40 protein-coding genes (1 of these 40 running past the window's edge) are annotated in these 57671 nt (G+C 39.4%); 17 read left to right on the top strand and 23 right to left on the bottom strand.

The features are described from left to right. The 3 genes in view from FCR2A7T_RS08250 to FCR2A7T_RS08240 are tightly spaced (at most 34 nt apart) and all read right to left on the bottom strand, a layout consistent with a single transcriptional unit that may run on beyond the window. Positions 1-552, bottom strand: partial view of a hypothetical protein gene (locus FCR2A7T_RS08250; RefSeq protein WP_023570821.1) — the 5' portion only. It extends 291 nt beyond the left edge of the window; 552 of the gene's 843 nt are visible here — the first part of the coding sequence; it begins with the start codon at positions 550-552; its stop codon lies off the left edge, out of view. Positions 553-586: 34 nt separating this feature from the next. Further along, positions 587-2125 (bottom strand): SusD/RagB family nutrient-binding outer membrane lipoprotein, encoded by a 1539-nt coding sequence (locus tag FCR2A7T_RS08245; RefSeq protein WP_081709377.1) that lies wholly within the window; start codon positions 2123-2125, stop codon positions 587-589. Between the two features lie 10 nt (positions 2126-2135). Further along, positions 2136-5210, bottom strand: coding sequence for a SusC/RagA family TonB-linked outer membrane protein (locus FCR2A7T_RS08240; RefSeq protein WP_023570819.1), 3075 nt, complete (start codon positions 5208-5210; stop codon positions 2136-2138). Positions 5211-5409: 199 nt separating this feature from the next. Between FCR2A7T_RS08240 and FCR2A7T_RS08235 the strand changes: the two genes are divergently transcribed. Further along, positions 5410-6009: a ribonuclease HII gene (locus tag FCR2A7T_RS08235; RefSeq protein ID WP_023570818.1), complete on the top strand. Its 600-nt coding sequence runs from the start codon at positions 5410-5412 to the stop codon at positions 6007-6009. Between the two features lie 34 nt (positions 6010-6043). On the opposite strand, the gene lipB is transcribed toward FCR2A7T_RS08235, so the two are convergent. Next, the gene (lipB, locus tag FCR2A7T_RS08230) at positions 6044-6736 is read right to left on the bottom strand and encodes a lipoyl(octanoyl) transferase LipB (RefSeq protein WP_023570817.1); all 693 of its coding nucleotides are present in this window, start codon (positions 6734-6736) and stop codon (positions 6044-6046) included. Between the two features lie 291 nt (positions 6737-7027). Between lipB and lysS the strand changes: the two genes are divergently transcribed. The 3 genes from lysS to FCR2A7T_RS08215 all read left to right on the top strand — a co-directional run bounded on the left by lysS (position 7028) and on the right by FCR2A7T_RS08215 (position 9728). Beyond that, a complete protein-coding gene (gene lysS / locus FCR2A7T_RS08225; RefSeq protein ID WP_023570816.1) occupies positions 7028-8731 on the top strand; it encodes a lysine--tRNA ligase in 1704 nt (567 codons plus the stop codon). A 129-nt stretch (positions 8732-8860) separates the two neighbouring features. Then, positions 8861-9286: a hypothetical protein gene (locus FCR2A7T_RS08220; protein ID WP_023570815.1), complete on the top strand. Its 426-nt coding sequence runs from the start codon at positions 8861-8863 to the stop codon at positions 9284-9286. A gap of 85 nt (positions 9287-9371) precedes the next feature. Next, on the top strand, positions 9372-9728 hold the full coding sequence (locus tag FCR2A7T_RS08215; RefSeq protein WP_023570814.1) for a hypothetical protein: 357 nt from the start codon (positions 9372-9374) through the stop codon (positions 9726-9728). A gap of 46 nt (positions 9729-9774) precedes the next feature. On the opposite strand, the gene hemL is transcribed toward FCR2A7T_RS08215, so the two are convergent. The 4 genes from hemL to FCR2A7T_RS08195 all read right to left on the bottom strand — a co-directional run bounded on the left by hemL (position 9775) and on the right by FCR2A7T_RS08195 (position 14711). Further along, complete coding sequence (hemL, locus tag FCR2A7T_RS08210; RefSeq protein WP_035117927.1) at positions 9775-11061, bottom strand: glutamate-1-semialdehyde 2,1-aminomutase; 1287 nt, start codon at positions 11059-11061, stop codon at positions 9775-9777. After that, a complete protein-coding gene (locus FCR2A7T_RS08205; RefSeq protein WP_316928586.1) occupies positions 11061-11912 on the bottom strand; it encodes a glucosaminidase domain-containing protein in 852 nt (283 codons plus the stop codon). Before FCR2A7T_RS08205 ends, hemL begins: the two co-directional genes overlap by 1 nt. After that, positions 11909-12811, bottom strand: a complete 903-nt coding sequence (locus tag FCR2A7T_RS08200; protein WP_023570811.1) for a 1-aminocyclopropane-1-carboxylate deaminase/D-cysteine desulfhydrase — start codon at positions 12809-12811, stop codon at positions 11909-11911. Before FCR2A7T_RS08200 ends, FCR2A7T_RS08205 begins: the two co-directional genes overlap by 4 nt. Before the next feature lie 76 nt (positions 12812-12887). Beyond that, positions 12888-14711, bottom strand: a complete 1824-nt coding sequence (locus FCR2A7T_RS08195; RefSeq protein WP_023570810.1) for a T9SS sorting signal type C domain-containing protein — start codon at positions 14709-14711, stop codon at positions 12888-12890. A gap of 555 nt (positions 14712-15266) precedes the next feature. Here FCR2A7T_RS08195 and FCR2A7T_RS14775 point away from each other — a divergent pair. The 13 genes from FCR2A7T_RS14775 (at position 15267) to FCR2A7T_RS08125 (ending at position 40052) form a co-directional block, all read left to right on the top strand. Further along, positions 15267-20516, top strand: coding sequence for a GEVED domain-containing protein (locus FCR2A7T_RS14775; RefSeq protein WP_023570809.1), 5250 nt, complete (start codon positions 15267-15269; stop codon positions 20514-20516). A 299-nt stretch (positions 20517-20815) separates the two neighbouring features. After that, positions 20816-27010 carry a GEVED domain-containing protein gene (locus tag FCR2A7T_RS08185; protein WP_023570808.1) on the top strand — a complete coding sequence of 2065 codons (6195 nt, stop codon included), beginning with the start codon at positions 20816-20818 and terminating at the stop codon, positions 27008-27010. A 161-nt stretch (positions 27011-27171) separates the two neighbouring features. After that, positions 27172-29142 (top strand): hypothetical protein, encoded by a 1971-nt coding sequence (locus FCR2A7T_RS08180; RefSeq protein WP_131473108.1) that lies wholly within the window; start codon positions 27172-27174, stop codon positions 29140-29142. 202 nt (positions 29143-29344) lie between these two features. Continuing rightward, entirely contained in the window at positions 29345-30667 is a 1323-nt protein-coding gene (locus FCR2A7T_RS08175; RefSeq protein ID WP_023570805.1) for a tail fiber domain-containing protein, read from the top strand. A 179-nt stretch (positions 30668-30846) separates the two neighbouring features. Continuing rightward, the gene (locus FCR2A7T_RS08170; RefSeq protein ID WP_131473107.1) at positions 30847-32130 is read left to right on the top strand and encodes a hypothetical protein; all 1284 of its coding nucleotides are present in this window, start codon (positions 30847-30849) and stop codon (positions 32128-32130) included. Positions 32131-32485: 355 nt separating this feature from the next. After that, positions 32486-32665: a DUF5522 domain-containing protein gene (locus FCR2A7T_RS08160; RefSeq protein ID WP_035117919.1), complete on the top strand. Its 180-nt coding sequence runs from the start codon at positions 32486-32488 to the stop codon at positions 32663-32665. 327 nt (positions 32666-32992) lie between these two features. Continuing rightward, positions 32993-34969: a urocanate hydratase gene (locus FCR2A7T_RS08155; RefSeq protein ID WP_023570801.1), complete on the top strand. Its 1977-nt coding sequence runs from the start codon at positions 32993-32995 to the stop codon at positions 34967-34969. 74 nt (positions 34970-35043) lie between these two features. Further along, on the top strand, positions 35044-35580 hold the full coding sequence (locus FCR2A7T_RS08150) for a DUF4136 domain-containing protein (protein ID WP_023570800.1): 537 nt from the start codon (positions 35044-35046) through the stop codon (positions 35578-35580). Between the two features lie 106 nt (positions 35581-35686). Continuing rightward, positions 35687-36073: a group III truncated hemoglobin gene (locus FCR2A7T_RS08145; RefSeq protein WP_023570799.1), complete on the top strand. Its 387-nt coding sequence runs from the start codon at positions 35687-35689 to the stop codon at positions 36071-36073. A gap of 71 nt (positions 36074-36144) precedes the next feature. Beyond that, positions 36145-37194 (top strand): DUF6340 family protein, encoded by a 1050-nt coding sequence (locus tag FCR2A7T_RS08140; RefSeq protein WP_023570798.1) that lies wholly within the window; start codon positions 36145-36147, stop codon positions 37192-37194. A gap of 110 nt (positions 37195-37304) precedes the next feature. Then, positions 37305-39062 (top strand): aromatic amino acid hydroxylase, encoded by a 1758-nt coding sequence (locus FCR2A7T_RS08135; protein WP_023570797.1) that lies wholly within the window; start codon positions 37305-37307, stop codon positions 39060-39062. A gap of 61 nt (positions 39063-39123) precedes the next feature. Beyond that, entirely contained in the window at positions 39124-39432 is a 309-nt protein-coding gene (locus FCR2A7T_RS08130) for a rhodanese-like domain-containing protein (protein ID WP_023570796.1), read from the top strand. Then, positions 39432-40052, top strand: a complete 621-nt coding sequence (locus FCR2A7T_RS08125) for a class I SAM-dependent methyltransferase (RefSeq protein WP_035117917.1) — start codon at positions 39432-39434, stop codon at positions 40050-40052. Before FCR2A7T_RS08130 ends, FCR2A7T_RS08125 begins: the two co-directional genes overlap by 1 nt. Positions 40053-40105: 53 nt before the next feature. Here FCR2A7T_RS08125 and FCR2A7T_RS08120 read toward each other — a convergent pair whose 3' ends face one another. The 15 genes from FCR2A7T_RS08120 to FCR2A7T_RS08050 all read right to left on the bottom strand — a co-directional run bounded on the left by FCR2A7T_RS08120 (position 40106) and on the right by FCR2A7T_RS08050 (position 57428). Then, on the bottom strand, positions 40106-40906 hold the full coding sequence (locus tag FCR2A7T_RS08120; protein ID WP_023570794.1) for a hypothetical protein: 801 nt from the start codon (positions 40904-40906) through the stop codon (positions 40106-40108). Positions 40907-40909: 3 nt separating this feature from the next. Next, the gene (locus tag FCR2A7T_RS08115) at positions 40910-42247 is read right to left on the bottom strand and encodes a hypothetical protein (RefSeq protein ID WP_023570793.1); all 1338 of its coding nucleotides are present in this window, start codon (positions 42245-42247) and stop codon (positions 40910-40912) included. Then, complete coding sequence (locus FCR2A7T_RS08110; protein ID WP_035117911.1) at positions 42247-43551, bottom strand: RHS repeat protein; 1305 nt, start codon at positions 43549-43551, stop codon at positions 42247-42249. The genes FCR2A7T_RS08115 and FCR2A7T_RS08110 overlap by 1 nt, the downstream gene beginning before the upstream one ends. A 2-nt stretch (positions 43552-43553) precedes the next feature. Further along, positions 43554-44912, bottom strand: coding sequence for a hypothetical protein (locus tag FCR2A7T_RS08105; protein ID WP_023570792.1), 1359 nt, complete (start codon positions 44910-44912; stop codon positions 43554-43556). A gap of 4 nt (positions 44913-44916) precedes the next feature. Further along, positions 44917-46215 carry a hypothetical protein gene (locus FCR2A7T_RS08100; RefSeq protein WP_023570791.1) on the bottom strand — a complete coding sequence of 433 codons (1299 nt, stop codon included), beginning with the start codon at positions 46213-46215 and terminating at the stop codon, positions 44917-44919. A gap of 16 nt (positions 46216-46231) precedes the next feature. Then, positions 46232-46951, bottom strand: a complete 720-nt coding sequence (locus tag FCR2A7T_RS08095; RefSeq protein ID WP_023570790.1) for a hypothetical protein — start codon at positions 46949-46951, stop codon at positions 46232-46234. 85 nt (positions 46952-47036) lie between these two features. Continuing rightward, entirely contained in the window at positions 47037-47684 is a 648-nt protein-coding gene (locus FCR2A7T_RS08090; RefSeq protein WP_023570789.1) for a response regulator transcription factor, read from the bottom strand. Then, a complete protein-coding gene (locus tag FCR2A7T_RS08085; protein ID WP_023570788.1) occupies positions 47685-49616 on the bottom strand; it encodes a tetratricopeptide repeat protein in 1932 nt (643 codons plus the stop codon). A 26-nt stretch (positions 49617-49642) separates the two neighbouring features. Next, a complete protein-coding gene (locus FCR2A7T_RS08080) occupies positions 49643-49849 on the bottom strand; it encodes a hypothetical protein (RefSeq protein ID WP_131473106.1) in 207 nt (68 codons plus the stop codon). A 145-nt stretch (positions 49850-49994) separates the two neighbouring features. Next, the gene (locus tag FCR2A7T_RS08075; RefSeq protein ID WP_051369542.1) at positions 49995-50642 is read right to left on the bottom strand and encodes a DUF4230 domain-containing protein; all 648 of its coding nucleotides are present in this window, start codon (positions 50640-50642) and stop codon (positions 49995-49997) included. Between the two features lie 124 nt (positions 50643-50766). Continuing rightward, a complete protein-coding gene (locus FCR2A7T_RS08070) occupies positions 50767-52845 on the bottom strand; it encodes an OmpA family protein (RefSeq protein WP_158634613.1) in 2079 nt (692 codons plus the stop codon). 110 nt (positions 52846-52955) lie between these two features. Next, positions 52956-53612, bottom strand: coding sequence for a response regulator transcription factor (locus tag FCR2A7T_RS08065; RefSeq protein ID WP_023570784.1), 657 nt, complete (start codon positions 53610-53612; stop codon positions 52956-52958). Positions 53613-53618: 6 nt separating this feature from the next. After that, a complete protein-coding gene (locus FCR2A7T_RS08060; protein ID WP_023570783.1) occupies positions 53619-55391 on the bottom strand; it encodes a tetratricopeptide repeat-containing sensor histidine kinase in 1773 nt (590 codons plus the stop codon). A 271-nt stretch (positions 55392-55662) separates the two neighbouring features. Next, a complete protein-coding gene (locus FCR2A7T_RS08055; RefSeq protein WP_023570781.1) occupies positions 55663-56607 on the bottom strand; it encodes a GSCFA domain-containing protein in 945 nt (314 codons plus the stop codon). 32 nt (positions 56608-56639) lie between these two features. Next, positions 56640-57428 (bottom strand): hypothetical protein, encoded by a 789-nt coding sequence (locus FCR2A7T_RS08050; RefSeq protein ID WP_023570780.1) that lies wholly within the window; start codon positions 57426-57428, stop codon positions 56640-56642. Positions 57429-57671 lie beyond the last annotated feature (243 nt).

Below are 57671 nucleotides of genomic sequence, written 5' to 3'. Positions count from 1 at the left end.
ATCCTCATCTGTCCAAGTTACTACAGCAGGAGAATCAGATCTAGTGATTACAACTGTGTAAGAACCTGCAAGTTGAGATTGACAACCTACGAAAATTACTTTGAACGTTTTGTATTGTTCTCCAACAACAGTGTTATTAGTAGCAGAAGTTAATTTAACTACTAATTCCGTTTTTTGTGTTGGATTTAAACTTCCAGTGTGAACTACAATTGGTAAAGTAGCGAAGTTACCTCCAGCAGGAATAGTTACTTTTCCAGTTGTGTCTACGAAATCATATTCTGTTCCTTCAACTGCAGTAGTATTAGCAACATCAATTTCATAGTTCACATCGATAGCAGAAGACAACGTTTCACCTGTACCTAAACCGATTAAATCAATCGGAAAATCCAAAGTAACATCACCTTCATCGGTAAAATAAGAAACAGTTTCAAATGATTTAGAGAAACCTACAATTTTAGGTCCATTATCAAGAACGTGTTCCGATCTGATATCATCATCGGTACATGCAAAAGCAACACCTGCGATGATAAATAAAGACATTAATTTTTTCATAATTCTATTTTTTAAGTTTGTAACAAATCAATTATTATTCAAACCAGAATGGAGCCGTGTTGTATGCATCTGAAATAGTTTGAACAGGAACGTTAGCACTGTTACTTGCATATTCAGAAATTGGATACATTAAACGACGTGGTTTGTTACCTGTTGGTGTAACAGAGTTTAATGGCATTGGGATGTTTTCATCAATTAAAGGGTTACCGTTTTTACGAGCTCTAGTGTACTCGATAAAAATTTCAGCACCATTAATACCATTCAAAGCAATACTTTTTTGGTAGAAAATAGCCTCTAACTGTTGATCAGGAGTAGCACCTGCAGCGCCATATCCTTTTCCAATTGCACCATTGATACTAGTGATGTAAGCAGCAGCTCCAGTTGCTCCTAATTGTGTGAAAGATGCATTAATTGCCTCATCAAACAAAGCTTGAGCATCTCCAGCTAAATATCCTTTGTGTACCGCTTCAGCTTGAAGTAATAAACTTTCAGCTTTTAACATCATATAACCATCTTGAGCGTTATCAATCACTAAACCTGGGCCTAATGAAGAAATTGCAGCCGGTGCAGTTCCACCACCATTCAATGCAGACTGGTCTCCTTGGATAACACCTGTAATATTACTTCCTGAAACCGGTTTAAACAATCTAGTTCTTCTTCCGTCAGAAGTTGAGTTCAATTGTCCAGCGATGTAAGCAGAAGCTCTTCTGAAACGGAAAGCGTTTCTTTCAACGAAGTTACCGTTTGAATCTTTTTTCAATTCAACCATTAAGTTCATCCATGGGTTTTGTCTTGAATCACTACCACTTGAATAACCAGGGTTGATTGTTACATCCTGATCCACAAAACTAGCAGAAGATAATTCAGCGAATTCACCTGCTAAGTAAGTTGTAGTTTCAGTATCTGTTAATTCAGATTGTCTTAATAAGATTCTTAATTTTAACGTGTTGGCAAATTTTACCCATCCGTTCATATCACCTCCTAAAATAACATCTTCAGCACCAACAGTTTTAGCAGTAGCAGGAGCATTTTCAATCATAGAAATCGCATCCTCTAATTGTACTACTAAATCTCTGTAAATAGCTTTGTCGTCATCGTAAGCAGGAGTAACAGAGTTAACACCTTGATGAGCTTCTGAATAAGGAACATCTCCATAAAGATCCACTAAATACTGAAAGTAAAACGCTTTACAGATTTTAGCAATCGCTTTGTGGTTATCATACCCTGAAGATGGGTGGTTAATAATTCTGGAATATAACCCAGTACTTCTGTAAACACCATCCCAGATATCATCATAAAAGTTATTACTCAATGTGATACCGAATTCTTCAGCATACCCTCCAGTAAAAGAGTTTACATTAGCTCCCCAGTTGTTCATAAATACGTTACCATATTCATTCATACGTCTGGTTAAGTTTCTGTAGGAATCAGATTGTGCAGCAGCTAACGACAAGTCTGGCGTTACTGAAGCCGAAGTAGGATCATCAGGTGATTGATTCACATCTAAGTAATCACTACATGAAAATAGCATAAATCCAGCTATTAACGGTAATATAAATTTAATTCTTTTCATTTTTCTCTAATTAAAAAGTTAGATTAACATTGAATCCGAAAGTTCTTGTTGCAGGATATTGACCTGTAACAGCTAAACCTTGGTCATTTCCACTTGATCTTGATTGCTCAGGATCATGATACCCTCTATTTTCTTTTGGCAATACTGTGAAAGGATTTCTAGCATTTACACCAAAACGTAATGAAGATAAACCAGCTTTTTCAATCATTTTAGATGGTAAAGAATAGCTCAAAGACAACTCTCTCACTTTGAAAGCCGTAGCATCCAACACCATGTTTTCAGAAACTGCACGGTACTCGTTAGAGAAATAGTTCAAGTAAGAAGTGTAAGTATTACCACCTGTAACAACAGTTGTATTTGCTTCGTAAACACCGTCCCCATCTAAATCTGTAGCAGAGTTAGGGAAGATAAATCCAGTACGTCCGTTTTCAGCAGATTCTACTAAGTGACCAGACCATGATAACCAGTCTTTAGTACCAGCCCAGAATTGGTGACCTGTTCTGTAATCCATTACCGCAGCTAAACGAATACCTTTGTATTCTACTGAAGTATTGTAGTTGATGATGTAATCAGGAGTAGCTTTTCCAAGAATTTTGTACTCAGAAGATCTAACTGGGTTACCAGTACTTGGATCGATAATTACTCTACCTTGATCATCTCTTTCGTAAGCGATACCTTTGATTAAAGGAAACTCTTCTCCTTCATCAGCAAAGATTCCGATACCGTTTCCAGAGAAGTTAACCAATGCGATTGATTTAGCATCTGGAGCCGCTTTATCTACAACTGATTTAGAATGAGAATAAGCGATTCTGTTTTCCCAAGAGAATTTATCGTTTCTGATAGGTGCAAAACCTAACTCGATTTCAAAACCTGTAGTTGTCATTTGACCAACGTTAGTTAAAACGCTTGTGATACCAGAAGCTGCAGAAACAGATCTTCTTGTAATCAAATCATCAGTTTTAGTATTGTAATATGAACCTTCTAAAGTAATTCTGTCTTTAAAGAATCCTAAAGCAGCACCTACCTCGAAAGTTGACATAAACTCTGGCTTAATATTGATATCTGTAGGAGTTTGTGTGTTTGTGAACGAGTTCAAACCTCCAAATGGATATCCTGTACCTGATAAATATGTATCATTTGTACCATAAACACCAACAGCAGAAGAGTTACCTACTACAATGTAGTTAGCGTACAATTTAGTATAGTTAACCACTTTACTATCTTTCAAACCGTTAATTTTTGTAGGTGTAAAAGAGATACCTGCAGATGGGTAGAAATAGTTATCTTTTGGAGTTTGAGACATAGTTGAGTTCCAGTCATTTCTACCTGTTAAGTTTAATGATAAGAAATCTTTGTAACCTAAATCCACGTTAGCAAAAAACGCAAATCTTCTTTGTCTTGAATAACCATTATCTCTTCGTACCTCACCAGTAACGTTAGAAATATTGTATAATCCAGGAATAGTTAAGTTATCACCACCAACACTTGTAAATTGAGTGTAGTTATCTCTCATGTTGTTACCGATATTCGCTTTGAAGCTGATATTATCAGTCAACATATAATCAAAGTTAATCATGAAATCCCCATAGAAATTTCTTTGATTTTGATTGAATGTATCAAAAGAAGAAACAATAGTGTGATTACCACCACCTACTTGAAGGTTATCAATGTAACCATTAGTATGTGATCTTGAATTGTTTTGTCTAACCTGAATACTTGCAACATAGTTGAAGTTAATATTCTTATTTAACGCATAGTTCAATGTAGCAATACCACTGAAATAATCAGATCTGTTTGTATTACGTACGTTATCTCTCAACCAGTAAGGGTTGTTGTAGTATGCAGTCCAGTGACCTTCGTTACCAGAATGCTCAAAACGCTCAACAGGAATGTTTGTTGCAGTTTGTAATAACTCTGTAAATAAGTTAGAAGATGTAGTTTCAGTTTTTTCAGAAACATAAACTGTATTTCCTTCTACTGTCCATTTTCCGAATTTTTTTCCTCCTTTGAAAGAGAAAGTACTTCTATTTAATTCATCACCTTTAACAACGAAGTCAGTTTTTTGGTTGTTTACAGATAATAAAGCATATCCGTCATCCAAAGAACCTCCACTGATTGATAAACCATTTTGTAAAATAGTACCGTCGTTGAAGAATTTCTTGATATTATCTTTAATAGAGCTGTAAGGCGCCATAATATAAGATCCGTCAGCTTGAGCCAAACCTACTGGTCTAACTACACCGTCAAACTCAGCTCCCCAACCACCATTCTCGTAAGAAATCTGTTGACCGTTCCAACCTTGACCGTAACGTCTTTGTCTTTCAGCAATAAAAGAAACGCTTTCAAAGTCAACTGATGAGTTCACACTCACATTTAACTTTCCGCTTTTTGCTCCTTTTTTAGTAGTAACCAAGATTACACCATTAACCCCAGCATCACCATAAAGTGCAGCTCCTTGCGCACCTTTCAAGATGTTAGTTGATTCAACAATATCCGGTGATAATGATTGTAAAACTGCAGCAGTCGAAATTACGTTATCGATAACAACCAAAGCCTGGTTATCACCCGTAATTGAACGGTTACCACGTAATACGATACGAGTAGTAGCATTAACACCATTGTTTGTAGTATTAATTTGCAAACCTGCTACTTTACCAGCTAACGATTGAACAACGTTAGGGTTTGCAGCCTGCGTTAACTCTTTCGATTTAACCAATTGAGTCGAAGACGTGATTTCATCTTGTCTTTTCTTAATACCCAATGCAGTTACAACAACATTCTCTAACGTAGTAGATTCAGCCGCCATAGCAACATTAATTTTGTTTGACGCCCCTACGGCCGCCGATGAATCTTTCATACCAATGAAAGAAAATACTAAAACCTCACCAGTTTTAGCTTTGATGGAATAATTTCCATCCATGTCAGTTTGTGTACCACGTGTTGTACCTTTAACCACAACACTCACACCAGGCAACGGCAAACCACCTTCGGTTACCGTACCAGTAACAGTCTTCTCTTGTGCGAACGAAAACTGCATTGAAAACGCCAATAACAGCGTAAAAATCCATTTAAACTTCGATCTCATATTAAATTTATTTGAGTTAGTTATTTCGCAAACTTCTTAATAATTTCTTAAATAACCAAATTATACTACAGAATTATACTATTTAACATGTGTTAAATATTTTATCAAATAAAAATGAATTACGCACGAAACAACGACTTTGAAGACAAACATCTTAATAATCAACTGCTTTTTTTTGTATTTTTGCAAAAACCAAACAATGCTATCCGAAAATTTTTCAACTTTATTATTGGAAGCCGGAACCGATGAAGCCGGCCGTGGCTGTCTCGCAGGGCCCGTTACTGCTGCCGCCGTAATACTGCCTCAAGGCTTTTTTTCAGAAAAACTAAACGACTCCAAACAATTATCCGAAAAAACAAGAGAGCAGCTCAAACCCATCATAGAAAAGGAAGCCGTTACATTTCACGTAATCCATCTGGAACCTAAAATAATTGACAAAATCAATATTCTAAACGCCTCGATTAAAGCCATGCAGGAATGCGTCCTGAATTTAAACCCAAGTCCGGAATATATTATAGTAGACGGAAACCGATTCAAACCTGTAAACAACATTCCGCACAGCTGTATTGTAAAAGGAGACAGTAAATATTTAAGCATAGCCGCTGCATCGGTTTTAGCCAAAACCTATCGGGATGAATATATGAATCGAATTCATGAAGAATTCCCAATGTACAACTGGAAAAAAAACAAGGGATACCCTACCGAAGAACACCGTGAAGCCATTAGGAAATACGGCACTACAAAATACCACCGTATGTCCTTCCGTCTTTTACCGGAACAACTAAAATTGGAACTATAAATAAAAAAGGAAGTCAATTGACTTCCTTTTTTATTTATACCATTTCCGCTTCAAACAAATCGGCGAAATGTTTTACTATTTTTTGCTTCACTTCCTGCTCATCGACCGTTCTTCCCAATTCGGCATGCATTGAAGTAACCGCCTTACCTTTTATGCCGCACGGAATGATATTGTCGAAATACCCCAAATCGGCATTTACATTTAACGCAAAGCCGTGCATGGTCACCCATCGGGAAGCACGAACCCCCATGGCACAAATTTTTCTGGCAAACGGCGTTCCCACACCCAACCAGACTCCGGTTTCGCCCTGGCTTCTTTCGGACTGCAAACCGTATTCCGCCAAAGTAAGAATAATAGCTTCTTCCAACAATCGTAAATATTTATGAATGTCAGTAAAGAAATTCTCGAGATCCAAAATTGGATACCCTACAATTTGTCCCGGTCCGTGATAAGTAATATCCCCTCCCCTGTTTATTTTATAAAAAGTCGCTCCTTTATCTGCCAATTGCTTTTCCGACAAAAGCAGATTCGACAAATCGCCACTTTTTCCCAAAGTATAAACGTGCGGATGCTCGACAAATAAAAAATGATTTGAAGTAACAATTTCCGGATTTTCTCTTTTAGCCACTTTTTGCGCTACAATATCCGCAAACAATGTTTCCTGATAATCCCATGTATCTTTATAATCTTTCCGTCCTAAATCCTGAAGGCTTACTTTTTTATTCATTGTGCAATTGAAAAATTATTTTTTTCAGAATACAAAAGTACAAAATAGTTTCCTAATAGCCCTGATGGGAGCAAGCTACCGTGTAGCGCGGACAGCAGGAACAAGGACTCCAAAAAAGCCCGAACCATTACGCTCAAAAAAAGTCCTCAGAAGACAGAGTTCAGACTGCAGAAAACCAATGACCGACAACCTTAACAACATTACAATTACAGCTTTTCAAATTGTCGCATTTTCAAATTGCCTCATTTTCAAATTATACCTATCTTTGCAGGCTTAAAATAAATAAGAATTATGCAACTTTCAGAACAAGAAATCATCAGAAGAGAGAAATTGAGCAAGTTGAGAGCACTTGGTATCAATCCGTATCCCGCAAATTTGTTTCCCGTAAATCATACGTCGAAGCAGATAAAGGACGCTTTTGAAGAAGGAAAGAAAGTTGTGGTAGCCGGACGTTTAATGAGTGTTCGCGATCAGGGGAAAGCGTCGTTTGCCGAACTTCAGGACAGCGAAGGCCGAATTCAGGCGTATTTTAACCGCGATGTGATTTGCGAAGGCGAAGACAAAACGCTTTACAACACGGTTTTCAAAAAACTGACCGATTTGGGAGACTTTATCGGAATTGAAGGCGAATTGTTCACCACACAAGTGGGCGCAAAATGTATTCGTGTTTCCAATTTCACTTTTTTAAGTAAAACATTACGTCCGTTACCGTTACCGAAAATGGACGAAGAAGGTCATGTATTCGATGCCTTTACCGATCCGGAATTGCGTTACCGTATGCGTTATGTGGATTTGGTGGTGAACCCTCAAGTAAAAGAGGTTTTCATAAAACGAACCAAATTATTCACAGCCATGAGAACCTTCTTCAATGAAGCGGGTTATATGGAAGTGGAAACACCGGTATTGCAATCGATTCCTGGTGGAGCGGCTGCAAGACCTTTCATTACACACCACAATTCGTTAGACATTCCGTTGTATATGCGAATTGCCAATGAATTGTATTTGAAAAGATTAATCGTCGGTGGTTTTGATGGTGTATATGAGTTCTCGAAAAACTTCCGTAACGAAGGAATGGACCGTACGCACAATCCGGAATTTACCGCGATGGAAATATATGTAGCCTACAAAGACTACAACTGGATGATGACCATGACCGAAAACCTTTTGGAATACTGCGCACTTCAGGTGAACGGTACTACAGAAGCTACTTTCGGCGAACATAAAGTGAATTTCAAAGCACCGTATGCACGCGTTACGATGACGGATGCGATTAAACAATTCACCGGTTTCGACATTACCGGAAAAACGGAGGAAGAATTGTTTGAAGCTGCCAAATCTATGGGCATCGAAGTGAACGAAACCATGGGTAAAGGAAAATTAATCGACGAGATTTTCGGTGAAAAATGTGAAGGCAATTTTATCCAGCCGACGTTCATCACGGATTATCCGAAAGAGATGTCACCGTTGTGTAAATCGCACCGCGACAATCCGGAACTGACCGAGCGTTTCGAGCTGATGGTGTGCGGAAAAGAAATCGCTAATGCCTATTCGGAATTGAACGACCCAATTGACCAAAGAGAGCGTTTTGAAGCCCAAATGGCATTAGCCGAAAAAGGAGACGACGAAGCAAATGGCATCATCGATGAAGATTTCCTAAGAGCTTTGGAATACGGTATGCCGCCAACGTCCGGTTTGGGAATCGGAATGGACCGTTTGATTATGTTCTTAACCAACAACCCGTCGATTCAGGAAGTATTATTCTTCCCGCAAATGCGTCCGGAGAAGAAAGCGATTGCCGTGGAACTGGAAGCCGAAGAAAAAGCGATTATCGAAATTCTTCAGAAAAACAACAATTCGTTAGAATTGGCAGCACTGAAAAACCAAGCCGCTTTAAGTGGAAAAAAATGGGACAAAGCCATGAAAGCTTTAGCACAACACGGATTGACATCAGTGAGCGTTAACGGCGAAAGCAAAGTTGTGGTTTTAAAAGACTAAGTGTAAAATCAATTTTCAGATAAATTAAAGGAATCCAATCGGGTTCCTTTTTTTGTTATTCAAGATTAAAATTAAACCTTTTTAACTTCTAGATGTCCTATAGGCGTAACACAATAAAAACGATATACCATGAAAAAATTATTGATTGCCGTTATAATGACAGGATCATTGGCAACTTTTGCCCAGGACAGAAAAATGAAAATGGAAGAATTCACTCCCGAACAAAGAACTGAATTACAGGTTAAAAAAATGACCTTAGAATTGGATTTGAACGACAAACAGCAAAAAGACCTTAAAAAACTTTTAACGGAACAAAGCAAAAAACACGAAGAAGCAAAAGCAAAACGTGAAGCTGCCAAAAAAGACGGTACAAAACCAACAAATGACGAACGTTTCGCTATGAAAAGCAAGATGATGGACGAACAAATTGCCTTTAAATCGGAAATGAAAAAAATTCTGAATGAAAAACAAATGACCAAGTGGGAAGAAAAACGTGAAAACAGAATGGAAAAAATGCAGAACAAAAGAAAAGAAATGCATCACAAACGACAATAATAATGTTATTATTTGATTGAAATTTGGCATTTCTTTCAATTTTATTTAGATTTGGCACTTATAACCAGTAACTACATAAAAAATTATGAAAAAAATAATTGCACTATTGGCTTTGTTTTTTGCCTTTTCCGTAAATGTTTCCGCTCAGGACAATTCTGTTCAAATCGAAAAAAATGCTAAAAGCGATCTTGAAAAACTAATGACTGTTATCACAGTTGAAAACGACATGCAAATGACGTTCTTTAATCTTTTCAAGAAAAAACACGAAGGAATGTTAGATTCAAATGCCACTGAAGCTTCAAGAAGAGAAATCAGTCGTGTAATCGAGGCAAAATTAAGAGCCACACTTACTCCGCAACAAACTGCTTCTTTGGAAAAAAACAAAACAGTTTTGGCTCAGTTAGTTGGTGCTCCGGCTCCTGTAGCTAGCGCAAAAAAATAATGAAATCATCATTATAAAATAAAAAAGCTCACCTTGCTTTTTTATTTTATAATGATTTTGCTACTTTATCAATCGCATTTATGGTAAAATCCAAGTCATCATAACTTAACGCATCGGTTATAAACCAGGTTTCATAGGCCGATGGCGCGATGTACACCCCTTCTTGTAACAAACCGTGGAAAAACTTCTTAAAGGTTTCATTATCGCCTTTACCTGCGGTTTGAAAATCATAGACCGGATCAGCATCAAAATGAACGGAAATCATAGACCCAACACGGTTAATGGTAAATACCACATTGTTTTCGGTAAGCTTTTCGCGAATTCCTTTTTCCAGATAAGCCGTTTTATCCTCCAAACGCTGAAACAATGCTGTGTCGCCATTAATTCCCTGTAACATTGCCAATCCAGCCGCCATAGCCAACGGATTCCCCGAAAGTGTCCCCGCTTGATATACAGGTCCTACAGGCGCCAAATAATTCATAATTTCATTACGGGCAGCAAAGGCACCAACCGGTAAACCACCGCCAATTACCTTACCAAAACAAACAATATCTGCTGCAATTCCGAACAATTCCTGCGCACCGCCCTTAGCAAGACGGAATCCTGTCATTACTTCATCAAAAATCAACAAAGTACCATTTTCAGTACAAAGTTGTCGTAAACCCTCTAAAAACCCCTTTTGAGGAGGTATACACCCCATGTTTCCGGCAACAGGTTCAATAATAACAGCCGAAATTTCACCTTTATTAGCTTCGAACAATTCTTTTACATTGTCCAAATCATTATAACGCGCCAGCAGAGTATCCTTTGCCGTACCAGAAGTCACACCCGGGCTATTAGGAACCCCAAACGTACTTAAACCACTTCCAGCTGCAATCAGAAAAGAATCCGAATGTCCGTGATAACAACCTGAAAACTTAACAATCTTATCTCTTCCTGTGAATCCACGAGCCAAACGTATGGCACTCATACAGGCCTCCGTTCCAGAATTCACAAAACGTATTTTATCGATATTGGGCACCATGGAAACTGCTAAAGCCGCAATTTCGGTTTCCAAAGCGGTAGGTGTTCCAAAGGAAGTCCCTTTTTTAGCTTTTTCAATAACCGCAGTAACAACAGGCTCGTAAGCATGCCCTAAAAGCATTGGGCCCCAAGAGTTGATGTAATCAATCAGACGATTACCGTCTTCATCATACAAATAAGCCCCTTTGGCTTCTTTAACGAATATCGGAGTTCCTCCAACAGCTTTAAATGCTCTAACAGGCGAATTTACTCCACCCGGAATAACTTTTGCAGCTTCTACAAAAAGTTCGCTGCTTCTTTGATATAACATTATGATTTTATTTTAAGGATTTGACCGATGGCGATGGCGTTGCCCGGTAAATTATTCAACTGCACCAATTCATCAACAGAGAGGTTGAATTTTCTGGAAATCGAATACAGCGTATCCCCTTGCGATACGCGATAAGAATTTGCATCCAGGGGCTTCTCAGACATTTTAGCAATGGGTTTATACCCTGAACCGATTACCTCCTCATCTATTTTATACAACTCATAGCGCTCAATAAGTCCTATTAATTTTTCAGGGTATTTGACATCGGTAGCATAGCCGGCAGCACGAAGCCCATTGGCCCAAGCCACATAATCTCCTTTATCCAATTTAAAAAGACCAGCATAACGACTCCTTGTGGTAAGGAAAAGGGAATGGTCTCGGTAGGACTCTGAAGACTGTTCGTACTTCCTGAAACATTCCTGTTCGGCATCATCATCATGGTGTACGCTTTCGCCTGTCCATCCGGTATGGCATTTAATTCCGAAATGATTGTTGGCTTTTTGCGCCAAAACCCCTGTTCCCGCACCCGATTCAAGAACACCTTGCGCAAGAGTTATACTGCAGGGAATTCCATGTTTACGCATATTCTCTTTGGCGATTTCTTTATACTGTGAAATATAATTATTCACCACTTCCGGAGTCACCGCTATTTTTGACGTAGCTTCCAATACTTCCGATTTTCCATTGTTTTGCTTTACCACATCCGTTTCTTTAGCAACAACAAAGGGACGCTTCTTAACAACAGTTGTTTTCTTGGTACGATTCACCGTAGCAGTGCGCACTTTAGAACTCGAACCGCAACTGTAAATCATCAATACCGTCAATACTACAATAATTCGCTTTAACATCATATATAATTTAACAATGGTAATTTTTTCTTTTCCAAAACCATATTCATTCCTTTTATTCCCTGCAATCCACCTGTATGGATAGCCAATATTCTGGAACCTTCCGGAAAATATCCTTTTTCAATCAAATCGTAAATACCAAACATCATTTTTCCGGTATAAATTGGATCCAGAGGAATTTCAGTTTCACGATAAAACCGATTAAGAAAACGAATTAATTCTTCTGTTATTTTTCCGTATCCTCCAAAATGATAATCAGAAATCAAATCCCAATTGGTATTTTTTACAAAACTACGAATATCATCGGACAAAAACGAACCCTTTAACGCAGGAAATCCAAGCATCTTTTGATGGGACAATGACGAATTAATAATTCCCGAAAGCGTTCCTCCTGTTCCCACTGCACAACAAATATGAGTGAAGCCTGCATCTTCATCGGTTAAAATTTCTTCGCATCCCTTTATTGCCAATTCATTTGTTCCGCCTTCCGGCAAAATATAAAAACCTTCGTACTCCTTTTTTAACCTATCTATAAATGCTGCACTTGATTTTTCCCGAAATGATTCTCTGGAAACAAACACAAATTTCATACCGTTTTGCTGTGCTGCCAACAAGGTTGGATTTTCCGAAATTTTACCAGCCAACTCCTCACCTCTGATTACACCAACCGTATCAAACCCGAATTTCTTTCCTGCAAAAGCAACAGCCGCAATATGATTGGAAAAAGCACCGCCAAACGTAAGGACTCCGGAAACAGATTCCGATTGTGCTTCAAGAAGATTATACTTCAGTTTTCTGAATTTATTTCCGGAAATTTCAGGGTGAAGAAGATCTTCTCTCTTCAAAAAAAGAGAAATATTTTGGGGTAAATATAATTTGATTTCCTGATTCACTGAATGCATGCCTCAAAGATAAAAAATACCGCAATAAAAAAGTGCAACCTTTTGAGTTGCACTTTTTTATTATTATGATAAAATTCTAATGTTTTACAATTACTTTTTTACTCATTTCTAAATTAGTATTTGAACTTACTCTTACGATGTAAACTCCGTCACTTAAATTTGATGTAGGAAAAGTGTATTCTGCATTGGAACCCAAACTATTTTTAGTAAAAACCAATTTACCTGCAAGATCATAAACTGAACATGATTTCAAATCGATCATTTGAGAATTGGCAATGGTTAAGTTATTCGTTTCGTTGTTCTGAAATACAGTCAAGCTTTCTGCGAATTCTGCATTTCTTAATGCCTCTTTAGCATTACCATCTCTGAAGGTAATTTCGAATCGATCTTTCACTACACCGGCAGGCAATGTGATTTCAAAGAAGTTGTTTTTGATATCATGGAAAATGCCAGTTACTCTGTCATGTAAATATACCGTATCCGAATCTGTGAAATTAATTGTACTACCAACTGTTACCTTAAAGGTAGTTTGTTGTCCTGCTTTGAAAGCGAAAGGAATTTTTTTATCGATATCAAATGGCAAAGTAGAGATCACATACTGATTCGTTGCATCGATTGGAAAATAAGCATCATTTGGCAAAGTATACTCTGGCGTTTTAGCATCCATTCCTAAATCGAAACCGTCAGTTGCTTTTTTACTGAAAGCAATTGCTACTTCTCTTGAGTACTGATCGTTTAAAACCGTATGGATTTTAATCTGTGGCAATTCTCTTTTTGAATAACGGGTATAGTCTACACCGGCAACATTTTGAATTTCTCCCCAAGTATCTCCATTAATATCCGTTCTGTTTCTTTCAAACTGAGAATTGTTCAACACACCTTCTTTAACAAATACACGATAAGCATTTTTCATCTGAACAACACCTAAAGCTGTACCTTCAATTTTGAACCCTTGTCCAATTGGCGTAAACATTCTTTTATAGGTACTTCCGGTAGATACTCCTGAAGTATTCAAAGTTCCGTCATTGTTATACGTATTCCAAGTAGCAGATGTATAAGTTCCCGGAGAGAAATCGCCGTTATTAGCAATATATGTTCCGTAACCTCCTTGATAGTCCGCAAGATAATGTGAGTTTACTGCATCATTATGTTCCCAAAAATAAGCTGTCCCATTCATCACCGCTAAATTAGCAGGGTCTCTCAAAAAGAGATTAAGATTAATCGCTGAAGGATAAGGATTACCCGTCAAAGTTCTCATCCCGGCCGCTACATTAATTCCGATTGTTCCATCGTTCGGTTTACCTCTGAAATCGTAACGTTGGTTCGCACCCGGATTATTTGCGCTGGTACCATCTGTTCCTTTCATGGTAAAACCTTCACCAGCATTAATCGTATTATTACTACCTACATAAACCCAGTTGGCATAAACATTGGAAGTAATAAATTTATAAATCCATCGATTAGAAATGGTCAAAGGAGAAGCCGTACCATTAAAAGCAGTAGTCAACACAGGGTTATTAGCCGTAGTCAAACCTGTAATATCTTTTAATTGTGCAATTCCGAAAGGATTATTAACCGCTGTGGCTGACAAAGTATTCCCCACCGGCGAACACCAGTAGTTATAGTCAAACCCATCGGCAGTACCTTCTTGATAAACAGAAAGATTTCCAACACCTTTATTTACACCGGAAGCGGTAGTTCCCTGAAGCAATTGAGCATCATTCCTCAGATACATATTACTGGTAGCGGAGTTTAACTCAACATCCCCTTTAACAAACAACTGTTCGTTATTAACAAAAACATAGCTGTTAGGGCTAACATACATTTGAGCAAAAAGCTCCTGCTGACTAAACATTGCAACTGTCAGTAACAATGTTCCTTTGAGTAAATTTAACTTCATAAGCTTTCAGGTTTATCTTTAGTATAGATTTAACAAATATAAATTATTTTTTTTCAACTAAAAAACATTTCATTTTATTTCGGCCAAAGACACATAAATCCGATAAAAAACAAAACAAAAACAAAACAAAAACCACCAAATAAGGAAAGTAATCTTTTCATTTCAAAATAGTTACTTACAAAACCACCTTATTTTATAGTTAAGATGCAAAGCATGAAAAAAAAACACCTCAAAGTAAGATTATTCATCTAACTTAAATTGAAAAAAGTAATCTTTTTCTTTAAAAAAAAGTTACAAAAAGCAAAAAAGTTAATTTTTTTGTTAAAAATAACTCCTTAAACAATATTTACAAGATCACAAGAAAAAAACAAACTATAAATTAAAATTCAGTAAAAGCTAGACTTTTGAGAGTTCTCAGCGCACAACAACAACAAAATAACCACAAAAAACACTTTTGTTGTGAAAAATAATCAAAGACTAACGCAACCCTCTTAATAAAATTAGTTTTTTTAACATTTTTTTTTTAGATTTACAATATCAGTTAAATTGAAAAGTATGAAGAAAAATTACCCAAATCAAATTATCACACAAACTTGTGATAATACATTTATTACCCAGATTAAATTGATTGACGACAGTATGAAAAAGAAAAACTTAACTTTCAATTGTGTATTGTTGCTTTTTGCTTTTGTTTTAAGCAGTAATATATCATTCGGACAATCCCCATCAATCTTTACAACATCCGGCACATGGAAATGCCCCAATGGCGTTACATCCATTAACGTAGACGCCTATGGAGCTGGAGGTGGTGGCGGACGAGGTCATGGCACGAACAATAAATGGGGCGGCGGAGGCGGCGGAGGCGGTGCTTTCAAAACCGCAACTTCAGTAGCCGTTACACCCGGAACCACTTATACCATAACTATCGGTACCGGTGGTGCTGGAGGCACAACTTTAGCAGATGGACAATCGGGAGGTACAACAACAGCAAATTTTGACGCAATATCCGTTACAGCCAACGGTGGTAATGGAGGTATGAACAATACCAATGGAGGCAATGGTGGTGCAGGAGGCGGTGGTGGAACCCGAAACGGCGGAAACGGCGCCAACGGAACCAATGGTTCCGGAAGTGGCGGCGGTGGCGGTTGTGGCGGTACTGTATCAAACGGAGCGAACGGTTCAGTTATTGCCGGCGGTGCTGGCGGTGGCGGTTCAGCCGGAAAAGGTGGCGATGGTCAAGCAGGTAATTCAGGATCTGGTGTAGCCGGTTTTAATTATGGTGGTGGCGGTGGAGGATCAACTAAAAGCACCAATGGTATGCCAGGCGCAGGTGGTTATATGGTAATTACTTTTACCTGTCCAACCATTACACCAAACGCAGGTGTAGACCAAACACTTGCAGCCTGTGCAACTACTGCGACTTTAGCAGGAAGCGCGGTTCCGGCAAACACAACAGGACTTTGGACTGTAGTTTCAGGAACAGCAACAATAACAACCCCTTCATCGCCAACCTCAGGCATTACAGGTTTAGTTCCGGGAACACCGGTTACATTACGCTGGACCATCGACAATGGCAGATGCGGCACTTCTTTTGACGATGTAGTTATCACACCGGTTGTAGGACCGGGTTGTTTGAACTATTGTACCCCTACCGGAAATTTAGATTGTACGCTAAACGATTATATCTCAAACGTAACTTTTAACACGTTAAACAATACAACAACATGCGGTGCAGGGGGCTATACTATTTATCCGGCATCCGGGGCACAAACAACTTCAGTACTTAAAGGATCATCCTATAATTTAAGTCTATCTGTTGGTTCCGGTTCCGGAACACACGGAGCAGGTGTTTGGATAGATTTCAACCAAAACGGAGTATTTACCGATGCCGGTGAGTTCTTCTTAATAAGCAATGCCATAGCCGCAAGCAGCACAACTGTAGTATCAATTCCAATTCCAATTGGAGCAACATCAGGACCTACAAAAATGAGAATCCGTTACGCATACAGCTTAACGGTAACTTCAACCATGAGCTGTACAATGGCAGGTACATGGGGTGAAACGGAAGACTACACAATTACTTTAGTTGCACCTGCAGCCTGTACAACACCTACAGCGCAACCAACAGCTTTAAATCTTACACCTACCGGAAGTACCATTACAGGTAGCTTTACTGCTGCTTCACCTGCTCCGGACAATTATTTGGTTGTAATCAGTACATCTGCAACACCTCCTTCTCCTGTAAACGGAACAACATATACCATTGGAGGTACAATTGGAGCAGGATACACTGTAGTAGATGTAGACAACAATACTTCATTTACCGCAACTGGTCTAACTCCAGTAACACTTTACTATATCTATGTGTTCTCCTTCAACTCAGCTTGTTCCGGAGGCCCACTATATTACACAACCTCTCCACTAATCAACAGTACGACTACGCTTACTGCGGATTACTGCATACCTTCAGTTGGAGCGGGATATGAATCATTGGTTTACTTCACCAATATTAGTTTTGTAGGTACTTTAAACGATACTTCCAATAATTCCACGTACTCATCTGCACCAAGAGGCTATCAGGATTTTACATCCTTACCAAACCTTGCAATTCAAGCACAAGGTGAAGGAGTCAACATCTCTCCTCAAACAACCAGCAGAGGATACATGAAGGCTTGGGTAGACTGGAACAAAGACGGTGATTTTGTTGATGCAGGAGAGAATGTTTATTCCTCAGGATCCGTTGCTACTTATTCCACAACTTTTGGATTTGTAATTCCGGCAGCACAACCGATAGGAAATTACAGAATAAGAATACGTATCAACAAAGATGATAATATCGCACCAATTGATCCTGGGGCAATTTCAACTTACGACTCATGTCAGAACATCAATTACTATGGAGAAACAGAAGATTACTTGTTTACTGTAATTGCAAGTTGCCCTTCCCTTATCACAAGCATAACTAATGGGAACACTTGTGGAACAGGACCAGTAACTTTAACAGCAACAGGTTCAGCCGGAACAACACAGTTCAGATGGTATACTGCCTCAACTGGTGGAGCACCGGTTGCAACTACTGCTACCGGTACTTGGACAACACCATCGTTATCATCCACAACAACCTACTATGTAACAACATTTAATGGCTCTTGCGAATCATTAGTAAGAACTGCGATAACCGCAACAATCAGCCCGGTACCAACATTAAACTTCACCCCTACAAATCCAGAGGTTTGTGGTGAAAACGTAGTAATTGCGCTTACCGCTGGAGGAGATACAGAACAAGTATATTTAGTCGATGAGAAATTTGAAGGCGGTATGGGTGTATTTACAAATTCCAACTACATTAACAATGGAGGTACCGTAAACACAAATGCTGCATGGCAATCAAGAACCAGTACTTATGTACCTACGAATCCACCGGGACAAGTATGGTTCCCTGCCATCTCTTCAGGTTTCGGAACAAATAAATTTGTTTCTACAACTTCAGATTTGGGAGCCTACAACATCCACACCGGACTTGTATCTCCAACTGTTAGTTCGGCAACCTTTACCGATTTAACTTTATCATTCGACATGTATTATTCACGTTATTATGTAGACGGAACCAACCTTGCTTTAGATTACGTTTCTATAGAAGTTTCAACCAACGGTGGAGGTGCATGGGCAGAAATACAACGTTATACTGCTGATGTTGGTATCGGAACGCGCTTCGTAAAACAAACATTCAACATGAATGCTTACATCAATCAGGCCAACCTTAAATTCCGTATCCGTTATTATGGAGAATGGTGTGACGGTGTAGCTGTTGATAACGTAAAACTATACGGTACAAAACCATTAAACACAGCATTCAACTGGTCTGGCGCTTCTTTACCGGATGCCTATACAGACGCAGCTTGTACAATTCCATACACAGCAGGAACACCAGCTGTAACAGTTTATGTAAAACCTACTTTAGCGCAATTGGAAATGGGTTCCTACACCTTCACCGCTAGTGCAATTTTAGCAAACGGATGTTCTGCAAGTACACCAATTACGGTGACTAACAAATCTAAAGTATGGAAAGGAACCACTTCCACGGATTGGAATACAGCCAGTAACTGGTTACCAGTAGGAGTTCCTGACGCTAACACCTGTGTAATCATTCCTGCAAATGCTATAATTTCAGGAAGCGGTTACAATGCTTACGGAAAAAACCTTACCATCAAAAACACAGGAAATCTTGAATTACAATCTGCTAATAACCTAACCATTACAGACTGGATTAATAACGAAGGTGGTATTTTCAACATCCGTAACACGGGAAGTTTAGTACAGATTAACAATGTAGCCAATACAGGTAACATGAACATGGAACGTACTTCACAACCAATGTACTTATACGATTACACGTATTGGAATTCACCTGTAACAGCTGCTTCAGGTTTCACACTTGGAAATTTAACAACAGCGACTTCTTACATCTACAATTACACCCCTACTCAAGCGGGAGGAAATGGTATTTGGTCACAACAAAGTGCCGGAACAGTAATGAGTCCAACCAGAGGTTACATCGCTAGAGCTCCATTATCATTCCCTACTTCGGGAGTTAAACAAACCAAAACGGTTAATTTTATAGGAACTCCTAATAACGGTGATATCACTATGCCGATTTCCAAAGGTACTAATGCTAACATTGGAAGCACAACCCCTAGTGGAGGTTCGACAGTGGTAACAGATGCGGATGACGAGTGGAATTTAATTGGAAACCCTTATCCTTCTGCCATTGATATTGTAGCTTTCCTTAACCATCCAACGAACACACCGGTTGTTGACGGTACAGTATATTTGTGGACACACAATACTCCGCCATCATCAGCAATACCAGATCCGTTCTATGGAAATTATGTACAAAATTATACCGTAAACGATTATGCAACCGTAAACTTATCAGGAACAACCACAACGGCTGCTACAGGAGGAACTACCCCATCGCGTTATATCGCTGCAGGACAATCGTTCTTTATCAGTGCTGACAACGCAATGGCTAACGGAACGACTGCAAACGTGGTTTTCAACAACAGCATGCGTGTTACCAACAACAACAACACGTTCTTAAGAAATGAAAACGACACTCAGTCCCCAGAAGGATTTGACGCTAAAAGATTGTGGTTAAACTTATCTAACAACGGCGGAGGTTTCAGCCAGATTCTGGTAGGTTACATCACAGGCGCAACACTTGGTTGGGATCGTGGTTTTGACGGAGAAGCTCTAGCCGGAAATGCAGTTAAATTCTATTCATTAGCTGAAGACAAAAAATTAACTATTCAGGCACGCCCTTGGCCTTTCGTTCAGGAAGACATCGTTCCTTTAGGATTTAAAGCTACAGCACAAAACAATTACACTATCGGAATCGATCATTTGGATGCCGACTTCAACAGTCAGAACATCTATCTTGAAGACAAAATGTTAAACGTAATTCACAACTTAAAATCAGCACCATACAGCTTCACTTCTGCTGCAGGTACTTTTGATACTCGTTTTGTATTACGTTATACTGAAAACACATTAAGCACTGACAACATCAACGCTTTGGAAAATTCAGTTTACGTATACAACAACGGAAGAGTTAACGTAAAATCTTCAATCGAAACTATAAGTGAAATAACAGTCTTTGATGTACTAGGAAGAACACTTGGCAACTACAAAAAAGTAAATGCTAATGAGTTTGAAATTAAAAACTTACTTCCGGAAACAAAAACTATTATTGTAAAAGTAACTTTAACTAACGGTACTATCATCACCAAGAAAGTGCTCTTCTAAAAAACAATAGCCAATGAAAAAGCCCCGAAATATTTCGGGGCTTTTTTTATTATAAAATATAAAAAAATCAAACCAAATAACAATTTAATAGAAATATAACATTTTATTTCAAATTAGTTAATTTAAGCGTCTACTGTGTGATTTTACATTTATTTTCACCATTTTAGCAAAAAAATACGGTTTCATCGATAAAATGTGTATTTTAACGATGATTTCATATTTATAACCAAAAAAAACACCGTTCTAACCAATTTAACAACCAACATAAATACCACTAAATCGTGAAAAAAAGTTACTTTATGAATTCTGTTTTTAACTCATTGCTGAAAGCAAATGAAAAAAAAGCAAATAAAAAAAGCCCTTCGGAAAAACGGCTTTCTTTGTTTGCCTTTCTTTTGTTTTTATTTTCAATTACCCAATTAACCGCACAAACACAGGTTAACTTTACCGCATCGGGCACTTGGACTTGTCCTGCTGGCGTAACTTCCATTAAAGTAGAAGCCTATGGCGCCGGTGGTGGTGGTGGTCGTGGATACAGCGCCAACAAAGAAGGTGGCGGTGGCGGTGGTGGTGGCGCTTACACCGTTAACAACTCCGTTCCTGTAACACCCGGCAACACTTACAATATAGTTATTGGCGCAGGTGGAATCGGTGGTTCTGGATTAAGTCCAGGCACAAATGGAGCAGATGGAGGAAATACATCATTCGGTGGAGCAACAGTAGTTGCCAATGGCGGTAAAGGAGGAAAAAACTTCCCTAATGGTGCAACAGGTGGCGCTGGTGGAATTGGAGGGACATTTAACGGTGGAAATGGTGGAGATGGCACTAGCAGCACAAGTGGCGGCGGCGGAGGCTGTGCCGGCCCTAATAATACACAAACAAATGGTGTAGGAACCGCTGCCGGAACAGGCGGTGGTGGAATGGCAGGTAATGGTGGCGCAGGTACAGGAGCTGGTTCAACAGCAGGTTCTCCTGGAGCAATTTATGGTGGTGGCGGTGGTGCATCCACAAAAGCTAACAATAATGGTATTGCAGGAGCAAACGGTTACCTAAGAATCGAATACATCACCAACGACAACTGTAGCGGAGCCATTGCCTTAACGGTAAACCCTACTGCAACATGTACAACGACAACAACAGGAACTACGGTTACTGCGACACAATCGCAAGCCATTACTTGTGGGGCTGCAGGAGGATCAGACGATGATGTTTGGTATTCCTTTACAGCAACCGGAACTACACATACCGTAACAGCTACACCTGGTACAATGACGAACATTACCCTTGAAGTATTCAGCGGTGCATGTGCAGCAACAGTTACAGGATCAATAGGTTGTGCTGATGCCACTTCTGGTGCATCTGCAGAGACTTTAACATTAACAGGACTTACCCCTGGAAACACATATTTAGTAAGGGTTTACAGTAGAAATAACGGAGCAAATCAAGGTACATTCACGCTATGTGTAACTACCCCCCCTACACCACCATCAAATGATGACTGTGCAGGAGCAATTGCCTTACCGGTAAATACAAGTTGTACGTATGCAACTTATACAAACGCAAATGCAACAGCCAGTGCCGGTGCACCAGCCCCAAGCTGTTCTTCTTATTCAGGAGGCGATGTTTGGTTTAGTGCTGTAGTTCCTGCTTCAGGCGAAATCACAATAGACACACAAACAGGTGTTATTACGGATAGTGGAATTGCAATCTACACAGGAACCTGTGGCACTTTGACACAGATAGCATGTGACGATGACAGTAGTGCAAATGGACTAATGTCAAGCGCAACAGTTACAGGTCTTACACCAGGAGCAACAGTATACATTCGTTTCTGGGAATACGGAAATGACAACAATGGAACGTTTGGCATCTGTGCTTCAACAAGAACATTATGTACAACTCCAACGGCTCAACCAACAGCTTTAATCTTAACGCAGCCTACTAACGGCACCATAAATGGTTCCTTTACAGCAGCAAGCCCTGCACCTTCTAACTACTTAGTGGTTTACAATACAACAGGGACAACTCCAACTCCGGTGAACGGAACGACTTATACAGTTGGTGGCGCTGTAACCGGCGGAACAGTAGCAGATATAGATGCTAATACGACTTTTTCAGTTACAGGATTAAGTGGTAACGTTACTTATTATTTCTTTGTATTCTCTTTCAACAACAACAGTTGTGCCGGAGGACCATTGTACTTGACAACGTCACCGGCTACTGCAAATGCAACTACTCCGGTATTTTATTGTGCATCTACTTCAACCAGTTCAACCTATTACATTACCAACTTCTCAACAACATTAGGAGCCACAAACATTACCAACAACGCCTCAGGTTATTCTGCAACGGGTTACGGTAATTTTTCGGCACAAACCGTAACACAACAACAGTTGGCTAGCGTTAATTTCTCAGTAGCTACCTTTAACGGAACATACACTTACGGTATCAACATTTGGGTAGACTGGAATAACGATTTAGATTTCAACGATGCAGGCGAAAAAGTATTTGCCTCAGGCGCTTACGTATCATCTGCTACAGGCTCTATAACGGTTCCGGCATCTGCAACAGTTGGAAATCACAGAATGAGAATCGTAGCCAATTACAATTCAACAGACCCTGCTGCATGTGGTTCTATCACCAGCGGTGAAACTGAAGATTATACCTTCGCAGTAACAGCAGCAACAGCTTGTACAACTCCAACTGCACAACCAACTGCATTGATTCTGACACAGCCTTCAAATGGAACAATAAACGGTTCTTTCACAGCTGCGAGCCCTGCTCCTTCTAATTACTTAGTTGTTTACAACACTACTGGAGTAGCTCCTACACCGGTTAACGGAACAACCTACACCGTTGGTGGAACTGTTGGCGCTGGAAATATTGTTGCTGACACAGACAACAATACTACTTTTTCAGTTTCAGGTTTAGCAGGCGCAACAACGTATTATTTCTTTATCTTTTCAAATAATGCGGTATGTACAGGCGGTCCGTTATACAACACAACCTCGCCGGCAACAGCAAACACTTTTATACCATTTTATTATTGTATCGCCAATAACACAAGTAATACAACATATTACATCAGCGGCGTAACAACAACAGGTGGCTCTACCAACTTCTCTAACACAGGAACTGGTTTTTCAGCTACCGGTTATGCAGATTACACAGCTACTTATTCCGTTTCGCAAAATGCAGGATTAGGGTTCAACATCACAACAACGCACCCTTCAAGTACTTACGGATATAGTGTTTGGGTAGACTGGAATAACGACGGAGATTTCAGCGATGCTGGAGAAAACCCAATTATTACAAGTTACTTAAGTAGCCCTGCAGCCATCGGAACAGTAACAATTCCGGCAGGAACACCAGCAGGTAACTACAGAATGAGAATCCGTAACGCATATTTGAGTAACCCGGCTCCGGCATGTGGCGATCAGGCGTATGGCGAAACAGAAGATTACAGAGTTGTTTGTTTAGGACCACTTCCATGTTCCGGAAACCCAACAAACGTAACGGTTAACGTTACTTCATTAACGACTGCTACTGTTAACTGGACCGCTGCCGTACCTGCTCCGGCAAATGGATATCAATACTACTATGCAACCACAACTACTGCACCTTTATACGGTACTGCCCCTACAGGAAGTACTGCAGCAGGTGTTACAACCGTTAACCTAACAGGCTTAACTTCAGGATCAACTTACTACATTTGGGTACGCTCAAATTGTGGTGGTGGTTTAGGTCAAGGGGCATGGGTAGGACCAATTACATTCTACGTACCAAACTGTTTGGTAGGACCGGGAACAGGAACATCAACTTTAGGCTGTCCTAATGTTGTTACCGGTGGGTTATCATTAAGTGGCGCAGACCCTGCTCCTATTACCTGCGCAACAGGAAGTTGTACGGATATAGAAGCTACTTTCCTTCAACTGGGAGACACTTCTGCTTACACGGTTTCATCTATACCTTACAGCCCCCCATATCAGTACGGATGCCTTGCCAATCCGGTAAGTGTTAATGATGATGACGTTTGGTCACCTACCATTAATTTACCGTTTAACTTCTGTTTTTACGGCAACACCTACAATCAATGTTCAATCGGATCAAATGGTATCTTAACGTTTGACATGTCAAAAGCAGGTTTAGCTTCAGGCTACTCTTTCAGTAATAGTTTACCAAGTACTACAGGTGCTTTGTTTGCCAATTCAATTTATGGCGTTTATCATGACATCGACCCTAGAAAAGGTGGTGAAGTTGGATGGGAATTAATCACTTTAAATTCCGGCTGTAGAGCATTGGTTGCCTCTTGGAGTAATGTTCCAATGTTTAGTAACAACAGTTTACTTTATACTGGTATGATGGTTTTATATGAAAACACAAATATTATTGAAGTATACATTAAAGAAAAAAGAGTTGACGGAACTTGGAATGGAGGAAATGCCATCGTAGGGATTCAAAACGCAACAGGAACTGCCGCTACAGTAGCACCTGGAAGAAATGGCCTTGATGCAGATTGGACTGTTTTACCAGCTTCAGGTGAAGCTTGGAGATTCACTCCTTCTGGAACATCAATTACGTCTTTAAAATGGTTTGAAGGTCCAACCGCAACCGGTCCGGTTATTGGTACTACACCAACGCTTAATGTTTGTCCGACTACAACAACAACTTATACTGCGGAAGTTACCTATACCCTTTGTAACGGTACAACATTAAAAGAAACCGATCAGACAACTGTTACGGTATCTGCAAACAAAACCTGGAATGGTTCTGTAGGAACAGATTGGAATACAGCTGCTAACTGGACACCTGCAAGTGTTCCTACAGCTACAGAGGGCGTTTTAATTCCTAATACAGTGAACAAACCAATCCTTTCAGGTGGAGCAGCTGCTGCAGCTTGTACTTTAACTATTCAAAGTGGCGCTTCTCTTACCATTAATCCGGCAAACACTATTACTGTTACTAATGCCGTTAGTATTGCTGCAGGTGGCGACATGATTTTGGAAAACACTGCAAGTTTAGTTCAAATAAACAATTCTGCAAACACAGGAACAGCTCACATCAAGAGAACAACACAACCGATGTATCGTTTGGATTACTCTTATTGGAACTCTCCGGTAACTGCTGCGTCCGGCTTTACAGTTGGAAACCTGACTTCAGGAACAACTAACATCTACAGATATACTCCTACTGTTGCCAACGGTAGTGGCACATGGACACAATTAGGTGCCGCTACAGTGATGAACCCTACGTTCGGAGTAATTGCTCGTGCCCCATGGTATTTCCCTGATAGTGGTGCAAAACAAACCTACACGGTAAACTTTACAGGGACACCTAACAATGGACCTATAACCATGCCAATTGCCATGGGTACTAATGCCAATATTGGCAGTACTTCACCAAGCGGTGGTTCAACAGTTGTAACGGACGCCGATGACGAATGGAACCTTATCGGAAATCCTTACCCATCTGCCATAAACATTGTAAGCTTCCTAAACAACCCAACGAATGTACCGGTAGTAGACGGAACTGTATATTTATGGACACATAATACACTTCCTACAGCTGCAACACCTGACCCATTCTATGGAAATTACGTTTACAATTACACTGTGAACGATTATGCAACTGTAAATTCACTTGGAGCTACAACAACAGCTACTACAGGAGGAACCATGCCAACACAGTATATCGCATCTGGTCAGTCTTTCTTTATCAGTGCGGAAACAAACGGCAACGTTACTTTTGACAACAGTATGCGTGTAGCCAATAACAATTCCAATTTCTACAGACCTAGTAACCAAGCTAATATTACGGAAGGTTTCCAAAGTCAAAGATTGTGGTTAAACTTATCCAACAATAATGGTGGTTTTAGCCAAATTTTGGTAGGGTATGCAGAAGGTGCTACATTAAATTGGGATCGTGGTTTTGACGGAGAAGCTTTAGCAGGAAATGCAGTTAAATTCTACTCTTTGGGAGCAGATAAAAAACTAACAATTCAGGGAAGACCTTGGCCATTTGTTCAAGAAGACATTGTCCCTCTAGGTATGAAAGCAACAGCCCAAGGAAATTACACTATCGGAATTGATCATTTTGATGATTCTTTCAACAATTCAAACATTTATTTAGAAGATAAAGCCTTGAATTTGATTCACAATTTGAAAACAGCTCCTTACAGTTTCACTTCTCAAACAGGAACATTCGACAATCGCTTTGTGTTACGTTATACAGAAAACACATTGAGTAACGAAGACATTTCAGTGATAGAAAACTCTGTAGTTATTTATGCGAATGAAAAACTGAAAGTAAATTCAACATTGGAAACAATCAAAGAAGTAGTTGTATACGATGTATTGGGAAGATTATTGGTTAACGGTAAAAAAGTAAATTCCAATCAATTTACCGCGAGTACATTAAGTCCAACGAACTCAACTTTAATTGTTAAAGTAACCCTAGAAAACAATACAGTGATTACTAAAAAAGTGGTTTACTAATTGATTTTTAAAACAATAATTTATCAAAAAGCCCTGAATTTCAGGGCTTTTTTTTGTACCTAAAAGTTTTTGAAACATTTGTTTTTTTGAAGTTGCAAATGAATTTAAAAAACATAAATTTGTTGCCTTTAAAAAACATAAATGGCCCAAATTGTTAAATTATGAGAAATTTAGTCAAATCATTGATTATTATAACATTATCGTTGAGCGTAAACGATATGTGTGCGCAAGTGGGAATCGGCAACACGAATCCGGAAGGAGCGTTGGATGTTACATCAACCACCGAAGGCTTATTAATCCCAAGAATTGCACTTACTGCAACCAATGTTGCTACAGTAACTACTCCAACCACTTCTGAATTAGTGTACAACACTAACACTTCAGCTGTAGGTCCAAATCAAGTGACTCCTGGATTTTACTATTGGGATGCTACAAGTTTACTTTGGATACGCATAGCCACAGGAAACAGCACAGGTGGCTGGTCCTTAAACGGAAACACTGGAACTATTGCAGGTACAAATTTTGTAGGAACGACAGACGCACAAGATTTACGTTTTAAAACGGGAGGCAACAACCGATTGAATATATCCAACACTAATGGTCAGGTACAGAGTTTCTTTTCCGGTACAGCTGCAGCACCGGCTTTTTCATGGAATACAGATCAAAACACAGGCCTGTACAGATCCGGAGCCGATAACGTTTCCGTAGCAACAAATGGCACAGAAGCCATTAGAGTACAAGCCAATGGAAACGTAACCATAGGCACAACTTATGCCCCCGTAAATGCAGCACCAACAAATGGTTTAAGAGTCGAAGGACAAACCGTTATAGGAAAAGCATCTGGTGAAGACGCAAGAGATATCATGACATCGAATACTTCCGCAACAGCTTATCAAAACATAACGGGTTATCCGAGTAACGCTAAAAAGAGAGCCATTGCGGGTTATGCCGACGACAGCGGTATAGGTGTTTTTGGTTTTTCAAACAGAACCGGTTACGGCGTTGTTGGCTTAACACAGCCAAGTGTAATCTCAGGATTTGTTCAAACGGGTGAAGGAGTTTTAGGGCAGGCAGACGGTTCATCGGGAGTTGCGGTAAAACCAATTGGTGTTCATGGAATTATCGATGAAACAGCTGTAGGACTTGACACAGCAACTCCGGTTTTAGGAGAAAACAACAACATTACTACCGGAGGCGGTTTCAAAGGAGGAGCCTATGCTTCAGCGGGAAACAGAGCCGTTGCCGGTGTCTATGGAAACATCGGTTCCAGAGTACCATCAGGTAGCGACGGATATATGTTTGGTGTTATAGGTGATATTTTAACTGTTGGCGCAGGAGGTATTCCAAATGGATCCGGTGGTGTTATGGGCGCAGGCGGATCAAGCCAATTTGGAATATTAGGATACAAGGCATTAAGCGGAACAAACTACTGTGTTTATGGTGGCGGTGCGAACAGTAGTATGAACAACGGTAATTCAGGAAAAAGCAACGAAGCAAACAACCAAATCGGCTTAGGAATCAATGGTGGTTTTATGGGTGGATACATCAAAGGGGATCAATACGGAGTAATTGCCAAAGGGGATAAATTCGGAATGTACGTAGAAGGAAACACACTTACAAACAAACCTATTGTACAGTTAGTAGAAAACGGAAATGCAACCAGAACCATCACTTATACTGCTTCATCCACAAATGTTGATGTAACTACAAGAGGCGTTGGCCAATTAAAAAACGGGCAAGCTTATATTGCATTTACAAACAATTTTAAATCGATTGTTTCAAAATCCGAACCCATCAATATAACAACCACTCCAACCGGTGAAACAAAAGGAGTATACATCAGCAAAGTAACTTCGGAAGGATTCTATATCAAAGAAAACCTTAACGGTAGCAGCAATGCTTCATTCAACTGGATTGCTATCGGAACCAGAGCCGGATACGAAAACGGAATGAGTGTTTCGGAAGAAATTTTATCCGAAAATTTTGATAAAAACATCAATGGTGTAATGAACAACGACGGAACTAAACAAGCAGGAACTCCTATTTATTTTGACGGTCAGAATGTTAAATTTGAAAGAATACCGGAAGGCTTAGTGAAATACAATAAAAAAGAAGAGCCAAAGAAAAAATAAATTAAAATAATTTGACTTAAATAAACCCCACAATTGATTGTGGGGTTTATTTTTTTAAAAACAAAAACAAATAAAAATGTTATACAAAAATACAGATTAAACCTACTTTTATGTAATTAATCGATTAAAACTACCACCTTGTCGATTATAATTAGTTTGGTCATGATTAATAAATAGATTCGCGTCCAAAATAAAATCTACCATGAAAACAAATTGGCTGAAACTAGCTATTACTTCATTATTCTTTACAACAATAGGTCATGCCCAAGTTGGCGTAGGAACGACCACGCCCCGCGGATCATTTGAAGTTAATTCCACCACACAAGGAATGGTTTTACCTTCAGTAGCACTAACCTCCAAGGCTGTAGCTGCACCGGTTACCAATCCTGCCGGAGGTGCTTTAGCAGTTAACACTTTGGTTTATAATACTGCCACTGCAGGTGTTGCACCAAACAATGTTGTTCCTGGCTATTATTACTGGAACGGAAGTCAGTGGATTCAATTTTCAACAGGAAACAATTCGGACTGGTCACTTACCGGAAATGCAGGAACCACTGCAGGAACAAATTTTCTAGGCACAACTGATGCTCAGGACATGCGTTTTAAAACCAACAGTACCGACAGATTTAACATTTCAAATGCCAGCGGTCAATTACAATCATACTATGCCGGAGCTGCCGGTATTCCAGCATACTCATGGAGTGGTGATACAAACACCGGTATTTATCAACCGGGTGGAGACATGTTGGCTGTTTCTACCAACGCAACAGAAAGATTTAGAATAAGCAACACTGAATCAGTTGTTAATGAACCAAGCAACGACCACGATTTCAGAGTAGAATCAGACGGAAACACACATGCCTTATGGGTAGACGCCAGTGAAAATTTAACCCGATTCGGAACCAACATAGCTACAAGTGATTACGACAATGGAGCAGTATACGGCGGAGTAACTGTAAGCTACGTAGCGGATTTCGACAAAGGCACAGCTGATGGAACAGCAATAGGTATCGGATCTGTAGAATATTTATTGGACGGTTTAAGCGAAACGTTCATTAACAACGACTTTAGTCCTAACGCAGCAATTACATATGACTTGGGATGGACAAATGCATGGGATGATGTATATGCAGATGATTTTTGGAATGTTTCTGATGCAAGATTAAAAACAAACATAAAAAATTTAAATTACGGACTAAATGAAATAATGAAACTTCGCCCGGTTTCGTACATTTGGAAAAAAGGAATGTTCGGAAAAACCTTTGTTCCGGAATCTGAAAGAGCTCTAAATCTAGGTTTTTTGGCACAAGAAGTTCAAAAAACTATGCCGGAATTGGTTCAAACAGAAGACTGGAAGCCCGAAAGTGAAAAAAATCCAGATGTTTATGTGAAAAAACAGAGAGATTTCATGGCCGTAAATTACGTAGAAATGGTTCCCGTTCTGGTAAAAGCAATGCAGGAACAACAAGAATTGATTAACGAATTGAAAAAAGAAATCGAAGCACTTAAAAACGCAAAAAAATAATAAAATAATCATACATTACTATCAAAAAGACCTTTACTGAAACAGTGAAGGTCTTTTTTGATTTCATCAGGACTCCATTTATGTTAAAAAATATCCGTTAATCGATTAAATTTACTAAATATCTGATAATCAAATTTTTACAAATTTATAACCTTAAATTTATTAAAAACTTCATGGTTATGAAAAATAGTATCTTTTATTTGATTGCCATTTTAGCATTTTGTTCGCTACATGAAATGAATGCTCAAGTGGGTGTTGGCACGACAGTTCCCAATGGTGCATTGGACGTAACATCGTCAAACGATGGCTTATTGATTCCCCGCGTGGCACTCGCCGCTACTAACCTTGCAGCTCCACTTACATCCCCTACCGTTTCGGAATTAGTATACAACACCGCAACAGTTGCCGGAATAAACGGAGTCAATCCGGGATATTACTATTGGGACGGCACACTTTGGATAGCATTATCAACCGGAAAAAACGCAGATTGGTCGCTAACAGGAAATTCAGGAACAACAGCCGGAACAAATTTCATCGGCACTACGGATGCGCAAGACTTCCGAATTAAAACGGGCGTTGGCGGAGTAGACCGTTGGAATATCTCGAACACAAATAATGGACAACTCCAGTCGTACGCTTTAGGTACCGCAGCACTACCAGCTTACTCCTGGCAAACCGACACCAACACAGGACTCTTTAGCCCAGGAGCCGACATACTAGGAACCGCTACAGCCGGAAACGAAAGAATGCGGGTGGAAGCCGATGGTGACGTAGGAATCGGAACAACCGCGGCTTCCTATAAACTATCCATCCGCAACGATCAGGATGGTTACGGTGTAATGTCGATTGACAATGCCACAGCTGGCGGATTTAGTGGTGTTTATTTTTTACAAAATACGGTCTACCGCGGACACATCGGCTATGTAAACACCGGAGGAGCATCAACCTTTGGCGGCAAAGGCTCATACCAATTGGCTTCCGGAAACCGCCATATGTTATTCAGTACGAACTCGGGTTCCGAAACCTATTTAGAACGCATGATTATTGCGCAAGACGGACGAGTGGGTATCAACACAAACCCCACAAATTTATCGGCAACCATACAACCTACATCAACCTTACAGGTTAACGGCTCTGTAGCTGTTGGCGTCGTCAGATTGAATGTTGGTGGCGGAGGCTTAACGTACACCGTGCCCGGCACCATCAGCAAAGTAATTCTTGATGCCAGCGGTGGCGGCACCTTAACAGTAGAATTGCCCGACCCAACTACATGTGCCGGCAGATTGATAAGCGTTTCAAGAGGAACCGGTACAAAAACCATAACCATAGATCCAGTAGGAGGCAATAACATACAAAGTTTAGACGGTACGATTGGCAACACCACTTCCCTCCCACTTCATTCTGCGGCGGGATCAGGTGTTAACATACAATTCTGGTCGGATGGTGTAATCTGGTATCGTTAATCAGACATATTTCAAAAATTTCCAAAAAGACCTTTGCTTTAGATAGTAAAGGTCTTTTTCATTAGCATACGCTTCGCGTTCAAAACTGATGTTCCGATAGGCCGCAAAACGATTTCTGAATTGCAACCATCGGATCAAAAACTCAATCCCATACCACAGAAAAAAAGGCACTACCAACATTTCCAACTGCTGCCGAATATGAATTTTTTCATGATTCATGACCACTACATCCCCCTTATCTTCCCGATGCGTTAAGAGTATAAAAGGAAAAATCGTAATGCCGCGAAAGCCCTTCGGCGTTAAATATTTTAGGATGAGTACAATCATTACCGGTAAAGTTCCTAAATTTGTCATTATGAACAATGCATTAGACCCGAATAATTTAAAAGAAGGGGAAGATTTTTATTACACGCCCGAAGGTTACAAATGTTTTACCGAAAAGTACCATTTAAAACGCGGGTATTGCTGCAAAAGCGGCTGCCGTCATTGCCCTTATGGGTTTGACAAAAAAACAGGAGAAATTACTAAAAAATAGTTGGGCGTTCCCCTATGGGTCGGGCTATCCGCAAGTACACGGTACTTTGCTCCACACGAGCAACGCGACTGCCGAAGGAATTCCTAACGCAATCCGACTTAACAACAACACACAATTAAAAATGGACATCCATTTACAAAAATACAGAATCAAAATCCACAAGTCCTACCACCGGTCGGACATTCGTTATCCTTAGTAATCATACAAGCTGATTCTTTTTTCTCCTCAAGAAAAACGGACAAACATGTAAATACAAATAATAACGAAAAGCTGCATAACAAATCAACTCAGTTACTTTGTTACTCAGTCACTAAGCAACTTTTAAAAATGACTTTTCAAGATCAAATAAAACAAGGAATACCATCGGTTTTACCACAGCCAAAACCATACGAAACTATTATAAACCACGCTCCAAAGCGTAAAGAAATACTATCGGAAGACGAAAAAAAATTAGCGCTTCGCAACGCGCTTCGTTATTTCGAACCCAAACACCACGCCGAACTGATTCCGGAATTCAAAGAAGAACTGGAAAAATACGGCCGAATTTACATGTACCGTTTTCGTCCGGATTACCGCATGTACGCCCGCCCTATCTCGGAATATCCCGGAAAAAGCGAACAGGCAAAAGCCATCATGCTGATGATCCAAAACAATTTGGATTATGCTGTGGCACAACATCCGCATGAATTGATTACTTACGGAGGAAACGGAGCCGTGTTCAGCAACTGGGCACAATACCTGTTGACCATGAAATACCTGGCCGAAATGACCGAAGAACAAACTTTGGTCATGTATTCCGGTCATCCGATGGGACTTTTCCCTTCGCACAAAGAAGCACCAAGAGTAGTTGTCACTAACGGAATGATGATCCCCAACTACTCCAAACCGGACGATTGGGAAAAATTCAATGCTTTAGGCGTAACGCAATACGGCCAAATGACGGCCGGAAGCTATATGTACATCGGTCCGCAAGGCATCGTGCACGGAACTACCATCACCGTACTGAACGGGTTCCGAAAAATCAAAAAAAATCCAAGCGGCGGTTTATTCGTTACCTCAGGTTTGGGCGGAATGAGTGGCGCACAGCCAAAAGCCGGAACCATTGCAGGTTGCGTTACCGTTTGTGCCGAAGTCAACCCGAAAATCACTAAAATCCGTCACGAACAAGGATGGATTCACGAAATCGTGGAAGACATAACACTATTGGTTGCCAGAGTCAGAAAAGCATTAGAAAATAAAGAAATCGTTTCCATTGCCTATTTAGGAAACATCGTCGATGTTTGGGAACGCTTCGATCAGGAAGGCCTGCACATCGATTTGGGTTCCGACCAAACCTCACTTCACAATCCATGGGCAGGTGGCTACTACCCTACCGGATTCACTTTTGAGGAATCCAACGAAATGATGGCCAACAATCCGGAAAAATTCAAAACGGAAGTCCAAAAAACATTGCGTCGCCATGCAGATGCCATCAACAAACACACCGCAAAAGGAACGTACTTCTTCGATTACGGAAACGCATTCTTACTGGAAGCGTCCCGCGCTGGTGCTGATGTTATGGCTGCCAATCACATCGATTTCAAATACCCTTCTTACGTGCAGGACATTATGGGTCCGATGTGTTTCGACTACGGTTTCGGACCATTCCGTTGGGTTTGTACTTCAGGAAATCCGGAAGATTTAGCCAAAACCGACAAAATTGCCTGCGATGTATTGGAGGAAATGATGAAAAACTCACCCGAAGAAATCCAACAGCAAATGGCCGATAACATCCAATGGATTAAAGGCGCACAGGAAAACAAACTGGTTGTAGGTTCTCAAGCCCGTATCTTATATGCCGATGCAGAAGGAAGAACCAAAATTGCCGAAGCGTTCAATCAGGCGATTGCCAGAGGAGAAATCGGTTTAGTGGTTTTAGGGCGCGATCATCACGACGTTTCCGGAACCGACTCCCCGTACCGCGAAACATCCAACATCTATGACGGTTCCCGTTTTACTGCCGACATGGCCATCCATAACGTAATCGGGGACAGTTTCCGAGGCGCTACATGGGTATCCATTCATAACGGTGGTGGCGTTGGCTGGGGCGAAGTAATTAATGGTGGTTTTGGTATGGTTCTTGATGGTAGTAAAGAAGCATCAAGACGCTTAGAATCAATGCTTTTCTGGGATGTCAACAACGGAATTTCCCGAAGAAGCTGGGCAAGAAACGAAGGCGCCATGTTCGCCATAAAACGCGCCATGGAAACGCAACCGCTATTGAAAGTTACCATCCCTAATTTAGTGGATGATTCTTTACTATAGTCTGAAGTTAAAGTTTTAAACTTATAAGAAAGTAACTTTAAACTTCGGAACTTTAAATTTAAAAACAAAAGTATATGAAGACACTTAAACTGCTTTCGTTAACGTTACTCTTTATTTTAGGTGCTTGCAGTACCGTTAGAGTAGATGCTGATTACGACAACAATGTCGATTTTAGTCAGTTTAAAACTTATGCCTATCAGAAGAGCGGTATCGATAAAGCCGAAATTTCCGATTTGGACAAAAAAAGAATCCTTCGCGCCATCGACACTCAAATGCAGGCAAAGGGGTATACCAAAAGTGAAACTCCCGATTTGCTCGTGAATATTTTCACAAAAGAAAGAGAACGGGTTGACGTGAACCAATACAGTGCCGGCTGGGGCTACGGCTGGGGTTGGGGTTGGAATCCTTATATGTGGGGCGGCCGCAATTATGTAACCACCTCCACTGAAGGAACTCTTTACATTGACCTAATCGATGCCAAAAAAAAGGAATTGATTTGGCAGGGCAAAGGAAGTGGTTATCTGGAACAAAGCCGTGAAAAAAAAGAAGAACGCATCAATGAATTTGTTTCAAAAATATTAGCACAATTCCCTCCGGAGAAAAAACAATAACACACTATTAAAAAAAGACTGTCTTCGGATGGTCTTTTTTATACGAACTAACATTTATCATGTTTTCAGTCATCTCGACAACTTATTTTTACCTAAAATAACAACAATGCAGGACATCCAAAATCGCGACGATATCGAACAAATGGTCAATTCTTTTTATGCCAAAGTACAAAAAGATGAATTCATCGGACCCATTTTCAATGAAAAAATACAGGACCGTTGGGCAATCCATTTAGAAAAAATGTACGGTTTTTGGCAAACGGTTTTGTTAGATGTACACGCGTACTCCGGCAGCCCGTTTCCGCCACATGCGCAATTACCAATTAACAAAGAGCATTTCGATCGTTGGATGGCAATTTTTACCCAAAACATCGACGAACAATTTGCCGGACCAATAGCCGATGAAGCCAAATGGCGCGCGGGAAAAATGGCCGAAATGTTTAACTATAAAATCGAATATTTTAGAAACGCTAATCAAAAACCTTTAACATAACAGTTTCCTTTATTATTTTGATTATTTTGCAGCTAGTTAATCGCTGAATTTTAATCAAACTACTGATACTCATGACCAAAAACCATTCTAAAATAGCCGTAACACTGCTCCTTTCAGGGTTCCTTTTTTCGTGCAGTCCAACGAATCTGTTAACATTAAGCGTAACTGAACCCGCTCCGATTTATCTGCCCGCTCAGGGAAAATCGGTTGGTGTTATCAACCGGAGTCTGCCCTCCAAACAAAACGAAGCTATTGATGCCATCGATAAAATTCTGTCGGTGGAAGGAAAAGATTTAGACAAAGAAGGCGCGAACGAACTGGTACTGGGTTTACAGAACGAACTGAGTAAAAACAACGGTTTCAACGTTGTTAAAATTGTAGAAGAAACCGATTTAAAAAGTGTGGGATTGAGTGTTTTTCCCGCTCCGCTGCCTTGGGAAACGGTTGGGAAAATTTCCAAACAACACCAATTGGATTATATTTTCGAATTGTCTTTCTACGATACCGACACTAAAATCGACTATAAAACAACAACCGTGGAAAAAGCGAATGTAGTCGGCATTAAAATCCCCGTAATTGAACATCAGGCCACGGTTACCACGCTGATTAAAAACGGATGGCGCATTTATGATGTGAAAAATAAAAATATCGTAGACGAAATAGGATCCAACAATGTGGTTACTTCTGTAGGAAGAGGCATCAATCCTGTAACCGCTGTGGAAGCCGTAATGGGACGTAAACAAAACGTCCTGCAGCTCAGCAATCGTTTGGGCGCCGATTATGCTTTGAAAACCCTTCCCTATAAAATCAGGGTTTCGAGGGATTATTATGTAAAAGGAACGTCCAATTTTGAAATCGGAAAACGAAGAGCACAAACCGGAAACTGGGATGGTGCTGCAGAACTTTGGGCAAAAGAAGTCAACAATTCCGACCCTAAAATTGCCGGAAGAGCTTGTTATAACATGGCTATCATCAACGAAATCAACGGAAATCTTGATGTTGCAGCCGATTGGGCATCGAAAGCCTACAGTGATTATGGCGATAAAATAGCCTTGCGCTACCTCAACATATTAAAAAACAGAATAGCAAAAAAACAACAACTTGAAGCAGAAAACAAATGATGTTTCAGGGAAATAAAGTCGGAATGTAAAGCGTTGATACCGCATCAAATCGTTGTAAGGTCATCAAACATTTCATAACTTTACAGCAAAATACAACACACAAGAATATCATGAATACAGCCTTTGAAACCAATCCGTTAATCGAAAGATTACCCAAACATTTAAAACAATTCATTAAACCGCAGGATTACAGCGAATACACGCCTATAAATCAGGCAGTATGGCGTTATGTAATGCGTAAAAACGTGGATTATTTGGGTAAAGTAGCACACAGCTCATATCTGGACGGCTTACGTCAGACCGGAATCGACATCGAAAGCATTCCGAACATGTACGGCATGAACCGAATCCTGAAAGAAATCGGATGGGCCGCTGTGGCAGTAGACGGATTCATTCCGCCAAACGCTTTCATGGAATTTCAGGCGTATAACGTTTTGGTTATCGCTTCCGACATTCGTCAATTGGAACACATTGAATACACACCAGCGCCGGACATTATTCACGAAGGTGCCGGTCACGCGCCTATTATTGCCAATCCGGAATATGCCGAATACCTGCGTCGTTTTGGCGAAATCGGCTGCAAAGCCATTTCATCGGCACACGATTATGAAATGTACGAAGCCATCCGTTTGCTTTCTATTTTAAAAGAAGCAGAAGGAACGCCACAAGCAGAAATCGAAGCAGCCGAAAAACATGTAGACGATTTACAAAATAACATGGGCGAATTGTCCGAAATGGCACAAATCCGAAACCTGCATTGGTGGACGGTGGAATACGGCCTGATCGGAACCGTGGAAAACCCTAAAATATATGGTGCCGGCTTGTTATCGTCTATTGGCGAAAGCGCCTGGTGCATGACCGACAATGTAAAGAAAATCCCGTATGATATTTCGGCAGCGAATCAGAGTTTTGACATTACAAAACCGCAACCGCAATTGTATGTAACGCAGGATTTCGCTCATTTGAGTATGGTGCTGGAAGAATTTGCCAACAAAATGGCCTTACGCACCGGAGGATTGAGCGGTATCAAAAAACTAATTACTTCCAAAGCACTGGGGACTATCGAATTAAGTACCGGAATACAAATTTCGGGTGTTTTCACCAATGTGATTGAGCACGACGGGAAACCGGTTTATGTTCAGACTACAGGTAAAACGGCATTATCCTACCGTGAAAAAGAATTGGTAGGCCACGGAACAGAATACCATGCGGAAGGCTTCGGTTCTCCAATCGGGAAACTGAAAGGTATTAATTTGGCCATTGAAGACATGAGTCCGCGTGATTTACGTGCGTACGATATCTACGAAAGCGAAAAAGTAACCTTGGAATTTGAAGGCGATATTACCGTTTCCGGAGAAATCATTACCGGTTCACGAAACCTTCGTGGCGAAATCATCATTATCAGTTTTAAAAACTGTACCGTTAAACACAAAGACACCGTTCTTTTCCAACCGGAATGGGGCGTTTACGATATGGCCGTGGGTAAAAAAGTAATTTCTGCTTTTTCCGGACCGGCCGATGTGAACAGTTTTGACATGATCAGTCACGTTCCTTCCACACATACCATCAAACAGAAAAAATCACCGGAGCGTGAAGAGCTGGAACATCTTTATGAAAATGTGCGCAATATCCGCGAAGGAAAACATTCCGAAATCACGTTAAAAGAAGCTTTTGCAGCAGTTTCAGCTAACCATCCGAACGATTGGTTGCTTTCTGTTGAAATTGCAGAACTGGCTCAAAAAGACCCTTCCAACGACCTTACCGATAAAGTGTTGAATCATTTGGAAAAAGTAAAAACAAACCGACCTGAGGTAGCCAAACTGATCAATAACGGATTAGAGTTGATTTTCAGCAAAGAAACGGTTTAGTAACATTGGTTACAATAGCTTTGTAATCAGCGCTATATCTTTGTCAAAAAAAATAAACACTATGGGATTATTAGACATGTTAGGATTAGGCAATAAATCGGAAAGCATTCAGGAATTTGTTGCAAAAGGCGCAGTGATTATTGACGTAAGAAGTAACGGAGAATATGCTTTCGGACACATAAAAGGTTCGAAAAACATTCCGTTGGACACGATTGCCTTTAAGATTCAGGAAATAAAAAAATTAAACAAACCGGTAATTGCCTGTTGTCGATCCGGAATGAGAAGTGCTCAGGCAACATCCATTTTAAAACAAAACGGCATCGAGGTTATCAACGGCGGTGGCTGGGAAAGTTTACAGAGCAAATTATAATGGAAGATTTCGACAGAAAAAAACATTGGGAAACCATTTACGACACCAAAGCGGTAAATGAAGTGAGTTGGTATCAGCCGCTTCCGAAAACCTCTTTGGATTTCATCCAGAGCAATACGATTACCAAAGACGAGGCCATCATCGACATTGGCGGTGGCGACAGCTTTTTAGTGGACCATTTGCTGGAGTTAGGCTACACCAATGTTTCTGTGCTGGACATTTCCGAAAATGCAATTGAAAGAGCCAAAAAACGCTTGGGCAGCAAAGCCGAAAAGGTGAAATGGATTGTAAGTGACATTACCCATTTTGAACCTACGGAAAAATATGTCCTCTGGCACGACCGGGCCGTTTTTCATTTTCTGACAAACGCTTCCGATATTGAGAAATACCAACAAATTACGGCCTTAGCCATAGCAGAAAACGGAAAAATGTTAATCGGAACGTTCTCGGAATCGGGACCAAAGAAATGCAGCGGCATCGAAATCAAACAGTATTCGGCTAACGTATTGGAAGCAACATTTAAAAAAGATTTTAAAACAGTGGAATGTTTTTTTGAAAACCACACCACGCCTTTCGATACGGTTCAGAATTTTGTATTCTGCAGTTTTGAGAAAAAATAAAAAAATCCCGTCCTAACATGACGGGATTTTTCTTTACTACTATCCTTAAAACATCAATTTCTAAAATCGGAATAGGTATTCTTTATACAAATTTCCTTACTCCTAAAATCATCCGTCATATTGGCAATTACGATGTTAACCGGATTGCCCATCGCATCATATTCGTAGCGATAGGTAGTTGGGGCTTCTTTTTCATTCTGTTCTGAAATCAGGTTTCTTTTTTCGTCATACAAAAATGTAGTATTTGTTTTCAAATCGAACATTTCATAAATGCCGGACAGCAACAATCCATCGGCATATTGTTCTGTTTGTTGCTGCACGATTTTTGTCCCGGAATAATCAGTTGTGACTACCTTATATTTTCCTGCTGTGGTGTAATTGGAACAAAGCGTCACAACAATATTCGCATTTCCCGTTTCTTTTTCAACCGCTTTCTGAAGTCTTCCTGTTTTATCATAAGCATAATTCGTTTCAGAAAACAAGCGTCCCGATATAAATTCATTCTTCTTAACCAATTGTCCTTTTTTATACTGATACAAGATTTTGTTTTCGGTTTGAGCCGTAAGATCTTCTTCGCGTATTTCCACCAACAAATTGTCGATGTTGTAATGATACGTCGATTTTAATTGCGAACTACCGTAATCCTTGTATACCGTTTGCAGATAAGTATTGTAAAAGGTCATCGTTATCACACTTCCCACCTCTTTTGCATTGGTATCCAGATTAAAAACATATTCTGTGCGTTCGACAGTTTCGGTTTTGGGATGCAGATTAAAATCTGAAGTCCGATGATTTTCCTGTGCCGAAATCGTAATCGAGAACACTCCAAACAATAGTACAACTAATTTTCTCATCACTTATTTTTTATAAATAGGATACAGTTTTCCAACTTCGACTTCGTCCACCGCTTTGAGCAGGTACGGATTGTTAATGCCATCATTAAGCAATAAATCTTTTTCATCGGAAGCGTCAGGTTTTACCGAAAAATTAGCTGTCGAAAGAAATTGCCCGCTTTTATAAATAAAAATCTTATTCTTTTCATTCTTCATCCAAAACATTCCTGTTGGCGAGGAAACTTGTTCCAAATCAAACCACCGGTGTCTTTCAAAAGTATCGGCAAAAAATTCTTTTGCGAAATGCGTACTGTTGTCGACCTCACAAAACACGATTGCGTGATAGTCCACCGGAGACGGCAACAATTTCACCACTTTAGTAAAGTCATTATCATAGGTGTCCTGCACTTCAAAATCGCTATTTTCTCCCTTTAAAAGCTGAAGATAGCCTTTGCTGTTCCCGGAATAAGTGACCTTCCTGTGATGTTGCAGCAACGAATCGCGTTCCCGGAAAACCTTATCATGCTTCTTTATAAAATCATAATCGACAGCCGTGTCTCCGGAAATTGTTCCATCGGCATACGTGATTTTAACGAAAGTAAACGAATGGTCTTCAGGCTGCGACGGACTCAATTTTGCAATTTTAATCCGATTGTTTTTAGCGTCGAATTCGTAATGGTAACGAAGTTCGGAAGCATCGTCATACAATTGATGAATTAGATTACCATACGAATCATATTCAAACGTATTTTTCCATGTTAAGGTTTCCGATTGTGCTGTTTTCAGTACAACTTTTCCGTTTACAAAAGTTTCCTTGGTGGTGAAAGTCACTTTCTTATTGGCATCATAGGATATCTTTGTTTTTTCATACGTTTTTGGGGCTGTATACTTGAAATAGTCTGCAATTTCCGTGACGTTGCCGTAAAGGTCTTTTTCAGTTTCTTTTCGTAGATTTCCTTTGGCATCATATTCGTAATCCGTGTTAGAAATCCCTGCAATTACCATACGTTTCAGCTTTCCTTTTTCATACTGAAAGTGAATTTCAGTTAGTTTCCCGAAACTTCCGTTAACGGGTTTGTACACAATGGCTGCGATGGTTTTATCCTTATTATACGTGTAGTGATATTCGCCCACACTGCTTCCTTCATCAAAAAACGATGCTATTTTTTGCTTTTTGAAATACGATTTTTCAAAAGCGGTGGTATAGGAATTTTGCACCTTAAAAACCCTTTCGTCCGGATGGAACTTATACAAGCATTCTTCCACTTTTACCACATCGTCTGAATAACCAAAATCGGAAGTACGAAACTGCTGTTGGGCAAAACAACATACCGAAAACAAGAAAACTATTATATTTTTCATCATTTCGAAATTTGTTCCAGTGGATAAATAACCAAAGCCTGCAGCTGATCTAAATGCGGAACGAAATAGCTTTCCTTGCCCGCTTCGGCAATTATCAAAGTGTTTCCGTCGATTCCTTTGTGGAGTTTGTATTGAGAAGATTCCGCTACATTTCCTTTTTCCAGAATAAAGAAATTCCAATCGGTATTTACTACAATATGCTTCCCTGTTGGCGAATTATAAGTAACGGCATCATACCATTCGTTTGCTTTAAAAGCATCGGTGAACAAACCAAACAGCACAACGGTTTCATTCGTTTTGGCATCGTAGAAAAACAAATCTTTTCGCTCGAAAATCATGCTTTCCTTGGTATTAATCGGCACGGTTTCGCCTTTGCTGTTTTTCACCTGATAGTTTACCGGACCCGTTTTCATTACTTTATACTTCTCCTTCTGGTTTTTATTCATGGACTGGAGAAGAATCGGCTGTTGGATTCCTTTTGTAAAATACGGTGCAAAAGTGGTGCTTCCCGACGTGGTTCCGTCTTTAAACGTTACTTTTGAGAATTTAGAATACAATTCGGCGGCATCATTACTGCGTTCTTTGATAACATTCCCTTTTTCGTCATAACCATAAACAGTTTCATTAGAATAATTAGGGTTGGTGGATGATTTTACCAAATTCCCATAAGCATCATAATCCAGAGTATACAAGGTTACTTCGTTGTCTTTAGCGCTAATGTGTTTGTATGTTATTCTAACATCGTTTTTATACTCGCCTTCTTCCGAAAACAGCAGTTCGTTCTTCATAGCTTGATAGTATTTCAATTTGTAGTGGTAATTCTTTGACGAAGTATAATTGAAAAACACTTTTTCCTGATCAATGAAGGAACCTGTTTTTTTAACCCATTTTACCAAATTTCCCTTTTTATCATAGGTAAATTCTTCTGAGATTTTTTCTTCAGTATTTCTTGGTATTTCAACTTTAACAAGCCTTCCTTGATTGTCATAATAAAAATTTTTCGGATATCTGCCTTTGGCTTCAATTGTAATTAGTTGGCCTTTTCCGTTATACGAAAATTGCTCCACGGTATTCATTACTCCGCCAAAAATACCGGACTCCTGATGCGACTTTTTCAGCAACTTCCCTTCTTTGAACTCTAAAATATCGGTTTTGGAAGCTTCAAATTTTTTAAGAATTACATTATAGGCATATTCAACCGATTCATAGTTAACCACATCTTTAGAGAGATGGAAATCAGAAGTCAAATGATTTTCCTGCGCAGAAGCCCATCCGAAAACCAACAACAAAACCATTGTTCTCATACTTAATTATTTAAAAATTCTAGCGGATAAAACGTCTCAAAGCCTTTTGAATTCAGATTACGGATAATGTATTTATCGATACCGGCTTCCTGAACTATAAAATCATCTTCTTTCTGTGTTTTTACCAATTTATACAACGACATGTCAACAACAACTCCGTTTTTCACCACAAAGAACTCCGGTGTTTCCGAGAAAATCCAGAAATAACCGGATGGTGTCGTCATTTCTTCCATGTTGTACCACTCCCCTGTTTTTATATCAGCCGTGTAGAATTTTTTCAGCATCAGGTTTTTCTTGAAAAGGATGTCGTAAACCAGAATATCGTTTTTACTTTTTACGGCATCGACATCGTTGGTAATTTCCTCGCCGTTGGCATCTTGTATGGTAAAAGTATTGTCCTGATTTTTTCTGATTTTATAATTCGATTGCAACGAAGCCTTCAAACCGTCTAATGCTTTAGTCAATTCTTCGCCGCTAACGGTATTAAAAGCAAAATTTACGTCGTAGGAAGCCGATGACGGTTCGTATTTCTTCACAAAACTTGCATCAAAATCAATATTCCCCGTCGATTTTCCATTCGCATACGTCATCTTGGCAAACGTGAAATAATTGGTATCCGCCATTCCGTCAAACCCCTGCTGAATTTTCATAGACTGAATTACATTGCCCTTTGCGTCATACCCATAACTGTTTTTTGTGGTTTTCCCATCGCTGGTAATCGAAAGTTCGTTACCGTATTTGTCGTATTCATAGGTGGATTGTCCTTTATAATATTCGCCATCCACTTTATCAATTATCAAGCAATTGTTTTTAAACGTTTGCTCATACGTACTTTGCACCGTTTCGTTGTAACAATTCGTTATTTTTTTGAAATACGATGTTGGTGTAGTGTAATTGGAATACGCAATTTTCTTCACCAAAACACCGTCTTCATATACGGTTTCCTTGCTTAGATTTCCTTTGGCATCATAGGCATATTCGGTTTTGGAAGGCGTATCTCCGGTTACCGTTTTACTGACGATTTTACCGTTCTGGTACGCATACTTTTCTTCGGTGACTGTACCGGAACTTGTAATGGTCATTTTATCAATCAGTCCGTTCTTGTATACAAAATCCATCGTGGATTTGACATACATAAAGTAGTTCATTTCCGATTCGATTTTGGTCACCAATCCGCCTTTTAAGAAAGTAGTGCGTTTGCTCGACAGCTGATATTTCTTTTGAGCAGCATCATAATAAAATTCCTGTTCTTCATATTTGGTCACATCGGAAGAAAGCTTGAAATCAGCAGCTTTGTATTTTACGATTTGGGCATTAGCGAAAAAGGTTGTCAATAATGCCAGAATTAGTATCTTTTTCATGTTTTTAATTGTTTGGAATTAGTATTACATCGGAAACCGTTTTAGGCTGTGGCGAAGTATTTAAGGTTTTTGCAACCGACATCAGTAATCCGCTGGAAGTTCCTTCAATGGCGGTGATTCGTTCTCCTTCAAGGGTTACATTCGGTCGGTCCACCACAAATGTTGAACCTGATAATTTGTAGAGGTTTTTATCAGAGCCCGTAATCAAATACACATTATTCCCGGTGAATTTCAACTCTTTGAAAGTTCGGGTAGTTCCGTAAATAACCGGAATCGCCGTTGGTAGCGTAACACCCGTTTTCACAATCTCAATGCTCGAACCCGTAAACTTATAAATATCCAGAATGTCGGTATTGTAACGTCTGACTACCAAATACGGATTGTTTAGATTATTCGGGTTTTCATAAATAGTGATGGAATGTTTGTATTCCATACTGAAAGTCGTTCCGATACTTCCGATTCCGTCTAATGAAGTTACATTGCTGAACGAAGAACCGTTATAACTTATGATATTGATTTTACCGTTATCTGTCGTAGTCGTATAACTCAACCATGCCCAAAATACTTTGTCGGAATTTCCGGCTTTGGAGGCATCGTTTGTGGTTGGGATGTTAATTCCACTACCCTGAACATAATCCATGGCAGGAACAACCGATCCTTCCCAGGAGGAAGTAGACGGAATGTATTGGTACAACATCGGTTTGCCGTAATTCGAATTCAACCCCATGCTTAACATAAAGTTGCTGTCATTTAAAGTATGCATATAACCTTGGTTAGCACTTGAAGATACCGCACCCGAGAAAAAAACAGGATTGTACACATTCACTCTTGCTCCGGTAAATCCGTACAAACCGTGAGCCCCTCCGGTGGCATTATACGAAATCAATCGCGCGTTGTCCAGCACCTCGAAATCATCAAAAACGTTTGTATTGGGAACACTTACCGCGTTTGAAGACTGAGGAGAAACGAATTCGCTGTTAACATTTAAAACCGCGCCGGAAAACTGAAGCGAAATGGCCGGAACACTATACCTTCCTATGACCGAAATTTGTCCGTTATTTTCAATGATTTTATGAATATCGGCCGTATGATTGTTATTGTTGGCAGAATTTCCTTCCGTTGGAGGATAATTGTATAATCTGAATTTAAAAGGCGTTCCCGCGTTGGAATAGAAACTTTTCGCCGGTTCAATTTCCTGAGCGATTGTACTTCCGCCGCTGCCATCAGCTCCGTCTTCAGAAGAGGAACAAGACCCTAAAGCCAAAGTGGCCAAAAACAGTAAAAAGGTGGTTACATTTTTCATAATCGTTAATTTTTTTTTAAAAGTTATATTGTACTCCGAAACCCACCTGATTGCTTTTAAAAGATGACGTTCCGCCGTTGGCATTTTTCCAAGAATATTTTCCGAAATCGAATTGCGCATTACAAGACCATTTTTCGGAATCCGACTGATAGATTACAGGTTGAAAACCCCAACCGAAATACTTCATGGTGCGTTTTACGGTTTGGTCCTGAAAAGTAACCTCATCGACATAAGCCGTTTCTAAAATTTTGCCGCTTCCTACACCAAAGTCAAAGTGCAAACTGTTGAACACCGAATAAATACCGATGTAAACCGGAATCTCAACCATGAGCGGCAGATCTCCCGGAAGCAATTGTTCCAACCCATCCTCAATGTGGCCGCTATACGAAAGTGGATAAATCCGGCCTTTTACGCTCGGTACCGACACTTTTAATTCGGTCAAGCGGTCGTTGGAAAGAAAATTGGCCCAATCCTGTCCGGCAACTCCGGCAATGCGGATTCCGAATTTGGTGTTTTTTGTATAATTGAAATGATAGCCTACTTCTAAGGAAGTCGCCAATTGCATTGCTTTTCCTTTGGTGGCAACCTGCCCGAGTTCGCCCGTAGGTTTTGAAAAAGAAGTTCCTAAATTGAATTTTACTGAAACCGGATGGCTTTTCTGAGCCAAAACCGGAACAGAAAACAACACCAGAAGTGTAAAAAGAGATGAAAATTTAAATGAAGTAAAATATCCCATAATGCAATGTTTTGTATTGATTAATTATGGGATAAAAGTAACTTGTTACCTTACGGAAGGAAATACGTAAAAATGCGTATTTTGATTAAATCAGCTTATTGGATTTTGCTTTTTGAATGGCCTCCAACTTGTTGTGCACCTGCAATTTCGTGTAAATATTCTCCACATGTTTTCGGATGGTTCCTACGGAAAGAAACAGGTTTTCGGCGATCGTATTGTATTTTAAGCCTTTGCTGAGTTGCTCCAGCACTTCAATTTCGCGAGCGGTCAAGTTGTATTCTTCTTTGTTGGGAAGGTCTTCAAACGCGGCAGGATTCCGGAACAATTTCAATGTTTTTAAAGCAATGGAAGGCGTCATGATCGCACCGCCGTTTAAGGTTTCTTTAATGGCATTATAAAGTTCCTGCGGGTTGATTTCTTTCAGCAGATACCCGTCAGCACCCGCTTTAATCGAATGGAAAATATTCTCATCGTTATCAAAAACGGTCAGCATGATGATTTTGATTTGGGGATAACGGTTCTTGATGATTTCCGTGGCTTCAATACCGTTCATTTTCGGCATTTCGATGTCCATCAGAATTAAATCTAAATTATGGTTTTTCTCTAATTTCTCCAGTAATTCCAAGCCGTTCATTGCTTTGAATTTAACGCTTACCTCATCAAAAAAAGCAAGCTTATCCTGAATGGTTTTCTGCAAAAAAGTATTGTCGTCAACAATTGCCAATCGTATCATTTACCAGTTTTTATGGGTTAACATTACCGTTACTGTGGTTCCTTTTGAAATTTCGGAATGCAGCTGAAAAGTCCCGCCGATTTCTTCGATTCGTTTTTTCATGTTGTATAGTCCGTTACCGTAATCCGTTTCATCGGCATCAAATCCTTTCCCGTTGTCTTTAATTTCGATTTTTATGGTTTCAATTTCGCGAAGCACGTGCACCGTTATTGCATCGGCATCGGCATATTTCATCGCATTGTTAACCGCTTCCTGAATGGTTCGGTAAAGGTTAATGCCTTCCAGAGAAGAAAATTTTGCTTCTTTCACATTATCGTCGATTACAAACTGAAAACGGATATTTTCTCTAACCGATTGCGCCTTTTCGATAAAATTATAGATGCGGGAACTCAGATCTTCAAATTTGAACTCATTCGTGTTCATCGCCCAAATTGTGTCGCGTAATTCCACTATAGTGGTTTGGGTAAAGTCACTGATTTTCGACAAATGGGTTTTCACCTTCTCCTCAATGCCAGGAAAACCGAATTTGAGATTTTCCACCGAAGAGATGATGAAGGTCAGCTGCGCACCGATATTATCGTGCAAATCCCTTGAAATCGCCAACCGCTGTTCATGGAGTTTATTTTGCGTTTCAATTTGCGCAATGGCGGATTTCAACTGAAACTCCTGTTGTTGCTGCTGGTTTTTAAGTTTCAGCTGACGGTAAATCAGGAAGCCAACCAATGCAATAAAAAAAGCCACTAATGCTAAAATGATTATGGTCGCGGTTTTTCGTTTGGATTCGACTTCTTTTTGCAATAATAATTTTTCCTTTTTTGCCGTTTCATATTTCGTTTCCAATTCTGCGGTTTGCTCTAAGACAGATGCTTTTAGTTTTTCATCTTTTAAACTAGCATATTGATTAAAATAAAAAGCACTACTATCTTTCATTTCTTGATACAAACAAACAAGAGTTAATTTTTTGTAGGTTTCCAGCAAATACCTGTCGGAATGATATTCTTTGTGAATCTTTTTAACTTGCAACAACATTTCGTAAGCTTCACGATATTTTTTTTGCTGAATGAAGTCTTCTGATTTTGACAACATTACATTCGTTTGCTCAATTTCTGAATTTAATTCTTTTAAAAGTTTCTCTGAAATTTGATAATACTTCTTCGCGTTTTCTGAATTTCCTTTTGCGGAATGTACTGCCCCAATTCGCTGATTTAGAGTTGAAATCCCAAGATTGTCTTTGCACGATTTACAATTTTCGAGACTTATTTTGTATGAATTCAGGGCTTTCAAAGTGTCTTTTTTATCCAAATACACATCACCAAGAGAAAGATACGTGTGACACAAACCTTGTTGCATGTTATTCTTTTTCAAAAAATCGGTTGATTCTTCTAAATATTTAATGGCTTTCGGAAAGTTCTTCATTTCGTAGAAAATCAAACCTAGATTCCCTTTGGTCAAACTTACGATGGTATCGTTTTTACCTTCAAAATATTGAATTGCCTCGATAAAATATTTGGTCGCTGACACATACTCTTGCTTGCTTGCAAACACATTCCCAATGTTGATTTTCGCTTTAGCAACACCTTCAAAATCTTTATTTGTGGTTCTAATTTGGATTGCCTTTTGATAATTTTCTTCCGATTTTTTAAAGTTCTCTTTTCGTAAATATACTCCTCCTAAATTAGAATAACATTGTGAAATTAATTTGTGTTTCTTGGTTTTATGAGCTAATGCTAACGCTTTTTCTCCATAAACTATGGCAGAATCAAGCGAAACATCCATGTAATCCCAAGTTAAATCAGAATAGATTTGCGTGGTTCTTTCTAGATTGGGCTTGATTTTTAGTTCCGCTTTCAGGGAATTGATGTGTGCCTGTATATCTTGCGCCTTGCTAAAAAAGGGAAATAACAGTAAAAAAAAGAGTATCTTTTTTGACATAACGTCTAACGGTTTATAAACTAAAATTAAGGTTTATTTTTTTTTGAAAGCAGTTCCATAGTGGTTTTCTGCAACGAAACGATTTCATTCCCAAGTACTTTTATCCTTTTCAGATAATCGGAATTATAATTAGACAGCAACTGCAATTTGTCTTTTAGATAGAGCTGTTGCTGCTGTAATGAAGTCTGTATCAGTTCCATTTTCCGGATATGATTGGAATGCTGCCGTTTCATTTTTAAATAATGAAAAAACAAGGATACCACAACGCTCATCAAAACAAGCATCAGAAAAAAAAGAAAATAAATCATACGAAAGATATTAAGTCTGATACAAATTTGAACCAATACCATCCGTTTCACAATACGAACAAATGCGTATTTAAGGAACGATTTTCAATTCTAACTCTTTATCGCTTTTCACTACTACGCCGTTATATTGCAGCATCCAACCCATTGAATTCGTGAGAATTAAAACTTTGGCCAGCTCACTTACCAAGCGATTTTTGGCATTAGATTTTAAAGATGATTTTTCAATTTTCTTCGCCAGATCGGCCTTCACTTTTTTGTTGATTTTATTGTAATCATCTCCGGTGAAAGGATTCATTGTGCTTTGTTCCACATCATAAAACTGAATGTCCGGACTGATTTTGATTTCTTCTTTCGGAATTCCGACGATGGTAATCGTTTTGTTTTTTTCATCGATATCGTATTGTATCTGACGTAAATCATACGCTACCGTTACATCGGCATTAATGATAATCAACGCTTTTTTTTCGAAGGAAATCAGATCCATCATGTACTTCTGTTGGTCTTTGTAGGTCATCACCTGTGAAAAATGGCCTTCGGTAACCACTAGTTTCCCGACATTCTTGATTTGCTGTTGAATCAACTCGGTATTGTATTCAGTAGTCGCAGTTGTTTTTTCGGAAGTAAAATACTTGTAGGCAATAACTCCGAGCACTACAAAAACAATCAGATAGAGCAATTTCCCGGAACGTCCGATGGCTTGTACCAATGGAATCAACATGTTTTTGATTGCGGTTTCGGTAGAAGAATTCCTGCGTGTTGCCATAATTTCGATATTTACACGAAGATATTAAAAATAGCTTTTCCTTAAAAAAAGGGCCCTCAAATTTGAAAGCCCTTTTACATTATAAGTCTAAAACGATAAATTCCACTCTTCGGTTTTGTTGTTTTCCTGCCTCGGTTTCGTTGGTGGCAATAAACTTGGTTTCGCCATATCCTTTTGAGGTAATCCGATCGGCGCTAATCCCTTTGGAGATTAAATATTGCTGTACCGAATTGGCCCTGTTTTTAGAAAGTGTCATGTTATCCACATCTGAGCCGACAGCATCGGTATGGCCTGCAATTTCAATTTTAATTTTCTGATTCCCCTGAAGGATCGCATGCAACTTGTTCAATTCGGCATAGGATTCCGCCAACAACTCGTATTTTCCGGAATTAAAGAAAATATTATTCAATCGGATGACTTCTCCTTTTTCAATCGGCGTCAGATACAAATCGACTTCCATTTCCTTGTATTCGTTTAATTTGGTCAAATCCACATTTTGGGAAACCGCATAATAGCCTTCTTTATTACCCATGAAACTGTACAATTCACCGTAAGGCAATACGATGGAATAACTACCGTCAGCCGGATTTGAGATAGCAGTTCCAAGATTCTTGTTGGTTTTTAAATTGTTGTATTCAATTTGTGCCCCGATGGTTTTCTTGGTTTTACTGTCAAAAACCTTTCCTTTAACCAAAACCACCGGATCCTGTTTTACGGTATTGATAATTTCGTAAATATCGCGGGTGCGGCTTACATAGGCTTTATCGCCTTTAGCCGATAAAAAAATCCCCAATTCGGCACCCACGGAATTAATCACGTTTCCTAAATTTTCAGGCACGCTCCAATTGGTCCAGGTATCGTCTAAGCGCTTGGAAACAAACAAATCCGCATCACCATAACCACAATGTCCTTTACTGGAAAAATACAATGTTTTACCATCGGAGGCTAAAAAAGGGTTCATCTCTTCTTCAAACGTATTCACCACATTCCCCAAACTTTTCGGTTTGGACCAGGTATTATCTTCTTTCAGGAAACTAACATATAAATCTTTCAATCCTAAGCCTTCTGGCCGTTCCACAGACAATAACAGGTGTTTGTTGTCTGCCGATAAAAAGTACCCAACATATTCATTGGTATTGATATAATCTTCAATTACCACATCTTTCGGAATTTCCCAGCCGTTAACCGTACGTTTGGCAATGGAAACCCCTGCACCATTCGGACTAACGCCGTCTGCAGCATATTTGTTTCCTAAAAGCAGCGTATTGTTATCGGGAGACGATGAAATCACAAAATTATAATCACGGTTGTTGAGCGGTCTGCCCATATTTTTGGAAGCAGTCCAGTTTCCGGCAGCGTCTTTTGTACTGAACCAGATGTCGTCTTTATTTCCTTCGATATTCATCGGACAGTCTTTTCGGTCGTAATACAGAGTGTTACCATCGGCAGAAACAACCGGATTCACCTCTTCGTAATCTGCAGAGGAAATCGTCTCCGGCAATTTATCCATTTTCAGGTTCGGATTGTACGACGGAACTACTTTAATGCCCAAAGGATATTCGGTAACTTTTAATTCGTCGATAGCCAAAGTCACGCCTGCATCCAAAATAAATCCGACTTTGGAACCGTAATACGAGTTGCCACCGTTCTGATACACCAAGCCGTCGTTAACATACACTTTAATAATGTTGGCGCGTTTTACCACTTTAATTTTATTATCTTTTCCTTTTCCGAAAACATAATTGGACGTTTCCCATTTTTTATTGTAGTGAAACTCCTTGTTGAAATAATTGTACAATTGTACTTGTTTGTTGGCCGATAACTGTACTACCCTATAATCGGAATAATCGTTGTAACAGGACCAAACCAAACCGTAGGTTGCGGTTTCTGAAGGTGTTTTTTCTAAAGTCAGCGTCGCCTCAACATCGAAATCGATGGCATCCGGAGCACTGACAACACTCATCAGTTCCCATTTGGAATTTTGCGGATCATTGTTTTCCATAACCAGACGTCCTTTTTTAATGTAAGTCGTCAGATTATTATTGCTTAACGCCCATTGATTCCGGTCGTCTTCAAAAGTATCATGGAAGACCACTTTTTGGGAAAAAAGCGGAAACGTTAACAAACACAGTAATAGTGAAAAGTAGTTTTTGTTCATTGTCGCGGATGGTTTATCGTAATTCGTTTTAAATTTAATTGCTCTGAGTTTCAAAATTGATGGATTTCCGGATAAAACACAATACGCCATTTGCCGTATTTGACTGATTACTAAATCAGTTTGTTTTCTTTGGCTTTTTGAACTGCTTCAATTTTGGAATGCACCTGAAGTTTTTTGTAAATGTTCTCGATGTGCTTTCGGACGGTGCTAGGTGACAAATACAGATTCTCCGCAATAATGGTATAACTTAATCCTTTGCTTAACTGTTCCAGCACTTCCACTTCTCTTTCGGACAATTTCACTTCTTCTTTATCCTTCTCATTGGTAAACTCAATTGGATTACGAAGCAAGCGCAGTGTTTTTAAGGCAATGGAAGGCGTCATTGCGGCACCTCCGTTTAAGGTTTCCACGATACCATCATGCAGGTCTTTCGCATCGATTTCCTTTAACAGATAACCGTCGGCTCCGGCTTTAATCGCTTTGAAAATATTTTCATCGTTATCAAAAACCGTCAGCATGATGACTTTAATCTGCGGGTATCTTTTTTTCAGGATTTCGGTCGCTTCGATACCATTCATCACCGGCATTTCAATGTCCATCAAAACCACATCGATGTTTTGATTCTCTTTAAATTTCTCCAGCAATTCCTTTCCGTTAAGCGCATGAAAACGGGAATCCAGATCTTCAAAAAAAGACAGTTTCTCAAACACGGTTTTGAGTAAAAAAGTATTATCGTCGGCTATGGCAATTCTTATTTTCTGACTCATGATTGGCTATTTTTCAGGAAATTGTATTTTGATTTCGGTTCCGTTATTGATTTCGGTATGGATGGAAAGCATCCCGCCTACTTCGGTAATTCGTTTTTTCATGTTGTTGATTCCGTTGCCGAATGTTGGCGTTTTACTGTCGAATCCTTTGCCGTTATCAGAAATTCGGATGATAAACCCTGCACCTTCTTTTTCGATTTTCACGGTAATATGCGTTGCTTCGGCGTATTTGATACTGTTATTAATCGCTTCCTGAATCACCCTGTAAAGATTAATTCCTTTGAGTGACGAAAACGTTACCGCATCCGGAATTCCTGCATCGATTTCAAAATCAAACTGAATGCCGTGTGAAGCAGTTTTGGCACTTTCAATAAAATTAGCAATTCGGGTTTTTAAATCGGAAAACGCAATTTCGTCTTTGTTCATCGCCCAGATCGTATCGCGCAACTCCATGATGGTATTTCTGGTAAACGTACTGATTCCCGAAAGACGACTGTTTAATTTTTCGTCCTCAATCGTGAAACCGTATTTCAGGTTGTCCAGGGAAGAAATAATAAATGTAAGCTGTGCTCCGATATTATCGTGCAAATCCCTTGAAATTAGTAATCGTTGTTCCTGCAATTGATTTTGGGTTTCAATTAACTGAAGGGCTTCCTTCAATTCGTTTTCCCGTAACATTTGTTTGTTTTTCATTTTTTGGCGGTTAAAAAAGAGGTATCCCATCAGAACCGAAATAATCAAAAGTGCCACTGCACCCAACAACCAAAGATTTTTTTGAGCCAATGATGTTTTCTGCAACAGGATTTTTTTTTCTTTTTTCTCAGATTCGTATTCGATATCCAATTCGGCCTGTTTGGTTCTTAGTTCCAGGTTTTGAATACTGTCTTTGTAACGAACATGATTTTTGTAATGGATTAAAGCCTTCTCATACTCTTTGTTCCCTTCGTAGAGTTCCGACAGTACCTGATAGTTTTCCACGGTCAGGTTTTTATAATCGTGTTTTTTGCTTAGTTCCAGTGCTTTTGTAAAATTTGCAATCGCTTCTACAGTGTTTCCGATGGCTTTATAGTAATGTCCGTAGAAATTCAGATTTTCTGCCATCCCGATTTTATCATCCATTTTCACCCGAATGGCATACGCACTATCGAAAAGCTGTTTCGCTTCCGCAAATTTTTTCTGCATGATTTTCACCATGGCTATTTTATTCAGACTATACGGAATGCCCAATTCATCCTTATCCGCTTCTTTGAATTTCAATGCTTTATCATAAAAATACAAGGCGCTGTCCAGATCCATCTGCATTTCTTTCAGCACGCCGTAATTATCATAAACGGCCCGCAATTCTCCTTTCATTTTTTGTTCTTCCCCTAACCTTATGGCTCTATTCATGTAAGCTACCGCTTGCGGCATGCTTCGTCGTTTTAACTGATAACCGTAATCGCCATAGACTTTTACCAAGGAAGCAATATCATTTTGTTGTTCATAAATACGGATGGCTTTGAGCATGTACAAGGTATTCTTATCGTATTTCCCCTGATAATAATACATCAGTCCGAGACTGAAATACCCATCGGCCACTCCTTTCAGATATTTAATCTTTCGGGCTTTTTCCACATTTTCTAATGTGAGCTTAATCGTTTTGGAAGTATTTGCAATTTTATAATCGAAAGGAAGATTGTTGATGGAATCAATTTCTTTTTTGCCCGGTAAGGTATTGGCAAAAACAAACGAACCCGTCAAAAAAAAGACAAAGCAAAATAAAGTAAGTCGAAACCGCATAATTACATGTTTTGCTAAAGTTACAAAAAACCACAACAGATTAAGGATTTGCAACAGAAGCCACTCGATTTTAATGCATGAAAATACAATAGATATTCAGTATCAGGCAAAGCAATACCAAAAGCGCAATCAGTAAAATTCTGATTGTCAGTTTTTTGTTTTTAAAAAACTTGCTTTTCATTTTGTTCAAAATCAGCAGCATCCTCTTTAGATTAAGTAAGGTAAAATTGATGATTTCTTACTACGATAGCAATACGGCAATTGTCGTATTTTAAAACCGGATGTGCGGAAGTTGTTTTTGTAGTACGGTTATTTTCTTTTGGAGGTTATCTAAAAACTTCTGATGGGATTCTGATTCGGGATTGAAAGGTCTGTGGTGCAGCGCTTTTTGGATATCGCACACCTGTTGCATCAACTGAAATTCTTTTTCGGCTACAAAGTTTTCAAAAAACCGCACCCAGATATAATCGATAGCCGTTTGATTCGGATGCAACATGTCTTCAGCATAAAAACGATAATCGCGTAATTCGTCCATCATGATTTCGTAGGAAGGAAAATAAGCCGAGAAATTAGTGCTGAGCGTTTGATGTAGTGCTGTTATCAAATGTGATTTGCTTTGTTGATTTTCGACAAAACCATCTTTGATGTGGCGAACCGGTGAAACGGTGAAAATAAATTTCGCTTCTTTGTTTGCAGAAGTAATTAATAAAATGATGTTTTGAATGCTTTCTTCAATTTGGGCAACCGACAACAATTCTTTCGTAAACTGCTTTTGCGGCACTTTATGACAATTGGCTACAATTTGTCCGTTTTCAACATTTCGGTACACCCAGGCAGTTCCTAAGGTAAATATGATGTGTGACGATTCGATCAGCAACTTATGAAATTCGTCCAAGGTTTGGTTGAGTTTTTTCAGAAACAACTCTTTGTCGGCAGTGCTCAATTCGGAATGCACTTCAAAACAATGCCATAAATCGTTATGGTAGAAAATATCGTCTTCGGTAAAATACTTTTTTTGAAGACTGCGTCGGATAATTGTCTCGAGCGATACCGGATTGAAAATGATTCCGAAGGGATTCACCGAATTCCGGAATTTAAAATAATCGAATTTTTCTCCGATATTTTCTGCAAAACAAGAACCCAAAGACACTATTCCGGAATGGTAATCTATTGGAAAATCACTTTTGGAAACAGGTATTTGGGTTCTGAACTGCATGGTAAGTTTGCTTTTTACAAACTTACTGATTTTTAATAAAAATACTGAAAAACGATAGAGCCTTTGTTGGCAGTAACCGGATAATTCTGTGCATTATAAGTGTATTGCACCACATCGTTTCCGGAATTTGCCAGAGTAGCACCAACCGTTGTTATTCCGGTAACATTTCGTGCATTTCCGTTTAACGCCATATCATAATACGTTAATTTATCAAAGCCAAGAATGTCTTTAAAAGGAGAATTTTTGGTATCGAACGCATAATTAAGTGTTTCGGTAACGGCAGTACCATTTGAAATCGTATAGTTTTCTATTTTACTGACCTGGCCGTTTAACAGGAATACTTTTCGGTTAACGGTTTGCGTACTGGCCGTTTGTGTACTGCCTTTGTATCCGGCAACAGAAATCGTTCCGTCACTGTTATACTGATAAACCGTGCTAAACAATATTGCATTGGAAGCGTTTAATCTTTTGTAATTTATAAGTTGTTCGTTAGCATTGTATTCGAAAATTTCTCGGGTGTTTAACGTTCCATTGTAATAAAAAGTTCGCTCAGAAATCAGATTCCCGGTGTAAGTATACGTAACATACGTTCCGTCGGAGGAATTGATTCGCGAGAGCTTACTGCCGTTGTAAAGGTAATCACTCGTGGTTACTGTGGTTCCTCCGTTAACAGTGACAACGATACGCTTTAATAAAACCCCTTTAACATTCAGTTTGGCGTCATCCATCGTGTCGGTTGTGTTTGTATCAAATTCGTCTGTAGAACACGAAGCTAAGATACCCATCGTCATTATTCCTAAAATCAAGCTTAGTCTTTTCATAATTTGAGTTTTATATTAAACTTGAGCAAAGGAAGCAAAAAAAGGTATTCAAAAATGTATTTTAACGTATTTTTTTGACTTTAATCGATTATTTATCAAGTAGTTATGTAAAAATCTTACCGAAAACCATCTCGATGTTTCAGAGAGTTCCTGTAAAAATATTCCAAAGGTATCTTCTGTGAAGCCTAAAAATCATAATTATTTTATAAATTAATGATATACAGCCAAATAAAAAACCCAAAT

The sequence above is a fragment of the Flavobacterium cauense R2A-7 genome (assembly GCF_000498475.1).
Lineage (GTDB): Bacteria > Bacteroidota > Bacteroidia > Flavobacteriales > Flavobacteriaceae > Flavobacterium > Flavobacterium cauense.
The sequence above is the reverse complement of the archived record's forward strand: the minus strand, read 5'-3'. Positions and strand labels throughout refer to the sequence as shown.

Coding starts and splice junctions, on each gene's coding strand:
- FCR2A7T_RS08245 (WP_081709377.1), bottom strand. CDS start 2,125: ATGAAAAGAATTAAATTTATATTACCGTTAATAGCTGGATTTATGCTA.
- FCR2A7T_RS08240 (WP_023570819.1), bottom strand. CDS start 5,210: ATGAGATCGAAGTTTAAATGGATTTTTACGCTGTTATTGGCGTTTTCA.
- FCR2A7T_RS08235 (WP_023570818.1), top strand. CDS start 5,410: ATGCTATCCGAAAATTTTTCAACTTTATTATTGGAAGCCGGAACCGAT.
- lipB (WP_023570817.1), bottom strand. CDS start 6,736: ATGAATAAAAAAGTAAGCCTTCAGGATTTAGGACGGAAAGATTATAAA.
- lysS (WP_023570816.1), top strand. CDS start 7,028: ATGCAACTTTCAGAACAAGAAATCATCAGAAGAGAGAAATTGAGCAAG.
- FCR2A7T_RS08220 (WP_023570815.1), top strand. CDS start 8,861: ATGAAAAAATTATTGATTGCCGTTATAATGACAGGATCATTGGCAACT.
- FCR2A7T_RS08215 (WP_023570814.1), top strand. CDS start 9,372: ATGAAAAAAATAATTGCACTATTGGCTTTGTTTTTTGCCTTTTCCGTA.
- hemL (WP_035117927.1), bottom strand. CDS start 11,061: ATGTTATATCAAAGAAGCAGCGAACTTTTTGTAGAAGCTGCAAAAGTT.
- FCR2A7T_RS08205 (WP_316928586.1), bottom strand. CDS start 11,912: ATGATGTTAAAGCGAATTATTGTAGTATTGACGGTATTGATGATTTAC.
- FCR2A7T_RS08200 (WP_023570811.1), bottom strand. CDS start 12,811: ATGCATTCAGTGAATCAGGAAATCAAATTATATTTACCCCAAAATATT.
- FCR2A7T_RS08195 (WP_023570810.1), bottom strand. CDS start 14,711: ATGAAGTTAAATTTACTCAAAGGAACATTGTTACTGACAGTTGCAATG.
- FCR2A7T_RS14775 (WP_023570809.1), top strand. CDS start 15,267: ATGAAGAAAAATTACCCAAATCAAATTATCACACAAACTTGTGATAAT.
- FCR2A7T_RS08185 (WP_023570808.1), top strand. CDS start 20,816: ATGAATTCTGTTTTTAACTCATTGCTGAAAGCAAATGAAAAAAAAGCA.
- FCR2A7T_RS08180 (WP_131473108.1), top strand. CDS start 27,172: ATGAGAAATTTAGTCAAATCATTGATTATTATAACATTATCGTTGAGC.
- FCR2A7T_RS08175 (WP_023570805.1), top strand. CDS start 29,345: ATGAAAACAAATTGGCTGAAACTAGCTATTACTTCATTATTCTTTACA.
- FCR2A7T_RS08170 (WP_131473107.1), top strand. CDS start 30,847: ATGAAAAATAGTATCTTTTATTTGATTGCCATTTTAGCATTTTGTTCG.
- FCR2A7T_RS08160 (WP_035117919.1), top strand. CDS start 32,486: ATGAACAATGCATTAGACCCGAATAATTTAAAAGAAGGGGAAGATTTT.
- FCR2A7T_RS08155 (WP_023570801.1), top strand. CDS start 32,993: ATGACTTTTCAAGATCAAATAAAACAAGGAATACCATCGGTTTTACCA.
- FCR2A7T_RS08150 (WP_023570800.1), top strand. CDS start 35,044: ATGAAGACACTTAAACTGCTTTCGTTAACGTTACTCTTTATTTTAGGT.
- FCR2A7T_RS08145 (WP_023570799.1), top strand. CDS start 35,687: ATGCAGGACATCCAAAATCGCGACGATATCGAACAAATGGTCAATTCT.
- FCR2A7T_RS08140 (WP_023570798.1), top strand. CDS start 36,145: ATGACCAAAAACCATTCTAAAATAGCCGTAACACTGCTCCTTTCAGGG.
- FCR2A7T_RS08135 (WP_023570797.1), top strand. CDS start 37,305: ATGAATACAGCCTTTGAAACCAATCCGTTAATCGAAAGATTACCCAAA.
- FCR2A7T_RS08130 (WP_023570796.1), top strand. CDS start 39,124: ATGGGATTATTAGACATGTTAGGATTAGGCAATAAATCGGAAAGCATT.
- FCR2A7T_RS08125 (WP_035117917.1), top strand. CDS start 39,432: ATGGAAGATTTCGACAGAAAAAAACATTGGGAAACCATTTACGACACC.
- FCR2A7T_RS08120 (WP_023570794.1), bottom strand. CDS start 40,906: ATGAGAAAATTAGTTGTACTATTGTTTGGAGTGTTCTCGATTACGATT.
- FCR2A7T_RS08115 (WP_023570793.1), bottom strand. CDS start 42,247: ATGAAAAATATAATAGTTTTCTTGTTTTCGGTATGTTGTTTTGCCCAA.
- FCR2A7T_RS08110 (WP_035117911.1), bottom strand. CDS start 43,551: ATGAGAACAATGGTTTTGTTGTTGGTTTTCGGATGGGCTTCTGCGCAG.
- FCR2A7T_RS08105 (WP_023570792.1), bottom strand. CDS start 44,912: ATGAAAAAGATACTAATTCTGGCATTATTGACAACCTTTTTCGCTAAT.
- FCR2A7T_RS08100 (WP_023570791.1), bottom strand. CDS start 46,215: ATGAAAAATGTAACCACCTTTTTACTGTTTTTGGCCACTTTGGCTTTA.
- FCR2A7T_RS08095 (WP_023570790.1), bottom strand. CDS start 46,951: ATGGGATATTTTACTTCATTTAAATTTTCATCTCTTTTTACACTTCTG.
- FCR2A7T_RS08090 (WP_023570789.1), bottom strand. CDS start 47,684: ATGATACGATTGGCAATTGTTGACGACAATACTTTTTTGCAGAAAACC.
- FCR2A7T_RS08085 (WP_023570788.1), bottom strand. CDS start 49,616: ATGTCAAAAAAGATACTCTTTTTTTTACTGTTATTTCCCTTTTTTAGC.
- FCR2A7T_RS08080 (WP_131473106.1), bottom strand. CDS start 49,849: ATGAAACGGCAGCATTCCAATCATATCCGGAAAATGGAACTGATACAG.
- FCR2A7T_RS08075 (WP_051369542.1), bottom strand. CDS start 50,642: ATGTTGATTCCATTGGTACAAGCCATCGGACGTTCCGGGAAATTGCTC.
- FCR2A7T_RS08070 (WP_158634613.1), bottom strand. CDS start 52,845: ATGAACAAAAACTACTTTTCACTATTACTGTGTTTGTTAACGTTTCCG.
- FCR2A7T_RS08065 (WP_023570784.1), bottom strand. CDS start 53,612: ATGAGTCAGAAAATAAGAATTGCCATAGCCGACGATAATACTTTTTTA.
- FCR2A7T_RS08060 (WP_023570783.1), bottom strand. CDS start 55,391: ATGCGGTTTCGACTTACTTTATTTTGCTTTGTCTTTTTTTTGACGGGT.
- FCR2A7T_RS08055 (WP_023570781.1), bottom strand. CDS start 56,607: ATGCAGTTCAGAACCCAAATACCTGTTTCCAAAAGTGATTTTCCAATA.
- FCR2A7T_RS08050 (WP_023570780.1), bottom strand. CDS start 57,428: ATGAAAAGACTAAGCTTGATTTTAGGAATAATGACGATGGGTATCTTA.